A 57,671-nucleotide genomic window follows, 5' to 3' on the forward strand; every position below is an offset into this window, starting at 1 on the left:
AAACCTTCAAAATTCTTGCTGAGCGATATCGCAATCGAGGCAAAAGACTAGCATTAAGATTCAATCTAATTGCTGGAATTTATAACTTGGAGCTGAGTGAAAAATGACTTATGAAAGAAATCTATTATATTGATATTCTTTCCAAGCGATTAAAAGAGAATAAAAGCAAAGTTGGGTAAAGAGATAGTGTAGTGAAAATAAATACGTTTTTAATTTGAATTGAATATTAATATTTTTTACCAAAAGATAGAAATAAATAATTCATTAGATTTGTCATACAATCTATTACAAGCGTCCTTAATTACATTTAATTAAAAGTCAGGTGAATTCAAGCTTTTTTTAAAAGTGGAAGCAATTTTCTCAAAAAATTGGTTTAACCATCTTGCTGTGTATTTATATCGGCTATGTGATATGTAACTCACAGTGTTTTTTACATTTTGTCATATTGTTGCTGCGAAAAAATATGCTTGAATACATTACAAATGCCCAAGATTGTGCATAATGGAATGGTCTATAGTTACACAGGTTAAATTTATGGATCCGTCGCCGTGCGTTGGTCTGATTGAAGATATTCTTACAATCCAGAATGAGGAAGAGAGCTAATGGAATTTTTGTTAGATCCCGGAATCTGGGTTGGTTTACTTACATTAATTATTTTAGAAATTGTACTAGGGATTGATAACCTAGTCTTCATTGCCATTTTGGCAGAAAAACTCCCTCCAGAACAACGTGACAAAGCTCGTGTACTTGGTCTTTCACTCGCATTATTAATGCGATTAGGATTGTTATTTGCAATCTCTTGGTTGGTCACATTAACAAAGCCCCTGATTACCGTTTTTGATTGGACATTCTCTGGTCGAGATCTCATATTATTGTTCGGTGGATTGTTCTTAGTTTATAAGGCAGTCACAGAGCTGCATGAGAAATTAGAAGGTAAACCAGAAGTTCAAGTGACAACAAAAGTGGCATATGCCAGCTTTACAGCAGTCGTGGCACAAATTGTTGTCTTAGATGCGGTTTTCTCTTTAGACTCTGTCATTACAGCGATCGGTATGGTCGACAACATTTATGTCATGATGGCTGCAATGATTGTGGCAATGGCAGTGATGTTACTTGCATCTAAACCGCTAACGGCTTTTGTAAACCGACATCCGACCGTCGTGATCCTATGTTTAAGCTTCTTATTGCTTATTGGTATTAGTTTGATAGCAGAAGGTTTTGGTTTCCATATTCCGAAAGGCTATATCTACTCAGGTATTGGTGTTGCGATTATCATCGAAGCCTTTAACCAGTTTAGTCAACGCAATGCTCAAAAACACGAAGCGAAAATTCCATTACGCCATCGTACTGCAGACAGTATTTTAAAACTGATGGGTGGGCGCTTAGAAGCTGATCAAGTCGGTAATCAGGCGCAAGAAACCTTTGCAGACGAAGAGCGTTACATGATTGGGGGGGTGTTGACGCTTGCAGAGCGTTCAGTTGCGTCGATCATGACTCCCCGTAATCAAATTTCTTGGGTGGATTTAAATGACACACCTGAGCAAATTCGTGAGCAAGTCCTTTCAGTGCCGCACAGTTTATTCCCTGTGTGTCGTGGTAGCTTGGATAAAGTGATTAGTATTGTCCGTGCGAAAGAGCTTATTGATGTTTTAGATAGTGAAGATGATCTAAAAGCATTGATTAAACGTCATCGTCCGATCTTTATTTTCCAAAAGATGAAGGTGATTGATGCGATTAATACCTTGCGTACCTCTAAAGGCTCTTTGGTACTGGTTACGGATGAGTTTGGTGCGGTACAAGGTCTGATTTCACCACTCGATGTGTTTGAAGCGATTGCTGGTGAATTCCCTGATGCGGATGAACAACTTGATTTGATTAAAATCGATGATGAACATTGGAAAGCTTCAGGCATGCTCGATCTGTATCAGTTAGAACTTGAATTGGAAATGCTGGATTTGATCGAAGAAGATGATGGTTATATTAGTGTTTCAGGCCTCATTTTGGATCAGACTCATGGCAATGTTGAAGTCGGAACTGTGGTTGAATTTAAAGGCATCCAATTTAAAGTTACGGCAATGGATGAAAACCGCATTAAAACGGTTGATATCTATTACCAAGCTTAATGCTTAAATCTTAAATCTTAAAATAACTCAAAGACAGCTTTTAGAAGCTGTCTTTTTTGTATGACTAGAAAGTATAAGAAATCCTATCCAAGGGGGCTGTAATTCACGATGTTAAAACGTATTATATTTACATGATGTAACAGTAAAAAAACGCTGCATCTTTTGAGCTTTTAGAGGGCTAAAACGGTTCAAAAGTAATTAATATTGATAGGGTTGGTTTTAAAAAAGCATTAGGTTAAATAGTGATTCATTTTTAACTCGGGGTTTTAATCATCATAGATGATCTATTAATAATTTTTATTTCATTTTAAATATCGGTTTTGACAAATTTATAACTAGGTACTTTGAAGAAATTCAAAGTTAATCCATTAAAAAATGGGTGTTGGTATGGCGATCACTGAGAATATCATTGATTTTAGTAAACTCACGACTGAAGAAAAACATGAGTTGTTTCAACGGCTCTGGGAGTTTGATCAACGTATTTTCCCGACATCGAAAATTGAGCAACTTTATCAATACATGCATGACCCCGATATTGTAGCATTACCAATTATTCAGTATTTTGAGCAAGATAAACTGATCGGGCAAAACATTGTGCGTATATTAAAAATTATGCATAACAATCGGCCGATTTTTATTTTTAATTCACGGGCAGGGGTATTGGTAGATTACCGGCGGAAAAACCTGACCTTAAATTCGGCGATTAAAGTGGCGATGCAGCATCAGATTCGATTTCCAGTGATTCCGATGTGGTTTGTGGCTACATTGGCACAACCAAAGATATATACATTATTTGCCTCGCGCTCTGTTAAGTTTTATCCAAGGCATGGTGTCCCGATGCCCACTGAGTATGCGGATGTTTTAAACAGTTATAAAATCCGTCAGCATGATGTGCAGCATCGCGCTGAGGATATTTTTGTTCATCGTTGTGATTTACCGAAGGTGACGCCTGAGCAGTTGGTTCGGCTACGGAACAAATCTGATGAACATGTTCAATTTTATATGCAGCACGTGCCAGATTATTTTGATGGCATGGGTTTAATGTGTATTTGTAAATTAAATGTTTCAACTATTTTTGAAGCAAGTATGAATCTGGCAGTTGGGCGGGCAGTTTAATGATGGACATGGATGTGTTATGCGACAAATGACGATATATCGATTATTCGGTTTCGGCGCGGCGATCTTTTTAACGGCTTGTCAGCCAGCAGAGCAAAAAGTACAGGAGCAATCGCAGAAATGTGTTGCCCCCGAAAAACTGGTCAAACAAATTTATGATCAAGAGTTGAAATTGCATGCTTTGAGTAAAGATCAACTTGCTGCCTATTTTGAGCCATCGTTAGCGGAGCGTATGCAAGCGGAAATTAGCTGTAAACAGTCGCAACAAGCGTGTAATGTGGATTTTGATATTTTCACGGATAGCCAAGATCCGCAGCAAGATTCGAAAAAGGGTATTCAGCCTAAACTGAGTTTTGATGAAAATAAAAATGTGGTTCGCGCTGAGTTTAAAATTGGTGATGAAGCCAAAGTATTAAATTATGAAATGAGTGGTGGAGACTGTTCAAAAATCAAAAATATCGTCTATGCGGGTGATTATGACCTCGACATGATTTTGAGTAATCCAACAGAAATGATCGAAGATTCAGAAGCGTTTGATGCCAATGCTGCAAGTGACAGTACTGCACAGTAATTTTTGTCGCATATTAATTAGTACAAAACAGTATGAATCCTTGAACAGCTTGAGTCCTTTACTCAAGCTGTTTTGTTTTTCTCAAGCTATCGTAGCTTCATAGTGCATAAATTTGCATGTTGGCGAGTTGATTGAAATCGTCTTCATTGAGATTATAAATTTCATCTAAAAATGCAACATTAAAACTGCCGACACTTGAACTTAGTTCGTAGGCTTTTTGACCCGCAATCGCAAAGTGCAAATGTGCTGCGACCGTGCCAGCAGTTAGCGTTTCACTTACGGCGCAATACGCCGCTGTTAATGCACCTAAAGCGCAGCCAGAAGCCGTCACTTGGGGTTGTAAGTAAGATCCACCATTAATCTGTATCACCGCATTCATTTCTTTCGATAAGATGAAATCCGATTCGCCTGAAATTGCCACACATTCACAGTGTTCTAATAAGGGCACAGCATTTAAATAAATCTCGGCACTATTTAGTGTGCTATCCACGCCGCGGGATTCACCTTGATTACCTGCAAGACCGCTGATTTCTGATGCGTTGCCACGAATAATGCTTGGCTTGTATTGGAGTAATTGGTCAACCATTTCAGATCGCCACGGCAAAACGGGGCCATAACCGACAGGGTCAAGCACCCAAGGTTTATTTAAATTTTGTGCTGTTTGTGCAGCAATTTGCATGGCCTGCATTTGTTCAGACGTTGGCGTACCTAAATTGATATTCAATGCACTGGCAATCGAGGCAAAGCTTTCAGCTTCAAAGGGATTGTCAATCATTGCAGGAGAAGCACCCGCAGCCAAAAGGACATTGGCCACATAATTGCTCGCGACTGCATTGGTGATGATATGCACCAAGGGTTGTTTGGATTGAAGTTCAATCCACGCATTGATAACGCTTTGCAAAAGAGGGCTATTTAAGTCAGTTAATTCACTGTTCATGGTCGTTTCAAAATTTTCAGATTGATTCATCGTTTTCTCCCTTAGCGGGTGAAGTAATGGTCTTGATGTTTACAATTACGGCAGAACAGGGTCACATAATCTGCGGCATCATAATCGACAGAGAGCTCTTGTGAACCACAGTACATGCAGCGCTTTGTGGAATAAAAATTTAATCGAGGTTCGATTTTTTTCCAAGCATGGTGTATCGGTTGCACAAAGATACTTTCATCGAGTCCTAAAAAGTTAAAGAGCAAAATTTCACTCATTTTACTAAACGGTAATTGTGGCGGACGAGGGAGGGTAAAGGTTTCCCATCTTTCCTTTAAGCCACGTTCACGATATTGCTGTAAGGTCTTTTTTAACAGATTGGTATTAATGAAATTTTCATTACGTACTTGCAGGGCTTTCTGTTTATGTAGGTATTCGAGTGCTGACTGAATCATATAATAAATCTGCCCAATCGCTAAATGGTCGAGTAAGCGATAACAGAACACCTGAAAGCTTTTATTCCCTGCAATTTGAATACCCCATGTCTTACAGTAAAACTGCATGAATTGCACAATTTCTTGGAAAAGTAGGAGATACAAGCACTCTTTCACTTCGTCAGCACTTTTAAAAGGAACGCCTAAGGCTAAATTTTCATAAAACCAATGGCGCAGTTGCTGCGCTACGCTAAAAAGGCTGGGCTCCGAATATCCATGCAGACGGACATTGATATAATACTGCTCAGCTTGTAGTGCATCATCTTTCACAATCAAAATTTGCTCATGCACGAGATGCTTTTTGAGCGACTGTTGAAAGAGATAATTCGGGCTGATGTTGTGATATTTAATCGTATCCCAATCGATAAATTCTTGATGCGCCGTATGTTCTTGGACGTGATTATCCAATAAAGCCAGCAAAAAGAGTTTCTGTAAAAAGCTCAGCTCACTTAATTCACGTTCAACGATATCTTTATTTTTAAGTTTACGCTGTTCTTGTAAGCGGGTTTCTTTGAGTAGTTTTTTTCGTGCGGCCTGACAGTTTTCACAATGACAGTTGTATTGCTGTTCTGGAAATATTTGATGATGACAGTGGCTACACTGATAAAAATTAAATTCTTGCTCATCTAATTTTTCAGCATCTACCCAATACATAGATGCACGACACAACGGGCATTGCGTACTTTCATCCATTTGTTTGCGTAGAATATTGAACATGTTGCCAGCGTTTCTTGAAAGGTTAAATTGATTATACACATCTCTGTTTAAAGACGGGTTTGCAATTTCAGTTGCAGCAGCTCAGGCGAGAAGTCGACAAATAAAAAAAGCTGCATAGTGATGATGCAGCTTTTAGTTAGAATGGATTATTAATAGGCGGCTGGGCATGGGATCGATTCGTCCTCCTCTCCAAGTTGTTTGGCTTGTATTAAAGCTTGCACTTTTTTAGACGCCACTTTTTTAGTGCCTAATGCACTATATGAGTTAAGTAATGAACTGACCTCAAAGGCTTTGAGTGGAATCCCTTCGCAAGTCATAAACATTGCAATTACTTGATGGTCGATATTTGCAGCATCAAGCGCTTGCAGGGTCTTCATATTTTCAATACGGATGATGTGTTCTTTAATAAACATAATGCACCTCTTTTTGTTTTAGCCTGATGATTTTGCTTTTGGCAATTAAGTAGATGCAAAACGCATGCTCAAATGTTTTGAGTAGACATTTTAAAGCAGATAAACGGCATATTGTTTTATTAAGATATTGAAAATAAATTATTAATTTAAAAGTAACAAAATAATATTGATGCGTATGGCTATGTCTAATGAATTCTCAAAATGCTTAAACTGTTGAAAAAGAAACATCTTGGTGCATGGTTTAAACAGAAGTATGCAATCAAATCCAAATGAGAAGACTGAGATTATTTGAGAGCTTAGGTGCTTTTTGGAAGGAAACAGCTAAGCGATTGGATTTGAAAAGTATATTTGTATATATTGAGCTTATAATTCTAATGATCTAGGCTTCTAGGATTGAAACCAAGCGGAATCTACTGAACTTGATACACAGTATGATTCAGCTGGATTTCTAAAGGTTTTGATCTTTTTATCCTTTCTTTGTATGGAATACACATGTCAGACGCACTTAAAAACAGCAATATCACTCGCATGCAATTATATAAGCAGCCACAGGGTACGGTTGGCGCGCTGATTATTGGGCATGATCAAACACTAGAAAAGACGATCGAGTTATTGGGCCTGGCTCAGCAACATCAAGTATCTAAAATTTATGTGGCGGGTGCGACGGAAGAAATTCAGCAATTCCTCACCTCAAAAGTCACGGCATTTCAATTTTACTTTGCAGCAGACTACGACAGTGCACTCGATTTAATTTTCGCAAATCAATAATCCTCTAAGTCTTAAGCAGGAAAGTTTGAGCGCAATAATTTGAACGTACAGATGGATTAAGCACCTGTACTTTCTCTTTCTAGTATATAGGCGCTTTATTTATTTTAGGTAGATAAAAAAATTTGCACATTGTTATAGCTGTACTCAACTCAGGCATTTATTTTGCTTAAACATGGCGAAAATATGTGCCAGCCTTTAAATTATTCTATAAAGATGATTGAAAACAACATGCGCTGAGCCCATATATAAATCATTGTAAATGCGAAGACAGCTTATGCATCTTGTCGTATGATCAAGTCATTCACAATGTGTTCAAAAAGCTGATGAAGCAATAACTAAGGAATAGGACGAGATATGAATATTGCGGCAAATCCAGTGGTCGAAGCAGACCAAACTGTTTATTTAAAAGACTATCAAAAACCATCATTTGTCGTAGATAGTATCGATCTTGATATTCAAGTCTTTGATGACCATACCAATGTAAATGCAAAATTAGTGATGCAGCGTCAAACGGCAGGGGATTTGGTGTTATTGGGTCGTGATTTGGAACTCAAATCAATTCGCTTAAATGGTCAAGTTTTGCCAGCAGATGCCTATGTTGTAGATGCAGAACAACTGGTGATTTCAAATGCACCTGACCAAGCTGTCATTGAAACTGAAGTCGTGATTCATCCTGAAAGCAATACTCAACTCGAAGGTTTATACCAAGCGGCAGGCGATTTATTCGTTACTCAAAACGAGCCTGAAGGCTTCCGTAAAATTACCTATTATCCTGACCGTCCTGATGTGCTATCGGTATTTACCACACGTGTCGAAGCGGATAAAAAATTCCCTGTATTACTTGCCAATGGTAATTTGATTGAAGCGGGTGAAACCGGTGAAGGTCGTCATTATACCGTTTGGCAAGATCCAACCAAAAAACCATCGTATCTATTTGCTTGTGTGATTGGTGATTTGGCAGTACTCAAAGACACTTATGTGACGTCTGAAGGTCGTAATGTTGCTTTAGAAATCTATGCAGAAGAAAAAGACATTCCAAAATGTCATATTGCGATGGAAGCTTTAAAACATTCGATGCGTTGGGACGAAGAACATTATGGTCGTCCTTATGATTTAGACAATTATATGATCGTGGCAACCAGTGCATTTAACATGGGTGCAATGGAAAACAAAGGTTTGAATATTTTCAACACCTCTTGTGTGCTTGCTGATGAAGAATATACGACTGATGCTGCGATCATGCGCGTTCAGTCTGTGATTGCACATGAATACTTCCATAACTGGACGGGTAACCGTATTACCTGTCGTGATTGGTTCCAACTCTGCTTAAAAGAAGGTTTGACAGTATTCCGTGATCAGTCGTTCTCAGAAGATTTACAATCTGCTGCGGTACAACGGATCGATGATGTTGCAGTGTTAAAAGCACATCAGTTCCCAGAAGATTCAGGCCCGCTTTCACATCCACCGCGTCCAGATCATTTTGTTGAAATTAATAACTTCTATACCGCAACAGTGTACGAAAAAGGTGCGGAAATTAACCGCATGATGGCGACATTGCTGGGCAAAGAAAAATTCCGTGCAGGTACTGACGAATATTTCAAACGCCATGATGGTCAAGCTGTGACTGTTGAAGATTGGGTGGCAGCACTAACAGCAGGTTCAGGTGTAGATTTATCGAGTTTCTTGATTTGGTATAACCAACCGGGCACACCAAAACTTGAAGCAAAAGGTGAGTACGATGCTGCAAATCAAACCTATACTTTAAGTTTGAAACAAAGCTTAAAAGCGCATCCGAAATATCCAAATTTAAAAGCAGTGCCTATTCCTGTGGCTTTGGCATTGTTTGATGCGACGAGTGGTGAACAGTTAGTTCTCAGCTCCGATGCATTGGTTGAAAATGGCATCAAAGATGGCGTGTATTTATTTGATACCGATACTGCAACCATTACATTTAGCGGTGTAAAAACCCAGCCTGTTGTGTCTTTACTGCGTAACTTCTCTGCACCCGTTAATCTTGAATTTAACTATTCAGATGAAGAGCTTGCATTCCTGATGCAGTACGAGCCGAATGGTTTTAACCAATGGCAAGCCAGCCAAACCTTGTTAGAACGTATTTTGTTAAATGGCCATGATGCCGACATCTATGTTCAAGCTATTCAAAATACATTACCAGCATTGGTTGAGCGTGATCCACTACTTGCTTCACGTTTATTCGATGTACCGACAGAGGGTTATTTAGGTAGCCGTATTGATGCCGACTACAGTCCTGCCCAAGTGCAAGAACAACGTGAAGCACTTTTAAGTCGTGTGGCACGTGAGTTAGGTGCTTTCTTTAAAGAGACTTATGCAACTTTAGACCCAGATGCGCAGAAAGAGTTTTCACAAGCCATGGGTGTTCGTGCATTGAAAAACATCATGTTGAGTATGATGGCACGTCAAGGCGATGCATCCGTATTTGAATTGGCCTATGAACAATTCAGCTCTACAGGCAATATGTCTGAACGTCTTGGTGCTTTAAAAGTATTGGTTTGGAATGATGCACCACAAGCACAGCAAGCTTTAGAAGCCTTCTATACACGCTTTAAAAATGAAGCCTTGTCGATGGACCAATGGTTTATGCTGCAAGCAGCACATCCGAAAGCAACTGCGGAAACCATTAAGGCACTGACTGCTCATCCTGACTATGACTTGAAAGTACCGAACCGTATTCGTGCGGTTACAGGCGGTTTAAATAGCAATCCTGTCAACACATGGAGTTTTGGTGTGCAGCATATTGTTGAATTGGCTAAATTCCTCGATGAGAAGAATCCAATTGTCGGTTCACGTTTACTGCAAATTTTGTCCCGTTGGTACACTTTGGCAGAACCGCAGCGTAGTGAAGTCAAAGCAAAACTTGAAGCACTTAAACCTGTTGTGAAATCGAAGAATGTGTCAGAAACATTAAACAGTATGTTGAGTGTTTAATCATTCAACCTCTCTGTACGATTGATTTGAGTTAAATCAGTCCTACTAAAATGAGTCTGTTGTCATAGGTATGGCAGCAGGCTTTTTTTATATCCAGTCTTTTTTATCTAAACTTTAGTTAGGATTGAAAATCAATCATGTTTAGATGACTGAAACTCAAAAAATTTCTCTGAGCATTTATTTAAATTACATAATAATTGCAATATAAATCACATAATGGCGCTACAATGATGTGGGTTTATCGTATTTCTAACTATATGCGATAAGGCATCCAAGTTTATGAATGTTTAGATTTTTTTATCTATTTCATTGTGCAAGATTTTGAGGCGGGTCATGTTAGTTAAGGTTGATGAAGGTTTTTATTTAAACTCACATCATATTATTGCAATTCGAATTAATAGAGATTTGCTTGATACCTTTGTTGTTTCGGTAGAATACACACCCAATAGTGTGCAAAACACAGGTGTATTTGAAAAGAAATTCAATGCGCGCCGCGATGCAGAACAATACCTACAGACTCTGAATCAGATCATTGGTAAATCGTAAAAGCTAAAGTGTATATCGTGGATATTGTCTAGATTGAAATGGGCAAGATATGAATCAGACTCAGATTGACGTCTAGCTAAAGGGATGGAGCGCATCCCTTTTTTGTCTTATCTGAGCGAAGCTGATGTGAAGAATTGAAAATAAATCATTCTATCGATATGACTCGATTTGCACGTCGGATATTTTCCTGACATGCTGTAGCCATCCAAAATGAGTTAGAACTATATGCGAATCAGTATTGTGGGTGCAGGTCGTGTTGCAAATCATTTGCTCAATGTGCTTCATCCACAACATCACATTGTGCAAGTTTATGCGCGAAATCTTGATAAGGCAGAAAAACTTGCAGCAAGAGTAGGTGCAGAAGCTATTCATATCCCAACTGAGTTGAATGCTGAGATTGATCTTTTGATCATTGCGGTGAGCGACCAATCGATTGCAACCGTTATTCAGCAAGTCAAAGCCTATCTGCCACAAGTTTTGATTGTGCATACGTCAGGTAGCACCAATATCACTGTACTGACCCAACAGCATTCGCGAGCAGGGGTGTTTTATCCTTTACAAACCTTTAGTTTAGATCGAGATGTGGACTGGATGTCGACACCGATCTTTGTAGAAGCGGCCGACTCTGCAGATTTGACGACACTTACAGATTTAGCAAACAGCATTAGCCAAAGGGTTTATCGATATGATTCGGCACAGCGCTTGAGTCTGCATCTTGCTGCGGTGTTTGCCTGTAATTTTAGTAATTATTGTTATGACATGGCAAAGCAGATTGTCGATGCAAAACATGTCGATTTTAGCTTACTTTATCCTTTGATTTTAGAGACAGCCAATAAAGCTACTCAGGCTGAACCACGTAACATGCAAACTGGCCCTGCAATGCGTGGGGATCAAAATATCATGCAGATGCATGCCAATATGCTTGAGCAAGCTGATCAAGTCGACCTGAAAGCGGTCTATGAAATGCTGAGTCAGCAGATTTTTGAGCATCATCAGAAATAAACAATCTATAAAGAACAATGAATATTTATTAGCATAGAAATACATGTCAATCAGGATGTTACATGGCAAAAGATTTTAATAGCCCACAAGTGGTCGAAAGTTATGATGCACATATACGTAAATTAATTCCCGGTTATGAACTTGTCCATCAACAGATTCAGGCGGTGTTAAATTGCTATGTCGCTGAAGATGCCCATGTACTGATTATTGGATGTGGGACGGGCTATGAATTGGGCTATCTCATGGCCTTGAATCCAACATGGTCATTTACCGTTACAGAATTATCTGAAAATATGCTGAATCAAACACGGCAAAGTGTTGAAGCTGCTGGACAGTTGCATCGCGTCAAATTTGTTTTGGGCAGTCACACTACTTTTGAGCAGGCGAGTTGTTTTGATGCGGCGCTGAGTATCTTGGTGACGCATTTCATTCCATTGTCCGAAAAAAATGAATTTTTAACTAAAGCTTTTGAATTACTTAAACCGCAGGGCATTTTTTTAAGTTTTGACTTGATGCAAACTCATTCGCGTTTTGAGCAGCATGTACTGCCTGAGTTTTGCAAAATGCAGGGTTTATCTGCATCGCAAGCGACAAAAATGATGCAACGTTTAGAAGATGACTTTGAACTGATTAGCCAGCAGCACTATCAAAGCTTACTGAGGGAAATAGGCTTTGATCAAATCAATTGTTTCAGTCAAATCTTTAGCTATGCAGCTTACTGTGCTTTTAAATGTCGATAAATTAAAAAAATAATAGAGTCCAAGATTGGGCGTATCAAGTTCATTGATTATTTTGACAGATATTATTGCTACCTTGCATGAGTGACGCTTGCCTCAAAATTTCGATCCTTAGTTTCATCCTTCTTGCACAGTAGCACGCTTACAATTTTAAAAAAGAAACTTTTCAGTCAGGGTTAAATCCCTTACTGTGCATTTATAAAAATAATCAATTGGATGAAAATAATGTCAAAAATGGAATTTGATTACATTGTGATTGGTGGTGGAAGTGCGGGGTGCGTACTGGCTGCACGCCTCAGTGAAGATCCACATATATCTGTGTGCTTGCTAGAAGCAGGTGGGCAAGGTGATCAGTGGACGGTCAATATTCCAGCTGCATGCGTGGTGAGTTTACCGACCAAGATCAATAATTGGGGCTTTGAAACTGTGCCTCAAGCGGGCTTGAATGGTCGTAAAGGCTATCAACCATGTGGAAAATGCCTTGGTGGTTCATCCAGTATTAATGCCATGATTTATATTCTTGGACATAAAAATGACTATGATCAATGGGCGGCACAGGGCAATACTGGCTGGTCATACGACGAGGTCTTGCCATATTTTATTCGCTCAGAAAATAACAACCGAATACAGAATGAATTCCACGGTAATGACGGCCCTCTGTCCGTCACAGATGTACAAAGTGACAATATTTTCCATCAACGCTATACCGAAGCGGCTCGTGCACAAGGCCATAAAGTCCTCGATGATTTTAATGGCGCAGAACAAGAAGGCTTAGGGGTTTATCAGGTAACGCATATCAATGGAGAGCGTTGTAGTGTGGCACGTGCGTATTTATTTCCACATTTAGATCGGCCAAATTTAACTGTATTGACCAAAGCCACAACACATAAAATCATTATAGAAGATAAAGTGGCCACAGGTGTTGAAGTCCAACATGCAGGGCAAATGAAACACCTAAAAGCCAGACGTGAAGTCTTGCTCAGTGCCGGTGCGATGCAATCACCGCAGATTTTAATGTTGTCTGGAGTAGGCGATCAGGCCGAACTCCAAGCGCATGGTATTGAAGTGAAACACCATTTACCGGGTGTAGGAAAGAACTTTCACGATCATCCCGATTTCATTTTTGGTTATAAAGTCAAAGAATACCAAGGCACATTTGGCGTATCTTTACCCGGTTCAATTGATATGTTTAAGCAGATTGGTCGCTATCGTAAGGAACGACGAGGCATGATTGCTTCAAATTTTGCAGAATGCGGTGGTTTTCTAAAGTCTTCACCCGATTTAGCAATGCCAAATTTGCAATTACACTTTGTCGTGGCGTTAGTAGATGACCATGCACGGAAATTTCATGCAAGTCATGGTTTGTCGTGTCATGTGTGTCTGCTCAATCCAAGAAGTCGCGGTACGATCAAATTGAGTGGTTCTAGTGTAAATGCTCCATTATTGATTGATCCAAACTTTTTAGGGGATGAGCAGGATTTAGAAGATTTGGTACAAGGTTTTAAGTTGACGCAGCAGTTAATGATGTCGCCGTCTTTATCGAGTCATTATCAGCAAGATTTATTTACCTCACTGGTCAAAACAGATGATGACATACGTGCAATCTTACGTCAGCGTGTGGATACGGTTTATCACCCTGTCGGTAGTTGTAAGATGGGCGTAGATGAGATGTCTGTGGTTGACCCTGAATTGAAAGTCTACGGGATTCAAAACCTTCGTGTAGTCGATGCCTCCATCATGCCTTCTGTGGTGAATGGCAATACCAATGCCCCAACAGTGATGATTGCTGAAAAAGCCGTGGATATGATTCGTCAAAGTCAGCTCCAAGCGCAAGTAGCCTAGGTGTAAGCAGTTTTCCTGTGATTTGAAACAACACAGATAAATCTTAGATCAAAAACAGCAATAAAAATTAGTTTACTTTTTTGAAGATGAAGTCATTAATTTTATGGCCTGCTTCAATTCCGCGACGTTCAAATTTAGTTTGTGGACGCCAGTCTGGACGAGGGTAGCTATTGCCTTTACCCGCAAGGTTTTCAAGACGTGGACGTTCTTCAAGAACTTCGATCATCCATTCAGCATACGGTTCCCAGTCAGTCGCTGAGTGGAATGTACCGCCGATTTCTAATTTTTCTTCAACCAATGGCATACGGTCATGAGATACAAAACGACGTTTGAAATGACGTTTCTTCTGCCATGGATCTGGGAAGTATAATTGCACAGTATTAATACTGTTATCTGGCATTTCACGTAGCACTTGGATGGCATCAGCATCCAATACTCGAAGGTTAGTTAAACCTGCAAGACCTGCTTCATACACACATTGAGCGATACCCGGAACATGCACTTCAATGCCGACAAAGTTTCGCTCTGGGTTTGCTTTTGCCATTAGCACCAAAGAGCGACCCATACCAAAACCGATCTCTACAGTTAATGGGCGTTCAGGGTGTTCAAAATGCTGACGCAAATCACCAACGGGGTATTCCAAAATTAGATGACCATATTGTTCCAGCGCAGTACGTTGCGAAGTATTAAGTGGCGCAGAGCGGCGCATAAACGTCACGATTTCACGGTGTTCGTTTAGGTTATCCAGATCTACAGCGTGCTGGTCTAATTGATCGTTCGACATAACTTTGGCAAATGTAAAAAATTCGAATGCGGTATTTTAAGTCCTGAGATGCACAAGTCAAATTTTTTACCGTGAATATATCCTCTTTTTGCTCAATCTCACCGACGGAAGCCGTGCCGAGGATTTGCCATGTACAGTGAATTACTTAGCTCAAAAGTCATGAATTAACATTAATCTAGGCTGTTTTTTCATCAAGATCTTCACTGTCAGCACCATCAGGTTTAAATGGCAAAATGGCCTCAATAACGGTACAACCCGGCTGTGACTGTATTTTAAATTCACCACCGATACGATGGATTCGTGTTTGCATACTATGTAGACCAACATGTAGACCTTGTTCAACATCGTTAGGGTTGAAGCCTATACCATTATCTTCAATACGTAATATCAGTTGAGTCTCTGTTTCGCACAAACTGACTTGAACTTTGCTAGCCTGACTATGCTTTAGAATATTGGTCAGGGTTTCTTCAGCGACACGAGTCAAATTGAGACATTGAGTTGCAGTGGGTGAGTGAATCCATTCGGCAGCAAATTTCCAGCTTGAGCTCATGTCTAATTCTTCAAAGAGCTGTACAAAGCGATGGCGAATCGGCGCCGCCCATTCGATCGGGGTGTCCGGAACTTTCGTCCCTATACTCGAACCTGAATCGATGACTTGTCTTAAATCATTACGGAACAGTTTAAGCATCGACATGATTTGTGGTTTTTCAATTTTATCATTTTGTTCTAACAGTAAAATTGAACGGACAATTGATCCGCCTAAACCATCATGTAAGTCATGAGATAAATGAATTCGTTCTTGAAGTCGTGCATTTTCAAGTGCGAGTTGATGTTGTTGACCAAGTGAAGTGGCGAGTTTCAGTTCAGCTCGTTGTACATTTTCAGTTAAGGTCTTATTAAAACGTTCAATTTGACGGGTGTGTCGAGCTAAACGCAAAGCCAGTACCCCGCCCAAAACGAGGGTGGTTAGTGGGCCAGTATATGGTGAGAGCGCATGGCCTTCCATGGTCATCATAAAGTGCGCATCATGTACCGCAATTGGTAAATAAATCAAATACAGCGTTGCAAGCAAATAGGTTTCAGCCATTTTGGCTTTATACGCCAAGTAGGGGTAGCTAATACATTTGGCCACAAAGACCAAAACAAAGAAGCTAAAACAAATTTGGATGACGGTCTTTAAATAAGCCTCTGGTGCAAAACCGATACAGAGTGCTGCGATAGTGGCAAGGCTTAATAACAGCTTTTGAATTTTCGGGAAAGGATGGTTTGCAAAATACCACGCACCAATACAGCCAAAAACCGTATAAAAACAGAAAATGATATTTTGTAGGCGGTCGACCTGTACGGTGGTTAGAAATGAAATTGGTCCATTAAAAATAATACACAGGCTATAAAATACCCAAGCCATGCCTGTGATGGTTAACCATAAGTAAGCTCTTTCATTACGATTGGCGAGCCATGCTAAAAAAAAGAACACAGCCACGACGAAATTAATCATCGTATTGAGTTCGACTAATTGTCGTTGTTCGAGTAACCAAATTTTAAAGGTGTCATAGACTTGCTGGTATTCCCCAATTTGAACTGAACTGAGTCCTGATTTTTGGGTCACCGAACCATACACTTGCACCCAAATGGTGTTTACACCTTGCTTTAAACTCGAGCTAGGCAAGTTAAACAGTCTAGGTTGATGTTGGCTTCTCGAAAAATGCTCTACTGAAATATAGTCTTGCCAAAGTAGGGCATCGTTGATGTAAACCCGTCCACTTTGGGTGATGCCTTGTATGGCGATAGCAATGGGCTGATTTAACTGATGGAGGTCACAGTTCAATTTAAATTGGATTTTGTACCAAGCGATACCATGATAATCCGGCCAACGTTTATTCCAAGTGTCTGGAAGCTTTTGCAGATTTTGCCAACCTGTACGTGGGCGCTCTTGCTCGACAGCGCTTTTAGCTGTGGCAATATGGGTGATTTCAACAGGACAATGACTGCTTGAGATCTGTGGGGTGGCATTGGCAAAACTGGGTATAGCGATACAACATAGCAGGCAAAATTGACTCGCTAAGACCAGCAGCCGATTTGCTTGAATGCAGTGTCGTGACCAAAACCAAACCATCAAAATTCCCCCAATTTTGTGTATCCACAATTTAAAAAAATATATAGAAAGTCACATCAAATCTTTGTTTTATTTTTAATAGTTATAATTTTATGAGATGAATTATACAGTTAAATCGAATGAATGGTGAATTTTTCTCTTTTTTATAGGCTTAGTATTATATGTAATGTCATTACACATCAGAGCTTCGATCTTTGAAACCCTTTGCTATATACATCCTGCATAGGGTTTCAATAGGTCACACTTTATTGAAAATTGATTTGATTCAAAGTGAATATTCAAAAATCCATTAGTCACTGACACGGTCAAGTAAAGTGCTACTTGCTTCATTTAAGCCAAAGACCTCTACTTGAATGTGTTTTGACTCAAATTTTTGCACGACATTTTTTAAAATATTGACTGAGGTAATATCCCAAATATGGGCATGGCTCAGATCAATTCGTACATGACTAACAATCTCCTGAAAATCAAAAAATTGATAAAAACTCTCAGAGCTACTAAAGAAAATTTGCCCATAGACCGTGTAACTACGGACGTTGTCTTTAAGTTCTGATATGACTTTTACCGAACTTTCCAGTTGATTGATAATAAACAACGCAGAGAGGAGCACACCAACCAATACGCCAAGCGCCAAGTTATGTGTTGCAAGCACCACGATCACCACAGCAATCATCACGACATTAAAAGACATTGGATGCTTTGAAAATTGCTTGACGGAATTCCACTGGAAAGTAGTGAATGACACCATGACCATAATCGCGACTAAGGCCGCCATTGGGACATAAGCCAACCAGTCTTTTAAGAACACCACCAAACACAACAAAAATACACCTGCAACCAAAGTGGAAAGGCGAGTTCGCGCGCCAGAACTAACATTAATAATCGACTGCCCAATCATGGCACAGCCAGCCATGCCGCCCATAAAGCCACTGACAATATTAGCAATCCCTTGACCACAACATTCCTGATGACGATCACCTTCAGTTCCAGTGACTTCATTGATCACTGTCGTGGTCATCATGGTTTCTAATAGGCCAACTGTTGCTAGGGTAATGGAATAGGGAAAAATAATCGTGAGGGTTTCAAGATTGAAAGGAATTTCAGGAATCAAGAAAATAGGTAAAGTCTCTGGAAACTTACCCAAATCACTCACAGTACGCAGGTCAGCACCTAAAAATAATGCCAAACTACTGAGGACAATAATGCAAATCAGCGGTGATGGAATGGCTTTGCCAATTTTAGGTAGATATGGAAAAAGATAAATAATCGCAAGCCCTAAAAGCATAAAGACATAGCCCCAACTATCCATCTTTGACATTTCAGGTAGCTGTGCGACAAAAATCAAAATCGCGAGTGCATTTAAAAAACCATACACCACTGACTGCGAGACGAAGCGCATAAGTTTTGCGACTTTAAAATAGCCAGCAATGATCTGAATCACACCAGTCAAAACCGTGGCAGCCAAAAGGTATTGCAAACCATGATCTTTGACCAAAGTGATCATAAGTAAGGCCATCGCACCCGTAGCAGCTGAAATCATTGCTGTACGACCACCAAAAAAGGCAATGGTGACGGCAATACAAAACGAAGCGTACAAACCAACCTGAGGGTCAACCCCAGCAATAGCTGAAAAGGCGATGGATTCTGGAATCAACGCAAGTCCAACCACCAAGCCAGCGAGTACATCAGTACGAATATTGGAAAACCATTGTTCTTTTTTAAGTTGTAACACGGTAACTTTTCATCAAATCTTAAACGCGGCTATGTTAAAACAACTGAGTATAAAAATGCATAACAGATTGACTTGAAATCTTCTTGATAATGGACAATAGTCAAAGAGTATATGTGTTTCAGCATTTACGCTTTTTTGCAATTTACAGGTTTGATCACTTGAAAGTTTGACAGAAGAGATTTAAAACATTGAATAGTACATAACAAGGATCAGATATGAAGCTTTATTATTCTCCAGGTGCATGTTCATTAGCATCACATATAATTTTAAATGAAATTAATGTCGATTTTGATTTGGTCCGTGTTGACCTAAAAAAACATAAAACAGAAAAAGGGGTGGATTATTACGAGATCAACCCAAAAGGTTATGTACCTGCATTAGAAATTAACCCAGGTTTGATCCTGACCGAGAATGTGGCAATTTTACCGTTTCTTGCACAGCATGATCCAAAACAAGATTTAATTCCGCCATCAGGTTTAGGTCGTGCCAAAGTTTTAGAATGGCTTGGCTATTTGAACTCAGAATTACATGATGCTTATGCCGTATTCTTTGGTGCTCCACTAGATGCAGACGCTAAAGAAAAAGCTTATGCAGAAATTGATTGTTTATTGACATACATCGATAAAGCGATTGGTGAATCGGATAACGACTATTTAGTCGATGATAACTTTGGCCCTGCAGATGCCTATCTCTTTGTACTGACAAATTGGTCAAATGGCATCGGTCATGATTTAACGCCATATAAAAATATCATTGCTTTACGCAACAAAGTTGCAGAGCGTCAATCAGTTCAAATTGCGATGCGTGATGAAGGTTTAATTCCTTAAGTTAAGTTTTGAAATTGAATAAACAAACCGCCGAAATTGGCGGTTTGTTTATTGCTAGATTGGCATTGCTCAGGTTCAACTTAGTACTCGAACTGTGTATAGAAATCATCAAAGTTAATATTTTTAAGCGTCAGTTGCTGTGGTGATTTGAAGGTTGACCATTTGGTTTGAGTTTTGGCATCTTCAAACATATTGCCGCCTACAATTTCCTTACGTTTTAAGGTCGAAAAATTATAGCTTTTCGATGTTTCTTCACCTGAAGCTCGGTGAAAGCTACTGTAGTCAAAACCAATCAGGTTAAAGCGTTGATTTTGCCAACGGAAGGTATAACTATGTCGGGGCCATTCCCAGCCACCACAAGCCATAAAATAACTAAAATGAACGAGTAAATTGCCTTTACTGATTTGGATGTCTTCTGCTTCAGCAAGTGGGTCAAGTAAGCATGAATTGGGTTGCTGAGCGACAGGGATGCTATTGTTTTCAACGATACGTTGATATCCCTTTGCGGTTTTAAAAAACACGATGAGTTTTCGTGGATGGTTATGAACGACTTTGCCATCGTCATCATAGGTCGCCACATCGACTTTTTGTTTTTCCACGATCATCGCAATATCTGGCTTTTGATCTTTGTTTAGGTCGCCAGTCGTAGTCATCAAAATGTTCCAACCTTGAGGCGCAAGTGATTTGGCTGTGCTAGGCACTTGGGCAGACAGCCAACTAGATGCGGCACAAAGACTCAAAGTACACAATATATGGGATTTTTTCATTGTTATCAGGTTTTCAAAATCAAAAAGAGGACTCAATAGAGTCCTCTTTTATACCGTGAATGAGTTCTTATTTAAAGAAGTATCCGGTTTCAGGTGAACTGGCATTTGCCATGCGTTTACGCGGCATACGTCCTGCTAGGAATGCTTCACGACCGGCTTCGACTGCTTTTTTCATCGCTGAAGCCATTAGAACAGGGTTTTGAGCTGCTGCAATTGCCGTATTCATTAATACGCCATCACAGCCCAATTCCATCGCTATCGCTGCATCACTTGCGGTACCTACACCGGCATCGACCAAGACAGGCACTTTGGCGTTGTCTTTAATGATCGAAATAGTATGTGGGTTGAGAATGCCTAAACCTGAGCCAATAAGGCTACCTAAAGGCATAATGGCTACACAGCCCATGCTTTCGAGTTCTTGTGCCACTATTGGGTCATCTGAGGTATAAACCATGATTTCAAAGCCATCGTCAATCAACGTACGTGCAGCTTTTAAAGTCTCAGTAATATTTGGATATAGGGTTTTCTCATCCCCTAAAACCTCAAGTTTAACCAAATTGTGACCATCTAAGAGTTCTCGTGCCAACATGCAAGTACGGACCGCACTGTTCGCATCGAAACAACCTGCTGTATTTGGCAAAATCGTATATTTCTCAGGTGGAACCACTGAAAGCAAGTTCGGCTGGTCTGGATGCTGACCAATATTCACACGGCGAATGGCAACGGTCACAATTTCAGCACCACTGGCTTGAATGGCCTGGTCAGTTTCCGTTAAGTCCTTGTACTTACCTGTACCAACTAAAAGTCGTGAATTAAATGTACGTGAACCAATGATTAGGGGTGTATCTTCCATGGGAGCTCCATTTTAGCCGCCACCTACGGCATGAATAATTTCAATATGATCTTGCTCAGTAATTGGGGTTTGTTCCAATTTACTTTTCGAGATGATCATTTCATTTTTTTCAACAGCGAAGCGTTTGCCTTCCAGTTGTAATTGTTGAACCAATTGCAAGAGGTTGACACATTCGGTTTGTGTAGCTTCGCCGTTTAAATAGATTTGCATTTGTGGATTCCGATCTTGCTGCCTTACCTATTGAGTAAGGCCAATTCTGCTGTTGATTATTTTGCGTATTTAAACGCATTCCATGCCAATATAAGCCATCCAGCAATCATCAGCGCTCCACCAATCGGGGTAATTGCACCGAGACCGCGTGGTAAGCCTAAAGCCATCACATATAAAGAACCACAGAAGAAGAAAATACCAATTTGTATAAGTAGGAAACTGGCTTTTATTGGAAGTTGGGGAATGACTTTGGATAAGATCGCGAGGGCAAGTAAGCCCAGTGCATGATAAAAGAAATAGTCCGTTGCAGTTTGCCACCAAGCCAATTGGGCTTCAGTCGCGCGCGCTTTTAATCCGTGTGCACCAAAGGCACCAAGCATCACAGCAAAAGCTAAGTTAAGTGCGGAAATGGCAATCCACATGTGCATTCACCTTAACAAAATTTGCGCATAACCATAGCATATTTAGCGCGCAGGGTTAAAGCAAAAATGCCCAAAGTTTTTGTGTTGCAGTTTGTCATTCGACAATATTCAGGCATAAAAAAAAGAGCATCGAAATGCTCTTTTTTAGTATGACTGGGAAAAGCCTTCAACTTAGTTTGAAGACATTGCGACTTTAATTTTTTCCATCGCATTTTTTTCCAACTGACGAATACGTTCAGCAGATACATTATATTCCGCCGCCAATTCATGTAGCGTCGACTTTTCGTCATCTAACCAACGACGTTGTAAGATGTTACGTGAACGATCATCCAGCTGATCCATGGCTTCATGTAAAGCTGAAGTACTTTGTTCTTCGTAGTCTTCATCTTCCGCTAAACGCGCAGGGTCGTAACGGTTATCTTCGAGATAAAGGGCAGGAGCGACATGGGTCGAACCTTCATCGTCATCATCACCTTGAGCTTCAAACGCAGCATCATAAGCGGTTAAACGGCCTTCCATTTCCAAGACTTGTTCGGGTGTCACATTTAAGTCATTGGCAATTGACTGTGCTTCAGCCAAAGTTAATTTTTTAGACGACTTTTTTAAGCTACGTAAATTAAAGAATAATTTACGCTGTGCTTTAGTGGTCGCAATTTTGACAATACGCCAGTTACGAATCACATATTCATGAATTTCTGCTTTAATCCAATGCACAGCAAAAGATACGAGACGTACGCCCATGTTTGGGTCAAAACGTTTTACCGCTTTCATTAAGCCCAAGTTACCTTCTTGAATCAGGTCACCTTGTGGCAAGCCGTAGCCTGCATAGCTACGTGCGATATGTACAACAAAACGAAGATGTGACATCACAAGCATTTTAGCTGCGTCTAAATCTTGGTCATAATAATAACGTTCGGCCAGCTCTTTTTCTTGTTCGGCCGATAAAATTGGAATCTGATTAACAGTACTAATATAAGCACCAAGATTCACCCCAGGTGCCGATAATGACAGGGGCATCAATTGATTGCTGCTGTCACTCATGTTTTCTCCTTGAGAACTAAAAATGGGTAAGCCCAATAACTAAGATTCATCTTAATCCAATATTTCCGTAAATTATGGAAAATTGGGTATAGAAATGTAAACTTTTATTCAATTATGAAGCAATTTAGTTTAACTGAATCTTTTTAAGATTCAATCAAGTAATGAAACTCAGAATCGGAAATTTTGCGCATTTCACAGTTTAACTGATGTATTTGACAGTATCGTGATACATCTTGTTGGCTGTGCGGATCGGATGACTTTAACAATAAAGATTGGTCTGGACTTTTCTTTAAAGCTTTTTTGAGCATCAATAGTGGCATCGGGCAGGGTTTACCCATTGCATCTACAGTTAAAAGCGAATTTTGGCTGTCACTCACGAAGCAGATCCAACATGTTTACATTTCAATGGAAATATTAGCAAATACAGTGCCAAATCCCAACCTAAAATAGGTAAAAATCCTTTGTAATTTATAACTCAAACGATGTGAAAAAATAAGAATATTCAAAAGGAAAATAGATCAAAAAAATCTATTAATTGCGGTAAACCCGTGTTAAGCTCGTTGCGTTGTTAAGATTTTTGTTGGCTGTGAAGCCTCTTAACTCTTGATATATTTGGATGTAACCGGGATTTTGTTGATAGTTTTACAGAATGATTACAAGCTTAGAAATAAAAATATTTTTTTTAACCTTGTTTGGTCTGCTGTTTGCAACACCGGGTGGTCCTTCTTTTTTAAATACGATAAGGATTAACTTATGACAGCTCGTGAACAAGGCGTTGTTAAATGGTTCAACGACACTAAAGGCTTTGGCTTTATTCAACGTAACGGCGGCGACGACGTATTCGTTCATTTCCGCGCAATTATGGGCGAAGGCCACCGTTCACTTCGTGACGGCCAACGCGTAGAATTCAGCGTTGTTAAAGGTCAAAAAGGCTTCCAAGCTGAAGAAGTACAACCTTTAGACTAATCGTCTGAATGTACTCAAAAACGCTCCAATGTAAATTGGGGCGTTTTTTGTTTATAATGCTTCAGCAATTTTGTGATTATTCAATTAGGGCACATCTATATGTCATCAGGTTTTGAAACCTTAAATTTACATCCGAACCTTAAAAAAGCCATTGATGCTTTAGGTTTTAAGGATATGACGCCTATTCAGCAAAAGGTTTTAAAATTTACATTGGCTGGACATGACGCTATTGGTCGTGCTCAAACTGGTACTGGGAAGACTGCGGCTTTCTTGGTCAGTGTGATCAATGACTTGTTGAATAATCCAATTAAAGAACAGCGTTATCGTGGTGAACCGCGTGCATTGATTCTTGCACCAACGCGCGAACTTGCTTTGCAAATTGAAAGTGATGCAAAAGATTTAGTGAAATACACTGATCTCAATGTCATGACTTTGCTCGGTGGGGTAGATTTTGATAAGCAAAAAAATCTATTAAATCGTAATTTTGTCGACATTATGGTTGCAACCCCAGGTCGCTTAATTGACTTTGTGGAACAAAAAGAAGTTTGGCTCGATCAAATTGAATTTTTAGTGATCGATGAAGCTGACCGTCTTTTAGATATGGGCTTTATTCCTTCAGTGAAACGTATCGTGCGCTTTTCACCACGTAAAGAACAACGACAAACTTTGATGTTCTCTGCGACGTTTAGTTATGACGTGCTCAATCTTGCACAGCAGTGGTTGTTTGAACCCGTTACAGTTGAAATTGAACCTGAGAAAAAAACCAATGCAGATGTAGAGCAACGTGTATACATGGTGGCGAAGTCTGATAAATATAAATTATTGGAAGACATCTTACGTGATGAACCAATTGAAAAGGTCATGATCTTTGCCAACCGTCGTGATCAAGTGCGTAAACTTTATGATCACCTCAAAAAAGATGGTTATAAAGTGGTGATGTTGTCAGGTGAAATCGCTCAAGATAAACGTTTGAAAATGCTTGATCAGTTCAAAAATGGTCAACATAACATCATGATTGCAACAGACGTTGCAGGTCGTGGTATCCATGTCGATGGTGTTTCTCATGTCGTGAACTTTACACTTCCTGAACAGTCTGATGATTATGTACACCGTATCGGTCGTACAGGTCGTGCAGGTACTCGTGGTGTGAGTATTAGTTTCTTGTCTGAAGATGATGCTTTTTCACTACCTGAAATTGAAAAAGCCATTGGTCAAAAATTACCTTTAACCCGTTTAGACGGTTATTGCTAATTTTTGCTTCAAAAAAAGCCTGCAGATTTGCAGGCTTTTTTATTTCATGTCGACTATTTCATAACGACAATTTCATTTTGAGTTAATGACAAAACGACATCACAGACTAACGTTTTAGTTGGCACGGCAACTAAAGGTCAGTACAGTTTGGTAATCATCATCTTTGCTGATACTGCCGCTATTTCCTGTAATGGTGCCAAGTACGCCAGCCGCAGCCTGAATCATTTGACCTGTCTTTTCATCGACCACGCCTTTTAAAACACCGTTGTATTCTTGCTTTTCATCCACGACGACAGGGGTCGCATTTTTACCACAGGTACTATTTGCTGCTGCAATTGCATTATTTTTTGCCGCTAAACTGGTTTTACCTACGGCAGTCACTTCATATTGATTATTCGGTTTTTGAATCGCTAAAGATTTTGTTGGCGTAGATGTACATGCAGCTAAAAGCACAGTTGCGCTTAGCGTGCTAACAATGGCAACAGTTTTGTTGAATTTTTTCATGCGGTGCCCCGAGTTAGAAACAATTTGATTTATTTGAACATAAAATTTCTTATAGAACAGGGAACTGCTGTACAAGTTATGCGGTTTTTTTATAGTAAATCTGTGAATAAAGCTGACTTAACAAATAAGCACCGAGTCTGATGTAAACATTCTAGAGTAAGTTATTGAGAATATGCTAATCTTGAGCAAACGTTTTAAAGTACAGTGTATAGATGTCAATTCTAAAATCAGCAGTTGATACAGTTCATCAAAATATTCATCAGCGTCAGTCGATTGGTCATTTAATTGAACCTGCGCCGAATGCTGAGCAATTGGAAAATGCGTTTCAAGCCGCTTTAACGGCGCCAGATCATCATCGTCTTAAGCCTACGCGTTTCGTGATTATTCCTGAAACTGAACGTGAAGCATTTGGTGAGTTGCTTTCACATGCTTTAGCCGATACTGGACAAACAGAAGAAGCGCAGTTGGAACGTGTGAAACACCATCCATTTCGTGCGCCACTATTGGTTTTGGCTTTAACTCAATTACAAGATCATCCCAAAGTTCCGCATTTCGAACAAATTTTAAGTTCAGGCGCAGCAGTACAAAACTTTTTGCTCTCTTTACAAGCACAGGGCTTTTCAACCATGTGGCGTAGTGGGGCGGTGGTTGAATCTAAATTGTTTAAACAAGCCTTAGGCTTAACGGAAAACGATTTGATTTCAGGCATTATTTATATCGGTACAGCTGTGAAAGCAATTCCACCTCGTGCTGAAATACAGTCTGCTGACTTTGTAAGCCATTGGCATAAAGCAAACCAATAAAAGTGAAAAATAGATCGATTGATGAAGTTCGATCAGTAAAGAAATTAGGATAAAAGAACAATGTCAGAACTTGATTTTGCAAGTCTTGTTAGCCCTGTGTCAGTTGACCAAAAAACTGCACTACGTGTTACGGTGTTGGGTGGTGGGAGTTTTGGTACTGCGATGGCCAATACCGCAGTACGTAATGGCTGTGACACCATGATATGGATTCGTGATGAGGCGGTAGCTGCGGACATTAATGCAACACATATTAATAAACGTTACTTGCCAGATTTTCAATTAGAAGCAAGTTTGCTTGCTGTTTCAGATTTAGAAAAAGCAGTATGTAATCGTGACATTATTTTGGTGGCCATTCCGAGCCATTCTTTCCGTAGTGTTTTACAGCAGATCAAGCCTTTTATCACGTCGCAAGCAGTGGTGTCTTTAACCAAAGGTATTGAAGCCAATACCTTTAGCTTTATGAGCGATATTATTCGTGAAGAACTTCCTGAAGTCCCTTATGGTGTGCTTTCAGGGCCAAACTTGGCGAAGGAAATTGTTGCAGGACAACCAGCAGGAACAGTGATCGCAAGCCAATCTGAGCTGGTTCGTTATGCAGTTCAACAAGCGCTACACAGTGCGTTGTTCCGTGTATTTGCCAGTGATGATGTGCATGGCGTGGAATTGGGCGGTGCTCTGAAAAATATCTATGCAGTCGCGATGGGTCTAGCTGCGGCTTATGGTGTCGGTGAAAATACCAAGAGTATGATTTTGACACGTGCTTTGGCAGAAATGAGCCGCTTTGCAGTGAAATTGGGTGCAAACCCATTAACCTTCTTAGGGCTGTCTGGGGTAGGTGACTTATTTGCAACCTGTAGTAGTCCACTCAGCCGCAATTACCAAGTTGGCTTTGCACTCGGTAGTGGTAAAAGCTTAGAACAAGCCACCAAAGAACTAGGACAAACTGCGGAAGGGATTAATACCATTGTGCAAGTACGCGCACGCTCTGAAGAGCTCGGTGTATATATGCCAATTACCAGTGCATTGTATGAAGTGATTTTTGAAGGTGCGCCGGCCCTGAACATTGCATTGTCATTGATGAAAAATGGCCATCGTAGTGATGTTGAATTTGTCTTGCCACATCAGCAAGTTTAAGTTTGCTGATTAATATGCAATACACATAGCTTTGTCATACTGGCTGTATATAATGTGCGGAATAGAATAAGGAAATTTTATGCAACTGACATTGGTTAGGCATGGCGAAGCTGCTCCACCTGTAATGGGGAATGATGAAAAGCGTCCTTTAACAGCGCGTGGACAAACTCAAGCGGCAGAAACTGCAGCATATTTGAAAGATATAATTCAACCAGACGTTTTTGTGGTGAGTCCGCTACTGCGTGCGCAGCAAACACTTTCATCTTTGCAAAAACATTTTCCACATGTGCCTGTGGTTATTTGTAATGCCATCAAACCGGAAGATGATGCCAAAGTTGCAGTGGAATGGTTGTCACATTTACCCTATGAGTCTATTGTGGTGGTGTGCCATATGAACGTTGTGGCACATATGGCCAGTGTTTTGGTCTCAGAATATTTTAATCCCTATGCTTTGGCAGAAGCGCGCATTTATGAACAAGCGGTCATTGCTCCAGGGTTATCAACACAAATTAAAACGTTTATACCATCAACATAAAAACCAATTAAAACGGCAGAAAAATTAATGTTGTATTTATGGATGCCCGAAGCCAATGGGGTTTGGCAATGGTCAGAAGGGGATTTCTGGAAGCAGTCATCGACACTTGAACAATTGATTCAGGAAATTCAGCCGCATGCGGGAAAGGAAGCGGTTGTTTTCTTTCCAAGTCGTGATGTACAAATCATTCAGCAAATTTTTCCAAAAAACCAATATAAAAAACTTGGCCCAGACGGCGTAAAATATTTACTTGAGGAATATGTCATTTTGCCTTTGGATGCAATGAAAGTATTGCATCATTTTCAAAGTCCGGATGAATTAACGGTCATGGGGATTGCGCATAGTACAGTCGAAACGATGCAGCATGCTTTGACGCTAATTCCTGTAAAAGTCATTTCGTTATTACCTGACTTTTTGGTCTTGCCAAGCCCAGAAGCTGGGCAACATGTTTTGGCAAATGTCAGCGGTCATTTATTGGTCCGAAATGGTGAATATGTCGGGCAATCTGTTGATGATTTGGCTTTGTACTTAGATTATCAAATTGGTCAGCCGAACTATAAGATTTCAAATCTAAGTTCAGATCAGACGCATAGTCTTGAAGCCGCTGTAACGCATGATCACATTGAATCTTTTCATTATGAATTACCCAATATAAAAAAACCGAAACAACATCCACTGAATGTTTTGCCGAAAGCCAAAACCAATACGGGTGTAAGCGGTTATTGGAAAGCTTGTGCAGCTGTTTTGGTTGCGGCTCTAATTACTCAGTTTAGTTATGATGCAGTTCGCTGGTATCAATACAAAAAAGTGGCCAATATCACTGCGGCACAAGCGATTGATCAATTTAAATATTGGTTTGGTCAAAGCTATCCTGTGACCGAACAAACGCTGAAAAGCCAGTTCGAATCACAATTGCGTCAGAGTCAAACGGGCAATGCACAGGCTTTGTCTTTACTGAGCCGTGTCGGGCCAGTTTTAATGCAAAACCAAATTTCTGCAAATCGTGTGAGCTATGAAGCCTCGATGCTGAATATGGAGTTAAAAGCTAATTCGGCAGAAGTACTACAAACCCTAACTGATCAATTAAAACAACAAGGTTTTAAAGTCGAATTAGGGAATATTCAACCAAGTGCCAACGGCGCGATTGGATTGGTGAAAATACAATAATGATAAAAATGGAAAACCTACAGCAACGTATAGATGGGCAAATTGAGCGCATCACTGATTATTTAGACCAACTTTCTACTCGTGAACGAGTCATGGTGATCTTTACCACAATTTTTGTTGTAGTGGCAGCGATTGGTTCGGCACTGTTTTATATGAACAAAGCTGCAAATTTTCAACAAAAGCGCGTGAATGAACTTAAGGATACTGTTGTTTGGATGCAAAGTAATGCCGTCACGATGAAACCAGCAGGTGATACACAACTGAGCGCGTTGGAAAAAGTTCAGCGGGTATCGCAACAACAGGGTTTATCCGTGGCATCTCAACAAGTCGGTGAGCAAATACAGATTGCAGTGATGCATGAAAATTATGCAATTCTGGCCAATTTTTTGACTCAATTGGTTCAAATGGGCTTAAGTATTGAAAAGATGGAGTTAAGTTCTGAAGCGGGACAGATCAAATTAACAGCGAGTGTACAATAATCGGTAAAAATAAAGATCTGCTAAGCATGGTGTTTTATTTGTGCTGTGCCTATAATATGCCGACTTAAAAAGCAGTAGACTTTTATAGATATGTTGTATTCTCTAGCCCGCCCTTTGTTGTTTACTTTAGCACCAGAGCGTGCACATGAGCTGACATTATCGCTGTTGAAATCTTCTCACAAGATGGGAATGATGCGTCAAAACGTGGCGTCTAAACCAGTGACATGTATGGGAATCGAATTTCCTAATCCTGTTGGTTTAGCAGCCGGTCTTGATAAAAACGGTGCTTATATCGATGCGCTGGCGAGCCAGGGCTTCGGCTTTATTGAAATTGGTACAATTACACCACTTCCACAATCAGGTAACCCTGAACCTCGTTTATTTCGTTTACCGAAAGCAAAAGCTATTATTAACCGTATGGGTTTTAACAACGATGGCGTGGATCAGCTGATCGAAAATGTCAAAGCTGCAAAATTTAAGGGTGTACTTGGGATCAATATCGGTAAAAATGCAGTCACACCTGTTGAAAAAGCAGTTGACGATTATCTGATTTGTCTAGAAAAAGTTTATAACTACGCTTCTTATATTACGGTTAATATTTCATCTCCTAACACAAAAAATCTTCGCAGCTTACAAAGCGGTGATGCTTTGACTGAACTGTTAGAGACGCTCAAGAAACGTCAACTCGAGTTGGCGGATGAAAATCAACATTATGTACCCTTAGTACTTAAAGTTGCACCAGATCTAGAACCAGAAGACATTAATTTTATTGCCCAACAATTGTTAAAATTTAAAATTGATGGTCTGATTGTTACCAATACGACTTTGTCACGTGAAGGTGTTGAAGGCCTTCCATATGGTGATGAAGCAGGTGGTCTATCCGGTGCGCCAGTCTTTGAAAAAAGTACGGCATGTTTGGCGGCTTTTGCTAAAGTATTAAACGGTCAAATTCCATTGATCGGTGTAGGTGGTATTTTGTCGGGCGCGGATGCTGTTGCGAAACAAAAAGCAGGAGCTAGCCTTGTACAAGTGTATAGTGGCCTCATATATACAGGTCCGACACTTGTAAAAGACTGCGTAGACGCATTGTAAATATCATGAATACCATTGATATCTTTATACTGATTATTTTGCTCATTGGAGGGCTTAACGGTTTGCGTCAAGGATTTGTAAAAGCCTTTGCGAACTTCATTGGATGGATTCTTGCACTTGTCATTGCGGCAAAGTATGCAACCGTCCTTGCACCTTCGATGACATCTTTAAGTACAGATCCAGTGGTACAGAAGATTGCCGCGTTCGCATTTATTGTATTGTTGATTGTAGTCATGACTTGGGTCGCGACATGGTTATTGAACAGTATTTTGAAAACATTAAAGCTCGGTCCGTTAAATCGACTGGCAGGTGGTGTTTTTGGAAGCTTAAAAGGATTGTTGGTGGTGCTGATCACTATGCAGGGGCTAGGTCCTTGGGTAGAAAGTTCACCACATTGGAAACAATCTAAAATGGTTCAGTCATTATTGCCATATGCGCCTTGGGCAACCGAATTGTCCAAAGATGCTGCAAATCAAGCACTTCATCATATTCAGTCTGAAGATGCTCAGAAATCTTCAGACCTCCCATCTGAGTCGCAGAACAAGCACGGACGTTCTGGATCGGGTGAGTCAACAAATAATCCTTTTTATTAACCCTAGCTTGTCTGCGAGGTTGCTATGTGTGGAGTAGTTGGTATAGCTGGTAAATCACCTGTTAACCAAATGTTGTTTGATGCGTTAACGATGTTACAACATCGTGGACAGGATGCAGCCGGGATCGTAACTTGTCAGGATGGTCGTTTATTCCTGCGTAAAGATACGGGTATGGTGCGTGATGTGTTCCACACACGTCATATGCGTGCATTACAGGGTAATTATGGTATTGGCCATGTTCGTTACCCAACTGCTGGTTCTTCAAGCAGTGCTGAAGCTCAGCCATTCTATGTAAACTCACCTTATGGCATCACGCTTGCACATAATGGTAACTTAACCAATGCTGCTGAAATTCATGATGACTTGTTCACGACTGACTTACGTCACATGAACACCGATTCAGACTCAGAAGTATTGTTAAACGTATTTGCTCACGAATTGCAAAAACGCGCAAAACTTACACCAAGCGCTGAAGATGTATTCCACGTGGTTTCACGTGTGCATGAACGTTGCAAAGGTGGTTATGCGGTTGTTGCTATGATCACAGGTCAGGGCCTTGTGGGTTTCCGTGATCCAAATGGTATTCGTCCATTGATCTACGGTTCGCGTGAAACTGAAAATGGTATGGAATATATCATTGCGTCTGAATCTGTCGCAATTACAGCGCTCGGCTTTAAGGTTGAACGTGATATTGCACCGGGTGAAGCAATTTATATTACTGCTGATGGCGTGATGTCGACCAAGCAGTGCGCAGTAGCCCCTGAATATCGTCCTTGTATCTTTGAATACGTATATTTTGCGCGTCCAGATGCGACTATTGATGGTATTTCAGTTTACAAAGCACGTTTGAAAATGGGCGAAAAACTTGCTCAGAAAATTCTACGTGAATGGGGCGATGAGCACGATATCGATGTCGTGATCCCAATTCCTGATACTTCACGTACTTCTGCGCTCGAGCTTGCAAATACCTTAGGTGTGAAATTCCGTGAAGGCTTCATGAAGAACCGTTATATCGGTCGTACCTTCATTATGCCGGGTCAGCAACTTCGTAAGAAATCTGTGCGTCAAAAGCTAAACCCTGTAGAGCTAGAGTTCCAAGGCAAAAACGTACTATTGGTCGATGACTCGATTGTACGTGGTACGACTTGTAACGAAATCATTCAAATGGCGCGTGACGCGGGTGCGAAAAAAGTATTCTTTGCGTCTGCTGCACCGATGGTGAAATATCCAAACGTGTACGGTATCGATATGCCAGCCAAATCTGAACTGATTGCGTCTGAACGAAGTGTAGAAGAAATTCGTGAAATCATTGGTGCTGATCGCCTAATTTTCCAAGATTTGGAAGATTTGAAATCTGCAGTACGTACCAAGAAAGTCCCTGAGTTACAGGACTTTGATTGCTCGGTATTTGATGGTAAATATGTGGCAGGCGGTATTGATGCTGAATATTTAGCAGCATTAGAGCGTAAGCGTAATGACTCTGCAAAAAATGAAAAGCCAGCTTATATCGATGTGAACATTGATGCAGCTTCTGTGGATTTAACAGGTGTTCGCGAAGAATAATCTGCTGAAAACATACTGAAAAAGCGGGAATTTCCCGCTTTTTTCATTTATGATGAGCAAACAAAAGACAATGTAGCTTAAGGGTATTACATTGAGACGTGTGGGTTATGATTTTATAAAAAACAAAAATATGTTTTGGCCTGTCACCATGTGTATGGCGGCAGTGTTTTTGACCGTCGCAATTATTAATGTAATTGTCGGTTTAATTGTGGATTATTATGATTTCACTCAGTCTATCTATTGGCATGTCCTTAGCCCATTTTTAGTGGCGGCTGTGCTGCTGATTATGTTGGTTTCAGTTCTCTATGATTTTTACACCTTTCGCTTAGGTGGTTATTCACTTGCTAAACAGTTGGGTGCGCGTCGTCTGAGTCTGATAGAAAGTATTCCTGAAGAAAGTGTTGCACTGCGTATGACTGAGCAGCTGGCAGATACCTTTCTAATCGATACTCCTGCACTTTATGTCTTACCCGATGAAGTGGGTGTAAATGCACTCACCGCAGGTTTTAGCCCTCGAGATACATCGATCATTTTAACCTGGGGTGCATTACAAACCTTAGATGAGATGGAAATGTATGGTTTGCTGAGCCATGAATTTAATAAAATCTTGTCAGGGGAAGCTGCGGAAAATACCCGTTTGAAAATCTTATATAGCGGTTTGACGACCTTTAGTCAGTGGGGTAGTAAAATTGCAAAACGTGGTTTCTATAAAAATGGACAAGCACGGGACAATAAGTTTGAAACCCTCTTTGTAGCGATTGGCGCGGTCATTTGGTTGATCGGAAGCTTGGGTGTTTTGATTTCCCGCTTTATTAAATATATCTCTTTGGGTTCTCGAACCTATCGCAATGATCAGAAAACCAAACGTCTGATTCAAAATGATGCCAATATTCAAACCTTATTAAGGATTTATGTGCATCATTCAGGTTCGCAAATTCATAGTGAATATGCGGAATCGATTTCTCATATGTGTTTTGCAAACTCACTCAGTCCGCAAAACTGGATGAATATTCATCCGAGTATTGAACAGCGCATTTTTGAATTAAATCCAGCGCTCATTCATGATTTACAACTAGAAAATTTAAAAAAACTGCGAAACCAACCGCTATTTTATTTATTCCGTTCACTAGAAGAAGCTAATCCAGATGTTGCAACACCATGGAACTCGCCACAACCATTACCTTTACTGCGCTTGTCACCGATTAGTTTTGCGATACGAGATGCAATTAAACCGTTAAACCCCGAGATTCGTGAAAATTGGCAGCGGCCTGAATTGATCCAACGTGCCTTGCAAACAGCAACGGGTTCGCGTGAGGTGATGGTTGCTATTTTAATGATTCGTCAGTATCGAGAGTTTATTCCGACTGAAGCTGAAGTGAGTCGTGCGATTGTAGATGCATTATTGAATCTTGATGGTCGTGTGCATATCTCAATTTTTCATGAGGCATGTAAAAATATTGGTACCATGCCAGCAACAATTTCACGGCAGTTCTTAACCAAGCTGGCCAAAATTATTCAGGAAGATGGTGAAATTGGTTTGCTCGATGCATTACTACTTGAAACAGTCAAATATGAGTTAAATCTGTTGCCTGCACATACACCTACATCTTTAGAAGATGTAAAACCGAGTATTGTGCGTTTGATTGATGCCTTGTTGCATGTGCAACAAATTAACAGTGATAACCAACTCGAAGTACGTGAAAAAATCCTCAATCGAATCTTAACGAAAGAAGAACTAGAGTTTTATCGTGATATTTCTGATGAGCCAATAGACTTGGCTGAAATCCTAAATGATATTTCAGGATTGTTGCTGCGTGAGCGTTTAAGCATCCTTGGGGTTGCAGAAGTATGTCTATGGAATGATCGAATTATCACGCAAGATGAGTTGGATGTTTTGCAGTTGCTATATTGGCGTATTGGATTTGAATCAGCTGAGATAGTTGAACTAATGCAAAAGAAAAATAGTTTGATGATCGTATAATTATTTATAGCGGCTTGATTTATGAATAAATTGTTTAATTTTAAGTCAAAATTAGTCTGAGCAATTCTAAAGAATCTTTAAAGAAATAGTATGATCTAATTGATTTATAAAAGTTCAGCAAAACAGAGTGAATCCCGTTAGAATATCAAGCCTTGAATAGGTGAAAATGAAAGCATGATTGGGCATCAGCGAAGCATAATGGCGGCAATGGGAATTGATGTATGGATTCCTCAGGCGGCACCGTGTCAGCAATTTAGCTCAAATATCTGGCGAGATCAGGCGGCTCCTGAAATAGTCTCTGAAATTCTACTCAAAAATGAGCCTCAGCCAACGCCTGTTTCATCACAGACTGAGCTTAAAAACAACGTTGATGTTGTTGTAAATCAACCTGTAGAAGCACCTAAGGATGAACCAAAGGTTTTTGAACATGTTGAAGTTCGTCCGATTGTTCAAATCCCTTCGTTTAACTTAGAAGCCATCTGTTTAATGCACTGTGTCATTGTCATTGATGCCACCGAATTAACTGCAGAGCAGCAAGTTTTGTGGAGCAATATTCAGCGCGCAGTCAGTGCCGATTTCTTTGCTTTACAGTGGCCATTTGGTTGGGTGAATTTGCAAGATGGTCGTGGTGCAGCATCTTATGTGCAGGGCTTTATTGATGCGATGAGCTTGGATAAAAATGTTATTTGCTTAGGCGATATTCCGCATTTAGAGCATGCGAAGGTGTATCCATTGGCATCTTTACAGCAAATGATTGAACAGCCTTTATTGAAAAAACGCTTATGGCAATTTATGCAAAATAAGGCAGGACAAAATACTTAAATTACGTAAATGGAAAATTTATGCAAAAAAAAGTAGTGGTTTTTAGTCAAATAGATCAAGAAATAATTCAACGTTTAGAACAGCAATTTAAAGTTTTCCAAATTAGCCCTAAATTGGGTGATGTGAATCAGCAAATTCTTGAGCATTCAAAAGATGCTGACGCCATGATCGGTGCGGGACGTTTGTTGAATGCTTCGAATTTAGAGCATGCATCACAATTAAAAGTCATCTCAAGTGTAAGTGTCGGTTATGATAACTATGATCTTACATTTTTAAACCAAAAAAATATATGGTTGAGCCATACTCCGCATGTATTGACGGAAACTACAGCAGATTTAGCCTTTACCTTGCTGATGAGTGCAGCACGGAAAGTGCCTGTATTGGATCAATGGACCAAACAAGGGCAGTGGAAGCGTACAGTGGGCCCTGAGCAATTTGGCATGGATGTCTTTGCTAAAACCATCGGAATTATTGGCTTAGGACATATTGGAGCAGCGATTGGGCGTCGTGCTCGCTACGGCTTTAATATGAATGTGCTCTATCATAATCGCCGGGAAAAAATTGAATTGGCTGAATCTTTATCAGCGCAATATTGCGATTTGGATGATTTGTTGCAACGTGCTGACTTTGTGGTCGTTGCAGTGGATTTAAATGCAGAATCGAAAGCTTTAATTGGTGAGCGTGAGTTGGCCTTGATGCAATCACATGCGGTATTGGTCAATATTTCACGGGGTTCAGTGATTGATGAAGCCGCATTAATCGATGCATTAAGTCGTGGTCAAATATTTGCAGCAGGCTTAGATGTGTATGAGCAAGAGCCACTTCAAGAATCCCCTTTATTTACATTAGCCAATGTCGTGACATTGCCCCATGTGGGTTCAGCAACAGCGGCAACCCGTAAACGTATGGCAGAGTTGGCTTATCAAAATTTAGTGGATGTTTTGGTACATGAGCGCGCGCCGCGCTATGTGGTCAATCCAAAATTTGAATAAACAATCACAACAGTTTTCTCCATAATTCACCAAAATTCAATGCTATATTCGATGAAGTACGAATATGAAATTTAGAGAATAGACTTTGAAAAAGATTTTACTGGCATGTGGTCTCGGGCTTTGTTCGACATTGGCGCAGACGCAGTCCGTAGATTTTAGTTCATCCCCACAATTTTCTGTGCCTGAAATAGGTAGTGGCGTCGGCTTGTTGGATCAACAAAAAGAGCGTGCCATTGGCGAGAAGGTGTATCGTGAGGTGCATCGTCAACTTCCTGTGACTGAAAATCCGTGGATGGAAGATCGTCTTTTATCTGTCTTTACGCATATTTTGAGCCAAACTCAACTTAATCAACCGGTCGGTTTGTTATTAATTAATGATCCACAAATTAATGCTTTTGCTGTACCGGGTGGTTTATTTGCATTAAATGCGGGATTAATTAATTCAGCACGCAACATGGATGAAGTGGCAGGGGTGATGGCACATGAAATTGCACATGTATCACAACGTCATTACAGTCGTTCACAAGAAGCCTTTAAAGGGCAAGGTTTATTGTCACTAGCCGGTATTTTGGTCGGAGCCTTGGTGGCCTCACAGGCAGATGGTGATGTCGGTGCGGCTGTAATGATGGGCTCACAAGCCGCTTTAATGGATAAACAGCTAACCTATAGCCGAAACCAAGAACGTGAAGCAGACCGTATCGGGATGCAGTATATGTACCGTGCTGGATACAATCCGCAGAGTATGGCTGACTTCTTTGAAGTGATGCATCGCTCTACGAGTCGAGTGAGCTTTCTGCCTGATTTTTGGTTGACACATCCTTTAACCACGGAGCGTATGAGCGAAGCGCGCTTACGTGCCAATCAGTTGCCTCAAGTTAAAACTAGTTTGGTTGATCAAGATTTTGAAATTCTGCGCTGGTATAGTCGAGTATTGTCAGGTCAGGCGACTGAATTGCAATTAAATGCGATGGTGGCGCAAAAGAATTATGCAGCTGAGTTGGCTTTGGTGAGCTTGCATATTAAACAAGGTGACTTTAGTGCTGCTCAAAAGTTATTAAATGAAGCAGCAAAACAAAATGCTTCGCATGCACTTTTTACTATTTTGCAGACCGATGTGCTGTTGGGTCAAAACAAAGCGGCTGAAGCTGTGAACGCTGTGAAAAGTTCGGCAATCATCATGCCTGAAAATCGTGCATTAAATTATAAATATGCAGAGGCTTTGATTCGAAACAAAGAATATGCGCAAGCACAACTGATTCTTCAGCGATTTTTACAAGCAAATCCACGGGACTTGAGTGGTTGGCGACTGATGTTGCAAATGGCTGATGCAGATAAAGATGCAAGCTTCCGTTCAGTCAATGTACTGCGATATCGAGCTGAAGTAGAGTATTGGGGCGGGGATGAAGAACGCGCGATTAAATCTTTGCTACAGGCGCAACGTATCGCCAAAGACTCGAAAAGTCTTTCTGCGAAAATCAAGCAGCGTGTGGACGAAATGCAAAATGAACGGAAATTAAAAATATAAAGATTTCAAATGTGATGTACTTATCTATGTCGATTATAAAGTGCAAATTGTAGTTTTAGTGGTTTAGATTAATCAGTGTAAACTAGCTGGATGTAAAATGTTTATGATTAAGAACTTACAAATGAAAAATATGATTTTGGCGGCCTGTCTGTTGGGCTTAGCAACGAATATTGCAGCAGCGAACGCAGAACAATATGTGATCGCTGTGAATGATATTAACGAAAAATATAAAACCGATGTGCGACAATTTTTTAGTCAGTTAGACCCACAGCAACAGGGATTTAAAGCAGACCAGCAAGTGAAATACTGCGGTATTGTTCAGACTTATGTAAATGATCTTTATCGTGCTGCAGACGAAAATCGTGCATTTTTAGATCGTGAGTACCGTAATATGAATAAGCAGGATGTGATTCAGCAGGTGATCGCATCAAAAGAGATGCAATTATTAAAAAAATATAATGTGCAATGTGCCCTAAATTAAAAATAAATTTATAAGCATTTTAAATCATCACGAGAAACTGAATAAAAATGAAACTCGATGATTTTGGTATGAGTCATGGCAGAATCACGCTTCAGTTGATTCAGCGCCACGATGCAAAAGCACTTTATGAGGCGATTTGTCAAAGTATAGAAACCTTACGAATGTTTCCTGCAAGTTTGGCTTGGTCCTTACAAGAACCTAATTTAGATGCTTCATTGGCATTTTGTGATTCGAGAGTGTTGGCAGCGTTAAATCAGGAAAATTTTGTTTATGTGATTCGTGAGCAACAGTCGCATAACTTTTTAGGTGTCATGGATATTCATCAAATCAATTGGATGGAAAACCAAGCTGCCGTTGGATTTTGGGGAAATGTTGAATTTAAAGGGCAGGGCTTGATGACAGAAGCTTTGCAGTTATTTGTGGATCAATTATTGAATGATCTAGGATTTCAGCAATTAAACGCTTTTGTAGATGTAGAAAACAAGCAAGCACGACGTCTATGTGAACGAGCAAATTTTAAATTGATTGAAATCGAACAAGCTGCAATTCAAAATCCAGTAGATGGAAGTTGGCGAGATATTTGTAAGTATGAAATCGTTAGATAAGAAAGAAAATTATAAATGATGAATAAATTTGAATTTGGATAATTTGGCTATTTAAGTCATCAGCGTACTTAAATAGACCAAATCAAACAATATAGATGAAAGATTAAGAGAGTTTCGCTTTAATTTTAGCTGAAACTTGTGCAGGATCGGCACGTCCGGCTATGAGCGGACGTAGAGAGTTCATCACCTTACCCATATCTTTCATGCTAGTAGCTTCTTGCGCAGTAATTGTTTGCGCAATGATGGAATCAAGTTCTTCCTCAGTCATAGCTTCTGGTAGAAATTGAGATAACACCTCAATCTCGGCTTGTTCCTTACTAGCTAAATCATCTCGGTTTGCACCTAAAAAGGCTTTAACCGATTCTTTGCGTTGTTTGATTTGCTTTTCAATGACCGCAAGAACTTGCTTATCGTCAAGCTCTATGCGCTCATCGACTTCGATTTGCTTGATTGCTGCCTGTAGACTACGTATTACCGTTAACTTATCCATTTCTTTAGCACGCATTGTTGCTTTCAAAACTTCAGTTATTTGGTTTTTTAAAGTAGTCATTTATCTTGTCCAGGTTAGTCAATCAATCACAAATTAATCTTAGTAAAGGCGAGTAGTACGTACTGATTCGCGAGCCAATTTCTTTTGGTAGCGTTTAACAGCAGCAGCTTTTTTACGTTTACGTTCTTGAGTTGGTTTTTCGTAGAATTCACGTTTACGAACGTCAGCAAGAACACCTGCTTTTTCGCATGAACGTTTGAAACGACGGATAGCTACGTCTACTGGTTCGCCTTCTTTCAATTTAACTTGTGGCATGAAGAATCCTCATTAAGTTATGGATAAGATCTCGGGTCGAATTACCCTTGATCACAAGTGAAGGTCAGTATTTTACTCATTTACATCTCATATCACAAGTCTATAATAGGTTTCGCAATATTTTGAAATGGGCAAAAGGCAGTTTAATGATCGTTTTAGGCTTGGAAACTTCGTGTGATGAAACAGGACTCGCACTCTACGATAGTGAGCAAGGATTACGCGGACAAGTATTGTATAGCCAAATCAAACTGCATGCAGAATATGGTGGTGTGGTACCTGAATTAGCTTCACGTGATCATGTGCGCAAGTTAATTCCTCTAATAAAACAATTGCTTGAAGAAAGTCAGATAGATAAATCTGAAATTGATGCCATTGCATATACCCGCGGACCGGGCTTGATGGGTGCCTTAATGACTGGCGCATTGTTTGGTCGCACATTGGCATTTGCACTGAATAAACCTGCTATTGGCGTGCATCATATGGAAGGTCATATGTTGGCGCCTTTGTTGTCTAAAACTCCACCAGAATTTCCATTTGTGGCACTTTTAGTCTCTGGCGGACATACTCAATTGATGGCTGCTTATGGAATTGGTCAATATGAATTATTGGGTGAGTCGATTGATGATGCAGCAGGTGAGGCATTCGATAAAGTCGCTAAAATGATGGGTCTACCATACCCAGGTGGTCCAAATATTTCGAAATTGGCGATCAATGGCGACATCAATGCCTTTGAATTTCCACGTCCAATGCTACACCAAGGTTTAGATTTTTCATTTAGTGGTTTAAAAACTGCCGTTTCAGTTCAATTGAAAAAAGTTGAAGGCGAAGGTCGTGAGGCGGATATCGCTGCATCATTCCAAGAAGCGTTGGTTGACACATTGGTGAAAAAATCAGTGAAAGCATTAAAACAAACGGGTTTAAAACGTTTAGTTATTGCCGGCGGTGTAAGTGCAAACAAGCGTTTACGTGAGCGCTTAGAAGCTGACTTGGCAAAAATCCGTGCAAATGTGTTTTATGCAGAACCTGCACTGTGTACAGATAATGGCGCAATGATTGCATTTGCTGGTTATCAGCGTCTTAAAGCGGGTCAACGTGATGGTTTGTCTGTTACGACTACACCGCGTTGGCCGATGACGGAATTAGGTAATCCAAACGAAGCGTAAAAATCGTTTAAAAAGGAGGCTAAATTAGCCTCTTTTTTTTATTGTGTGTTTCAAAAAAGAGACTGTGGTTTTAGAACAATATTGTGGATATGATGGCTCAATAAATAATTAGAGCCATGTGAAATAATGACAAAAAATAATGAAGCTTTGGATCAATCAAAACCAAATCAAAGTCATATTGACCTAAAGAAATTTTATAAAGGTGTTTCTTTACCCTATGAAACTTTGGATATCCACAATATTCTAGATGGGGCAAAACAAGACCATTTTATTGAAATTCATTGTGGAGGTTTTGGGTCGGAAATTTCCCCACATCCCACTCAAAAATATCAATTTTATGCTCTTACGGATCGAGGTCCGAATACAACCTATGATGTGAATGGAGATAAAGGCAAGATATTCTTAGATCCAAGCTATACGCCAAAAATCAGACTTTTTGAATTGCAGCTCGATGGATCGATTAAAAAATTGAAAGAAATATTACTCAAAGATCCAACTGGGAGACCTATAACAGGTTTGCCAAATCAGCATTTCGGTGCAACAAAAGAAGTGGCTTATGATCAAAATGGTGTGGTTTTAGCAATTGGCACAGATGAATATGGCTTAGATTCTGAGGGTTTGGTTGCATTAAAAGATGGCACATTTTGGGTGAGTGATGAATATGGGCCTCATCTCGTTCATTTTAATAGCGAAGGCGTGGAAATAGACCGTATTAATGCATACAAACAAGATGAGCGTTGCAAGTCGGGTTATTTTCTTCCAAATGAATTTGCCAATCGTAAGCAAAATCGAGGGATGGAAGGTCTGACGATTACACCAGATCAAAAAAAATTGGTCGGCATCATGCAGTCGACGATGAGTAATCCAGATTCATCAGTCACAACGTCGGACTTGGTTCGTATTGTGGTGGTCAATTTAGACGATGGCTCAACTGAACAATATCTATATCGGCAAGAACTTAAGTCAAACTCAAATACAGCCATTGTCGCGCTGAGTGAAACATGCTTTTTAGTGGCTGAACGTGATGATGATTTTTATAAAGATAATCCAAACGCTTTTAAACGAATCTATAAAATTTATATCGATGCGGCGACAAACCTAGAAAAAGTTCAACTAAGTGATCATTTTCAGCAAAATGAATCTTTAGGATTGCTCATTGATGGGCAAACACCTGAACAATATGTGCTTAATGAGGGGTGGGAGGCGCTAAAAAAATTAAATATTTTGCCTGTGGCAAAGAGCTTAGTTGTCGATTTAGTCGAAACTTTACATTATCCACACGATAAAGTTGAAGGCTTGTGGGTGATTGATGAACAGCATTTGGCAATTATAAATGATGATGATTATGGTTTTACAGAAACGGATGGGATCTTGGAGCAAAAATACCTTGATGCGGAGAAAAGTGTGATTGATTGCAATACCTTATATGTGATTGGTCAACTCAAATTAGCGCCATAAGTGGTGTGTTCTTAATGATTTTCAAGAAATTGGTTCAATCAAGAGTTTATTAGCATTTAAAAGCAGCCAACGAGGATGTGGCTGCTTTTAGCTGAAATTGTCTGACTGGCTTTGCAGAACTTATATTTTCAGATCATAAAAATATTGTAGACGTTATTTTTCCAAAGCCTTTAGATTTTCAGACCCAATCCAATGCTTTGAAAACTGATAAGCAGCACGGCCTGAACGCTGCCCACGAGACTGACACCATCTTAAGGCTTCAGCACGAACTTCGCTGGTCATGGCTAAATCAGCCTTGGCAAGATAGTGTTCCACAATTTCGAGATATAAATTTTGATCCATTGGGTAAAACGACAGCCACATCCCAAAGCGGTCAGAAAGAGATATTTTTTCTTCGATCGCTTCTTGTGGATGGAGCTCAGTATATTGAGGCACATCTACCTTGGTTACAGGTGTGTTTTCATGCATGAATTCTGGCAATAAATGACGACGGTTACTGGTAGCATAAATAATAAAATTACTTGAACCTGATTGTAATGAACCATCCAAAACACTTTTTAAACTGCGATAGTTTTCATCTTCAGCATTGAATGCCAAATCATCACAATATACGATAAATTTTTCAGGGCGATTTTTAATTAAATTTTGGATTTCTGGTAAATCAGATAGATCATCACGCTCAATTTCAATTAAACGTAAACCTTGGTCTGCATAATGGGTGAGCAGAGCACGGACGATGGATGATTTACCTGTACCACGAGAGCCAGTGAGTAAAACATCATTGGCAGGTAAGCCTTTTAAAAACTGTAAAGTGTTTTGAATCACTTTTTCTTTTTGACGCTCAATTCCTTTTAAATCTTCTAAATACATGACTTTGGGCTGTTGAATAGCTTTAAGCTGTTTATCTTGCCATTTAAACGCGATACTCGAAAAATCAGGTGCTTGCTTCAGCTCAGGTAAACTGTGCTGTAGTTGTAAGAGTACAGTAGATAGCGATTGAAGGATGTTGTCAGGTAAATCAATTGTAGCCATGATAAGTCAGCTTGTCGTGTCTTGTTGTTGGTTAGTATATGACAGCAGTGTACATCAATAATGAAGTTATAATCGCTGAAATATGTCAAAGTTAAATGATTGTTCAGGCAGATATGCGCTATTCGAACAACCAAAAAGTTGTTATAAATCTAGCCGAGTGAACAGTTTAAAATGTGCTGAGGGATAGTCATGTTGTTTACAGAGTTTTCAAAAAGTATTAATCCACATCAGGCATATCGGATAAAAAAATTAAAGCGTCAGCTCGACCGTGCTGAATGTTATGAAGAATGGAAAGATATCGCACTTAAAATAGATGAAGAATCGGGTGCGCAAGAATGGAAATTCGATAATAGTTCACCGTATTTTGATGCAGAAATTATCACTCATCGTTTAGGGTTACTGAGACGATATCGAGCTCAGGAACGTACTCGAGATTTGATGTACATTTTAAGTGAAGGTTTAACTTATGATGTGGGCAATATTGCCCATCCCTTGCTGTTTACAGAAGCCTACGTCGGCACCAAAAAAATTATTGAAGACTATGTTGATGAGGTGAGTCAAAGTTTGGCCTTTATTGCATCCGAAGAATGCGTTTGTCTCAATGCTGCACAAAAAATTGAATTCTTTGAACAAAGCCAAAAAGCCTATGGACAACCTGTATTGATGTTTTCCGGCGGTTCAACTTTAGGCTTGTTTCATACCGGTGTGTGTAAAGCGCTGATGGAACAAGACCTCATGCCAAAAGTTTTGTCAGGTTCCAGTGCTGGCGCCATTATGACCGGGATGTTGGGTGTATCTAAACCGTCAGAATTTACCAATTTATTAAATGGACAAAACTTCTTTAGTGAGGCATTTCACTTTCGTAAATTGACTGAATTAGTGCAGGGTAATGGCGGTTTGGCAGATGTAAAATATCTGAAAAAGTTTTTGGTTGAAAACTTAGGTGACTTAACTTTTGCCGAAGCATATAAGCAATCAGGTCTGCATATCAATGTGGCAGTTGCGCCTTATGATGCATCACAAGATGCACGAATTATGAATGCCTATACATCACCAGATTTGTTGGTATGGAGTGCGGTGTTGGCATCATGTGCAGTGCCTATTCTATTTCCACCGGTACGACTGACCAGTAAGCGTTATGACGGGCAATTTACGCCATATATGTCGGCAACGCGTTGGGTGGATGGCAGTGTGCGCAGTGATTTCCCACAGGAGAAAATGGCGCGTTTGTATAATATTAATTACAGTATCGCTAGTCAGGTCAATCCGCATATTGTGCCGTTTATGCAGGATGATGCTTCACGCTTTCGTAAAAGCATGTTGAGTTGGCCTGAGCGGATCGTTCGTCGTCAAGGTAAGGTGATTAGTAAAGGGGTGATGGATTTTGCCCGTGAGCGAGCAGGAAGTATTCCACCGGTAAGACGGTTGCTTGATCATGGTTATGGCGTGGTGGATCAGCGTTACTATGGTGATGTCAATATTGTGGGGAAATATGGCTTAAGACACTATAGTTATATGTTGCAAAATCCTCGACCTTATCTGTTTAAAGTATTGCAGCGTGAAGGTGAAAGAGCCACTTGGCCGAAGATTTCATTAATCGAAACGCAAGCTCGCATCGGTAAGACCATTCAGCATTGTTTGGAATTATTAAATTATCAAAATGCACCCAATCAACGCCATGCAGAATTTATTGCGGTTTAAATCCACAGATTTAACGCAAATCATTTATGAGCCAAAAACCAAATCCAAAAGTTTGGTTTTTGGCCGTCGTCTATATCAATTTCAATTCAACCAACAACGTCATTGGCTCAAGGCGCAAGTCAGTGACAGCAGCCCTGAACATGTAGCTAGTTTTGGTCGAGAAATTGAGCTGTACCAGCTATTCAATCAAGCGTCTACACAAAACAGTATGACGCTACCTTTTCAAGTGATAAAAGAGACGCATCTCAGTATTCAGCAAGAGCCTATTGATCGCCTATTAATACTGCCCAATGCTGAGCCTTGGTTCTTACAGCCTGCATCGAGTTTGAGCATCGAACAGGTGAGGCAGGTGCTATGGCAAGCTCTCGATGTGGTTGAACGATTAAGCTTGCACGGTTGGATACATGCAGATTTAAAACAAGAGCATTTTGTGAATTGGCAAGGGCAGTGCAGACTCATCGACTTTGAGCAAGCGCTACCATTAGATTTTGATCAGCAAAATGCCTTAACTGCGACACCACGTTATATGGCTCCAGAACTTTTCCATGGACAAGCAAAATCTTTGCACAGTGATATCTATGCGCTGGGGATTATTTTCTTGGAATGGCTGACATCACAGCGTTTAGAGGCGAAAAACTATCAAGATTGGGCCTATTTACATTGCCAACGCTTAAAGCTTGATCTGCCGATACAATATCAAGGGTTTAGTCAGCTATTGCAACACATGTTGATGAAGCAAAAAAATGACAGATTGGTGGATTTTTATCGCTTAAAAAGCGACTTAGTTGCTGAATTTGCTTAAGAAAAATACAAAAAAAGCACTATTGTTTTTTATTTAAACAAACAAGATGCTTTTTTATAAAAAAGGCTTGTCATGTAAGGGTGATCTCTATAATATACACAGCCATCGGGGACGTGGCGAAATTGGTAGACGCACTGGATTTAGGTTCCAGCGCCGCGAGGTGTGAGAGTTCGAGTCTCTCCGTCCCCACCACTGAATTATTAAACATGAGTTTGGTAATGAAGGTCACAGAGGATTGGTGTAATGGTAGCATGACGGTCTCCAAAACCGTTCGTCAAGGTTCGAATCCTTGATCCTCTGCCAAGTTTTAAAAAGTCTGACATTGTCAGCAACCCTGTTGGGGACGTGGCGAAATTGGTAGACGCACTGGATTTAGGTTCCAGCGCCGCGAGGTGTGAGAGTTCGAGTCTCTCCGTCCCCACCACTTAATTTATTAAGTTGCCAAATAAACAGGTTTTTAAAACAAATTAAAGTCTGACATTGTCAGCACCCGAGTTGGGGACGTGGCGAAATTGGTAGACGCACTGGATTTAGGTTCCAGCGCCGCGAGGTGTGAGAGTTCGAGTCTCTCCGTCCCCACCATTAGATTAAGCAAGGTTTTATACCTTGCTTTTTTGTTTTTGAAATTCGAAAAAATCAGTGTCTCAAACGTGGTTTTTTTGAAAACATAATCTAATGAAATAAATCTTATTAAAGATGATGAACCAAGAGATACAGCAAGATGTCTAATCTTGCTTTTTATTGTCTGAAATTTCACTCCTTAAAAATGTGTCAGCAAAGACAAGGTCAAAAAAAAGCCCGCACATACGGGCAAATTTTGAAATGCGGATTCGAATCAATCGAATTAAATCATTTATTTCAAATTGTTCGAATAAATTATAGAGCAGATTATGCCTTTAAATGATCTTCAAACTCTTCACCGAGCTGCATGGCCAAAGCATTACCAGACAAGTCTACAGTCACTAGACCATATTCTTTTTTAAAACTGAATGTAAATCCACGATTATCTGCCAGTGTGCGAACAGAATATCCTAACTTTTCTAACCAAAGACGGAAGGCAACTAAATTTTTTGCTTTAACCACTTTTTTCACGAGCGAACTCCTTATCAATCATTAAAATATTAAATAGGGGTGTCAAAATATTTTTTAAAGGGGAAATGGAAAACTTTTATTTAAAATATGAAATTTTGATGGATAAATAAACAGATTATCGGCTTGTAAACTGTATAAATTCATTTAACTCGCTGTTTTATAACAACCTAAACTTAATGTAAGTAAATATAACGTATTTTAAAAATTTGGGTTTTAACTGCTGGCTTAAAATCTATCCTATGCCTATAGAGAAGCTGTGTGCAAAATAAGCGATGACTTAACTTAGAAAGTATAGTGGATTAGGTGTGCAGTATTGATTGCAAATAAAGACTTGTTCACAGCCAAATTAACTGGATAGGTGAGCATGCAAAGCTATTTCACATCAAGATTTGTCGAAATGCTTTTATACTATGTCCCATCGATATAAATAGATTGAACGCATGCAAAACATTGAGCACGCTGTAAAAGCAAGAATTGAACAGATGCAACAAGCGGGACAGACGCCTGTTGCGGTGATGCTTGGACATGAAGATTGGTTGGTCTTTTCGGAGCAATCCAAAGTGGCATATACGCCTTTTGGCAGTGCACGACGTTATCAGCCGGCATTAGGTGGTTTATTGATGGTGCGTATCGATGAAATGCAAGCCGTTCGAGTTGTGACTCAAGCCGAATTGGATGATTTTGCTGCAACCAATCAAATTTTATAAATATAAAATGATAAATCGACCCGAAACATTCATCACAAATAAAACAGTTTATTTGTGATGAAATCTAAAATGCTTATACCTCGTAATCCAATTAAAAATTGTCTTTGAGTTCTCTTAAGCGCTGAAACGCTTCAACACTTTCTGCGCGTAAAAACGGATTGGTTTCTAGTTCTAATTCAATGCTGCTTGGTAAAGTACATTGTCCAAGCATGCGTAGGGATTCAACCTCATCAAAACGCTGTTGTATGGCAAGGTTGTCAGGTTCAACATGCCGCGCAAACTGTGCATTTGACAGGGTGTATTCGTGAGTACAATACACTTGAGTTTCAGCAGGGAATGCGGCTATACGGTTCAAGGAATCGTACATTTGTTGAAAGGTGCCTTCAAATACACGTCCACAGCCCATAGCAAATAATACATCGCCACAGAAAAGCGTATGAATATCATCGATAAAATATACGATATGACCGAGGGTGTGGCCGGGCGTTGCTGTTATTTCAACTTCAAGCCCATGAAATTCAAAACGGTCATTATGATCGAGAGGATAATTCACCCATGGAATACGGCTTAATTCTGCACGGGGACCGTAAACGGCAATGTTTTTATCCTGGATAAGTTCCGGTACGCCACCGACGTGATCTTTATGCCAATGCGTTAACCAAATTTGTACGAGATTGAGTTGATGTTCCTGACAATAGCGCTCGACTAAGGCAGCTTCAGTAGGATCTACCGCAATGACATCATGGCTTTCGGTGTGTTCAAGCAGCCAAATATAATTTTGCAGTGAATTTTTGACATCCAATGTATGTATTTTAAACGCCATATCCATTCATTCAATATTTAAAATTAAGTTAAAGTTAGCATGAAAATGCTCAAAACGGATGATTATTGATTTTCAGCCCTAGATAAACGACAGAGTTCATAGCACTATTTTAGTCTGGTGTCTCGTCTACAGATACAGGATTACCAATGGTATAAAAATGCCCACCAGCAACATGGTGCAGACTTTTCCATTCATCTTCTACTTCATGATAATACCAATGTCCGTTACGGAAGACGCGGTCGTCTGCATAGGCAGCAATGACTTCGCCAATAAACAGATCGTGCGCTTGTTGATTGTGCGGCTCAGGAATAAGTTTGCACAGTAGCCAAGCAGCACAACCTTCAACCACAGGAATATCTGAGTTATTAAATTGAAATAATTCCACGCCACATTGGCGTAATTTTTCTGGCGCATCACGTTGGCTCATCATGCCAAGTGCATAGACCAGTTTGAGTTGTTTCAGTGTTGGCACTTGTAAGGCGAAATAACCTGAATTTTCAATAATTTCACGTGTTTTAGTTGATTTATCCAGTACTACTGTCACTTTTGCAGGATTGAACTCTAAGGCGCATGCCCATGCCGCAGTCATGACACCAGTATGGGTTTGATCCTGAGCAGAGACGAGCACAGTCGGCCCATGATTTAAAAGTCGGTATGATTTTTCTAAAGGAACAGGGTGAATATGCGTTTTCAAAATTGTGCCTATATTTAAGTTCATCTAAAACTTAGATGTTTTATTCAAAAGTGTTGCTACATAGCATATAACGCATGAAATATTTTCAAAAGCCTTTAATATAAATCACTAAATCAGGAGTTCAATCAATGAAAATGTATCAAGTAGACGCATTTACCCAAGTGTTATTTAAAGGCAACCCAGCGGCGGTTTTGGTGTTGGATGAATGGTTAGATGAACACTTGATGCAACAGATTGCTTTGGAAAATAATCTGTCTGAAACTGCATTTGTGAAAAAAATTGACAGCAGTAATTATGAAATTCGTTGGTTTACACCGACCACTGAAGTGGACTTTTGTGGACATGCGACATTGGCCAGTAGTTATGTGCTTTTTGAGTTTTATACGGCTGAAAAAAATATCCAATTTCATGTCAAAAATCTCGGTATTTTTAGCGTAAATAAAGCTGAAGATGGAAAAATTCTGATGAATTTCCCTGTGCGTCGGGCACAGGTCGTGAGCGAATATCCTGAAGAGCTACGTCTAGGGTTGAGTCAACCTTTTAAGCAGGTTTATCTGAATGCGCAGGCGTATATCGTGGAATACGAAACGGCTCAACAGGTCTTGGATGAACAACCGAATTTTGAAATTTTAAAACGACTCGGCAAAATACGCACCGCCATTACAGCACCGGGTACGATTACCGATGTTGCAATCACTGCGGCAGCCCAGCAATATGACTGCATTTCACGCTATTTTGCACCGGGTAATGGCATCAATGAAGATCCTGTTACGGGTTCTATTCATACCGGAATCGTGCCAATTTGGGCAGAACGTCTAGAAAAACGTCAAATCTTGGCGTATCAAGCATCGAGTCGTGGTGGTGAGTTACATTGTCAAATGCTCGAAAATGACCGTATAGAAATCTCAGGCTATGCGTGTTTATATATGCAGTCGGACATTTATATCTGAAAATAAATCAAATACATGCTGTCTCATTCTGCAGCATGTATTTAATAAAAAGTAACTATTAATCCAGAAAAGCTCAGCATAAAATCAAAACCAATCTGATCGACAGCACTGCGCTGATCGATGCTAAATATAAAGGACACTTGAATTACATGCGTATTAAACATTTAACGCTTTCACTTTTTTTTGCAGGTTTAAGTACAAGCCTCTTTGCTCAACCTGTATTGGTTAAAACTGAACAAGCCATTGAAGAATATAAATTAGACAACGGTTTTCGTGTGGTTTTGGCGCAAAACGATAAAGAAAGCAAAGTGTTTATGAATACGGTGTATTTCACGGGTTCATTAAATGACCCTGAGGGCAAAGGTGGTTTAGCGCATTTGCTTGAACATTTGGCCTTTAAAGGCACTGAAAATGTCAAAGGTGATGAATTTCAGCGTCGCTTAGACCAATTCACGCTGATGACCAATGCCAGTACGGATTATTATTCAACGAAATACACCAATGTGATTCGTCCTGAACAAAGTTCAATCGATCAAGTTTTGCATTTGGAAGCAGAACGGATGGACAAATTGGTACTTCAGGAAAAATTTGTACCGACAGAAATTGATATCGTTAAGCGTGAACGTGAAATTCGTTTAGATCAGCCATTTTCAGTGTTAATCGACCAAGTTTTAAAAGAAGCCTATGGCAATCAATCTTTAGGTCGCTTACCGATAGGTGATTTGAAAGAACTTCAATCGATCAATATGAACGAATTAAACCAGTTCTATCGCCGTTGGTATGCGCCAAATAATGCAGTGATGGTGATTTCTGGTAAGTTTGATAAAGCGGCTGTATTAAAACAAATTGATCAACAATTTAGCCCAATTGCCGCACGTCAAATTCCTGAACAGGCCAAAGTCCCTAAATTAGATGGAACGAAATTAAAGCAACGCGAATTTACTGTTCATAAGGGTAGTGACTTTGGCAAATTTAATATTTATTTAAATGGTGCAGTCGAACCGATTAAAACCGCTTTGGCGGTATCTCCAACCTTGTATACCTTACAGCCAAGTGGGCATTTGTATCAAAGCATGGTGGAAACAGGGACAGCAACCGCAGTTCAATCCACCACATGGTTAGATAAAGATTTTAATTTGGTGTTTATGGGGGCGATATATGGCCCAAGTCATGATGCAAACAAAGTGGCAACCAGTCTGGCACAAGGTGTAGAGCAGAATAAAGCCTTTAATGATGTTGAGCTAAACCGTGTTAAAAGCTTGACTCGAAATATGGCTGACAATGTCAAAAATAGCGCAACAGCACTTGGCGAGCGTCTTAGTTCTTATACTGTGGCTTATAACGGGGACTGGTCTCAATATTTCAGAGACTTAGATAAAGTACAAAAGCTGAGTGTAAGCGACGTGAATCAAGTGTATAAGGATTTTCTAAAGCCTGAATACCGTGTCACAGGAAATATTCTACCAACACCTGAAGACCAGAAGAAAGCACAGCAACAGGCTGCGTCAAAACCTGCTGAAACTTTAGATCAGCAAGCGCCTGCAGAAGAGCCATTGAAAGATGCGAGTGTTTATCGTGCTGAAGTGAAGCAATATGTTGCAGAGTCTAAGCAATATTTAAATCAGAAAGAAAAACAGATTCTGCGAGCTAAATTTAAAAACGGCATTCAGTATGCATTGTTTCCAACTAAAACACGTGACGACAAGACCTATGCTACGATTGCATTGGATTTTGGTACAGCGCAAAGCTTAATGAATAAAGGTGAGTTGCTAGGTTTGACAGCTTATCTCATGTTCCGTGCATCTAAAGATCAAAGCTTGCAGCAAATTGCCGATAAAATTATTGATGTCGGTGGTGGTGCAACGGTCAGTGCAAATGATAATGGCCTCATGATTCAAGTGGTTGCACGTAAAGAAAAGTTTGCTGAATTTTTGCAATATGTCATTGATGTTATTAAAGCTCCAGCATTTGAAGAGTCACAATTTGATTTAATCAAAGCGCAAAGTTTATCGAGTTTAGATCGACCTTATACAGAGCCGGATACCGTTGCTGCAATGACGCTGTCGCGTATTGTCGAGATCTATCAACCGGGGGATATTCGTTATCACTTCGAACCGGAACTTACGAAAAAACAAATTGAGTCGGCTACACGTGATCAAGTGCAGCAGTTACATCAAAAATTCTTTAAAACACAGCATGCACAAATTGCGGTAACAGGTGATTTTGATACCAAGCAAATAGAAAAAATTCTGAAAAAAGAATTTGCAGATTGGAAAACCAGCGAGCCATATCAACGCTTAGAGTCTACATTTACAGCGTATCCTGCACAGAAAGTGCATGCATTGTCTGAACAGCGTGAGTTTGGTAGTTACCAAGCCATTATGACTCTACCTGTAGGTGTAGAGCATACCGATTCTCCTGCGCTACAAGTATTACGCCACATACTTGGTGATTCACAGTTGTCTTCACGTTTAGCTCAAGAGTTACGTGAAAAGAATGCACTGGTTTATGGTTTTAGTGCAGACATTAATTTTGATGAATGGGTGAATTCAGGTGTACTGAGTATTGATGCAAACTACACTGCGGGTAAATCAGCACAAGTTTCTCAGTCTGTTCATAAAGTTTTGCAAAACTTATTGAAAAATGGCGTGACGGAACAGGAAGTAGAAGCAGCCAAAGCCAGTATTTTGAAAAAGCGTTTAACTGCACTTGAAGATGACCGTCGCATTCATAGTATGTTGATTCCACAGTTAGAAAAAGGTCGTGATTTAAACTATCGTGAAAAGCGTGATCAACGCATTGCTAGTTTGACCAAAGCGGATGTTAATGCTGTCATCAAAAAATATATTCAACCTGAGCGTTTGGTTGAGGTGATGGCTGACCAATATGGTCAAGCTGTAAAATCTACTCAAAAATAAACCGAATAAAAAAATCCTCCAGATGGAGGATTTTTTTTTGAGCCGCAATGGATAGCTTGATAGCAAAATAGCTTAATGAACTTATAGGCGGTAGAACTGACGCGCATTTTGTTGGAAGACTAAAGTCAGCGCATCAGGATCATAACTCGCGACCGCATCTGAAAAGGCGTCAATAATATTCACCAAGGATGCACTCACACTATCCATCGGGAAGTTAGAGCCAAACATCACACGGTATTTCCCAAAGCATTGTAGAGCATGAGAAATAAGCGGAAAGGCGCAATCGAAAATCTCTTGTTTGGATGCAAGGCGTTGTTCTTTATGAAACTGATGACCCAGCACCGGCATGAATAATCCAGACATTTTGGTATAAACATTTGGGCAACTTGCCAGTTCAGCTAAATCATCTTTCCAACGAAACAAGATATTGTCACGTGAAGTTTGGGTTAAGCCTGTATGTGAGCCGACAGGTCCAAAGGCACCGACAGGTGTCCCAAAATGATCCAGAACGATAGATGTTTCAGGGAAAGCACGTGCTAAAGCGGTTAAATCACGAATTTGGTCTGAATAAACCCATGCATCAAAACTTAAGTTCATTTGAGCAAGGGCTTCAAAACCTTTCATAAATTTTTTATTGGTATAAAGATGCGGCTCATTGGTCCATGCATGAACTTTGGGGTCTTCATGTACAGCTGCCATTTTTCGTATGCCACGAAAATGCGGGGACGCTTGTTTATGCATCTTAAGAATTTTCTTAAAACTGCTGTCACATGGGTCTGCAGTGCCGACTATGGCGCCAAGTTTAATTTTTTGAGCATTAAAGTCTAAGGATTCAATAAACTTGGTTTCACCAACCACCCCTTTGCCTTTATGATCATGCCAGCTCGCTTCTACATGTACGATTTGATCGACCTGATAATGTCCTGCATCTTGCTTATAATTTTCAGGCAAATACGGTGTCGTCACATGTTTGGTCAAACCAACCGTGTCAATTAACTCTTGCGGCTTAACCAAGCGCATCATTTTGTCGAGCAAGTAGGGATGTTTGCCCAATAATTTCACGGCAAGTGAAGCGGCATGTGGGGTATTGTACGGATCCCATTGATGTATATGTGAATCCACGATGGCAAAATCGAGCGTCTGCATTGCTATCCTTGTCCTTAAAACCATGTCCATTTCTTGCATATTTCATTGTATTTTCGTATACGCAAGGTACTGAAAATAGTTTGAATGATGAAAATACAACGTTATGACTGAATATTAAATCAAAGCTTTGTGAAAGAGAAGTTGTATAAAAAAAGCCCCGAAGGGCTTTTGATTAATGCTGATGATCGTGGTCGTGATCATGCTTATTTGCATGGAATTCTTCGTTATGACGGAAGCGAAGATAGTTTTCAAACTGTTCGCAATATTCATCATAATTATCTTCAAGCATCATTTGAAATTGTTGAAGAATATAAGACATCACTTGATCTTTGGCATCACGCATTTCTTTGCCATCTTTGAAGCCATTTGCAGCAACCCAAGTATTAAAGCGAGCAGTACCAAATAACATGGCAGCACTTACTTGACCGCGCATTTCTGCAGGTTTGACTTGAGAACCTTTTTCAACACGACAAAATTCATTGGCTTGTTTAATAAATTCATCCGCACGTTCAAAGAATGCTGCATTCAACGCTTCTTCTTCGGTTACATCAGTAGCTTCAATCTTTTGAACCATGAATGTGTCCTAGCATAAAAATCTAATGCAGTATTATAGGCAAAGCCTTGCAGAAACTAAACCTTTGACTTAATCTAAAAATAGCCTAAGTACAATGGAATGCTTCATGCAAGACGCAATCGCAGTGCAAAGTCTGAAAAGTGATATTGCATTACTTCGACAAAATATTTGGCCGCCCTCAACCTTAGCCAATGTAGAAGGGCTGCCCATTTATTATGGTGCGCAGTCTGAAGTGGCCGAATATTATGCACAGTGGACAGGCTTAATCGAACGTGCTCAAGACTTATTTCAACCCTTTATGGAAGATGAAGTCCTTGATGCAATCCATTTGCCGAGTCATTTGAATCTACCGCTTTTTTATTTTCATGTGGATCGTATTCGAATCAACAAAACACGTGCGAAAGAATCTAAAACCTTTAGGGGTATTGCCAGCTTAGTTGAAAAATGTGGGCAGTTTGAAGCTGATCAAATTCAAGCGATGCGACTATGGCTTGACAGCGATGACACGGCAGCTTTGGTCGCACACCGTGAATTTATTGACCTCAGAACCTATGTATTTCAACATGGGCAAAGTGATTATACCCGTACCCGTTTTTACGTGAATGGCATTGTACTCAGTGTCGAAAACGACTTTAAATTGGTGGATGCCCGTGATAAACCACGTAAAGCCCGTAGTGATAGCTATAGCGACCCTTTAGCAGATAACAATACGTGGAAAATCTTTGGGAAATATCGTTAATTAAATATCGTTAATTACTGATGTTACGCAGTAACATCAGAAGCGCCATTTGATTCAAATAAAAGAGCGATACGCGGCAACGTCATCCGCAAGTGTTTGAGACAGAACTACATCTATTTAAAAATATTTTTGCGATACTTTGAATAAGTAGACGCTAGTGAACGAGTTTTGCGGTGAGGAGCATTGCTCCGCAAGATGGTTTCCTTGCGAAGTTTCGCTTCTCATTTTGCCGAAACAAAAGTACCTCCAGCCGAAGGCTAATCCCTTTATTTAAACCCTAGATGTAAGACTCCGTCGAATAGACTTAAAAATCATTTTAAAAATGCGTAATTACTTTTACGTGCGTAACATCAGTTAATTAAATATGTTGACGATATTACTTAGAACGTGAATTTAGTTCGCTGCACAAGGATGCTTTGGATTATGTAATCCACGCCCTAATGTGAAAATAGCCACTATGGCAAATGCCGAAATTGAAAGTTTGGCTCATGCAGAGCAATTGACTGATTTTTATATGACCTTATTGCAAGGGATGACGATACAAGCACGTGATGGTATGGCCTTGACACAATTACAACGCATGGTAAGTAATACGATGAAATTATGGGGGTTGTTAGCACAAGGCCCAATCAGTATGGATCATGAATTAAGCCCCCAATAGCAGCGTAGCCTTAACGCAATTTTCTTAGTTTTTTTGAATGACTATTATGCAAATACTATTTTTTGACGCTTATTTGCAGGGATGAATTTTAATGTCACCCAATTCCATCACACTGATATAACCGTCAACCGCAATTAAATTATCGCTTTGGCTCGATAGAGTTAGACATTCTCCAGACTTGACGCTAGATAGTAACTGACCTTGTTGCGGATTCAAGTTCATGCTGTAAATACTGAGTGTGCCAGCATCGGTTTTGATTTGGTAAGACTCATCACCATAGTCCTCATTATTATTGCGCAGGACTTTAAAGGTTCGTCGTGTCTGATCAAAGTTTTGAGTTGGAGAAAGCGGCTTTTCAACTTGTAAGGATGCCGTGCGCCTTAATTCTGTGCTTTGCACAGGCTTATGTTGTTCACTACAAGCACTTAGTAATGGGAAAAGGATAAAAATAAGTGAAAATGAAAATAGGGGATGAATTACAGGTATGTGACTTTTCATCATAAAACCACCCTGAATCTAATTTTTCAGATAGCTTATTTTAAAAGTTTTTACCTAGAAAACAAAAATAATAGCTTCTCAAAATATTTCAATGTAACTGAGTCAAACTAAGGAAATGATGAATTGTAAATAGCCGACTTTGAATATAAATGTTCAACAAATGAATATCTATATGACAATGTGGGATGCAAATAAAAAGGGAGACTCATTGAATCTCCCTTAGGTTTTATTTAATGAGTTTTCGACTGACAAGGAATTGCTCGGTCGCTTCTAATAGCTTATCTGCATAAACCTCTTGTTTTGCAGTCAACCAGCCGAGAACAAACCAATCACTAGCTTCCAGCTCTGTTTGCTGAATATATTGTGCAGAAGAGGAAAGGACTTGATATTCCTGAGCCGCGACTTGTGCATCATTGAGTGCTTTACTGTATTTCTGCAAGTTTTT

Annotated in this window: 58 protein-coding genes, 4 tRNA genes and 1 pseudogene (1 of these 63 running past the window's edge); 40 read left to right on the forward strand and 23 right to left on the reverse strand. The window is 39.9% G+C overall.

The features are described 5' to 3' along the window. From FTU12_RS12850 to FTU12_RS12865, 4 genes and pseudogenes are all read left to right on the forward strand, one after another. A pseudogene (locus FTU12_RS12850) lies at positions 1-107 on the forward strand (IS5/IS1182 family transposase); the annotation flags it as partial. Positions 108-602: 495 nt separating this feature from the next. After that, positions 603-2,123 carry a transporter associated domain-containing protein gene (locus FTU12_RS12855; protein WP_180114531.1) on the forward strand — a complete coding sequence of 507 codons (1,521 nt, stop codon included), beginning with the start codon at positions 603-605 and terminating at the stop codon, positions 2,121-2,123. A 387-nt stretch (positions 2,124-2,510) separates the two neighbouring features. Next, complete coding sequence (locus FTU12_RS12860; protein ID WP_180114532.1) at positions 2,511-3,239, forward strand: hypothetical protein; 729 nt, start codon at positions 2,511-2,513, stop codon at positions 3,237-3,239. Between the two features lie 19 nt (positions 3,240-3,258). Beyond that, positions 3,259-3,810, forward strand: coding sequence for a hypothetical protein (locus FTU12_RS12865; RefSeq protein ID WP_180114533.1), 552 nt, complete (start codon positions 3,259-3,261; stop codon positions 3,808-3,810). A 97-nt stretch (positions 3,811-3,907) separates the two neighbouring features. Here the strand turns inward: FTU12_RS12865 and thiM are convergent, their stop codons facing one another. The 3 genes from thiM to FTU12_RS12880 form a co-directional block, all read right to left on the reverse strand. Beyond that, positions 3,908-4,777 (reverse strand): hydroxyethylthiazole kinase, encoded by an 870-nt coding sequence (thiM, locus tag FTU12_RS12870; RefSeq protein ID WP_180114534.1) that lies wholly within the window; start codon positions 4,775-4,777, stop codon positions 3,908-3,910. Positions 4,778-4,788: 11 nt separating this feature from the next. Next, entirely contained in the window at positions 4,789-5,946 is a 1,158-nt protein-coding gene (locus tag FTU12_RS12875) for a hypothetical protein (protein WP_180114535.1), read from the reverse strand. A gap of 149 nt (positions 5,947-6,095) precedes the next feature. Continuing rightward, complete coding sequence (locus tag FTU12_RS12880) at positions 6,096-6,359, reverse strand: hypothetical protein (RefSeq protein ID WP_078193641.1); 264 nt, start codon at positions 6,357-6,359, stop codon at positions 6,096-6,098. Between the two features lie 492 nt (positions 6,360-6,851). Between FTU12_RS12880 and FTU12_RS12885 the strand changes: the two genes are divergently transcribed. From FTU12_RS12885 to FTU12_RS12910, 6 genes are all read left to right on the forward strand, one after another. After that, a complete protein-coding gene (locus FTU12_RS12885; protein ID WP_078193640.1) occupies positions 6,852-7,127 on the forward strand; it encodes a hypothetical protein in 276 nt (91 codons plus the stop codon). A 354-nt stretch (positions 7,128-7,481) separates the two neighbouring features. Further along, the gene (gene pepN / locus FTU12_RS12890) at positions 7,482-10,091 is read left to right on the forward strand and encodes an aminopeptidase N (RefSeq protein ID WP_180114536.1); all 2,610 of its coding nucleotides are present in this window, start codon (positions 7,482-7,484) and stop codon (positions 10,089-10,091) included. Between the two features lie 333 nt (positions 10,092-10,424). Continuing rightward, the gene (locus tag FTU12_RS12895) at positions 10,425-10,637 is read left to right on the forward strand and encodes a hypothetical protein (protein ID WP_078193638.1); all 213 of its coding nucleotides are present in this window, start codon (positions 10,425-10,427) and stop codon (positions 10,635-10,637) included. Between the two features lie 225 nt (positions 10,638-10,862). Continuing rightward, positions 10,863-11,639, forward strand: a complete 777-nt coding sequence (locus FTU12_RS12900) for a Rossmann-like and DUF2520 domain-containing protein (protein WP_180114537.1) — start codon at positions 10,863-10,865, stop codon at positions 11,637-11,639. Positions 11,640-11,701: 62 nt separating this feature from the next. Next, positions 11,702-12,379 carry a class I SAM-dependent methyltransferase gene (locus FTU12_RS12905; protein ID WP_180114538.1) on the forward strand — a complete coding sequence of 226 codons (678 nt, stop codon included), beginning with the start codon at positions 11,702-11,704 and terminating at the stop codon, positions 12,377-12,379. Positions 12,380-12,601: 222 nt separating this feature from the next. Beyond that, on the forward strand, positions 12,602-14,218 hold the full coding sequence (locus FTU12_RS12910) for a GMC family oxidoreductase (protein WP_180114539.1): 1,617 nt from the start codon (positions 12,602-12,604) through the stop codon (positions 14,216-14,218). 67 nt (positions 14,219-14,285) lie between these two features. On the opposite strand, the gene trmB is transcribed toward FTU12_RS12910, so the two are convergent. The 3 genes from trmB to FTU12_RS12925 form a co-directional block, all read right to left on the reverse strand. Continuing rightward, positions 14,286-15,002, reverse strand: a complete 717-nt coding sequence (gene trmB / locus FTU12_RS12915) for a tRNA (guanosine(46)-N7)-methyltransferase TrmB (RefSeq protein WP_078188891.1) — start codon at positions 15,000-15,002, stop codon at positions 14,286-14,288. A gap of 175 nt (positions 15,003-15,177) precedes the next feature. Then, positions 15,178-17,118, reverse strand: coding sequence for a sensor histidine kinase (locus FTU12_RS12920; RefSeq protein WP_180114540.1), 1,941 nt, complete (start codon positions 17,116-17,118; stop codon positions 15,178-15,180). A 289-nt stretch (positions 17,119-17,407) separates the two neighbouring features. Continuing rightward, complete coding sequence (locus tag FTU12_RS12925) at positions 17,408-18,850, reverse strand: SulP family inorganic anion transporter (RefSeq protein ID WP_180114541.1); 1,443 nt, start codon at positions 18,848-18,850, stop codon at positions 17,408-17,410. Between the two features lie 215 nt (positions 18,851-19,065). Between FTU12_RS12925 and FTU12_RS12930 the strand changes: the two genes are divergently transcribed. Then, the gene (locus FTU12_RS12930) at positions 19,066-19,677 is read left to right on the forward strand and encodes a glutathione binding-like protein (protein ID WP_180114542.1); all 612 of its coding nucleotides are present in this window, start codon (positions 19,066-19,068) and stop codon (positions 19,675-19,677) included. Between the two features lie 80 nt (positions 19,678-19,757). Here FTU12_RS12930 and FTU12_RS12935 read toward each other — a convergent pair whose 3' ends face one another. From FTU12_RS12935 to FTU12_RS12960, 6 genes are all read right to left on the reverse strand, one after another. Continuing rightward, positions 19,758-20,444: a hypothetical protein gene (locus tag FTU12_RS12935; protein WP_180007314.1), complete on the reverse strand. Its 687-nt coding sequence runs from the start codon at positions 20,442-20,444 to the stop codon at positions 19,758-19,760. A gap of 67 nt (positions 20,445-20,511) precedes the next feature. After that, a complete protein-coding gene (locus tag FTU12_RS12940; RefSeq protein WP_111885685.1) occupies positions 20,512-21,297 on the reverse strand; it encodes a thiazole synthase in 786 nt (261 codons plus the stop codon). 12 nt (positions 21,298-21,309) lie between these two features. Further along, positions 21,310-21,507: a sulfur carrier protein ThiS gene (gene thiS, locus FTU12_RS12945; protein WP_180007313.1), complete on the reverse strand. Its 198-nt coding sequence runs from the start codon at positions 21,505-21,507 to the stop codon at positions 21,310-21,312. A 56-nt stretch (positions 21,508-21,563) separates the two neighbouring features. Beyond that, positions 21,564-21,929: a DUF423 domain-containing protein gene (locus FTU12_RS12950; protein ID WP_078188880.1), complete on the reverse strand. Its 366-nt coding sequence runs from the start codon at positions 21,927-21,929 to the stop codon at positions 21,564-21,566. Positions 21,930-22,100: 171 nt separating this feature from the next. After that, positions 22,101-22,970, reverse strand: a complete 870-nt coding sequence (gene rpoH, locus FTU12_RS12955) for an RNA polymerase sigma factor RpoH (RefSeq protein WP_078188879.1) — start codon at positions 22,968-22,970, stop codon at positions 22,101-22,103. Positions 22,971-23,113: 143 nt separating this feature from the next. After that, positions 23,114-23,308 (reverse strand): sulfurtransferase TusA family protein, encoded by a 195-nt coding sequence (locus tag FTU12_RS12960; RefSeq protein WP_078189214.1) that lies wholly within the window; start codon positions 23,306-23,308, stop codon positions 23,114-23,116. Positions 23,309-23,723: 415 nt separating this feature from the next. Between FTU12_RS12960 and FTU12_RS12965 the strand changes: the two genes are divergently transcribed. Further along, a complete protein-coding gene (locus FTU12_RS12965; RefSeq protein WP_005014923.1) occupies positions 23,724-23,936 on the forward strand; it encodes a cold-shock protein in 213 nt (70 codons plus the stop codon). Between the two features lie 99 nt (positions 23,937-24,035). Continuing rightward, the gene (gene rhlB / locus FTU12_RS12970; RefSeq protein WP_078193628.1) at positions 24,036-25,187 is read left to right on the forward strand and encodes an ATP-dependent RNA helicase RhlB; all 1,152 of its coding nucleotides are present in this window, start codon (positions 24,036-24,038) and stop codon (positions 25,185-25,187) included. Between the two features lie 114 nt (positions 25,188-25,301). Here the strand turns inward: rhlB and FTU12_RS12975 are convergent, their stop codons facing one another. Beyond that, a complete protein-coding gene (locus FTU12_RS12975) occupies positions 25,302-25,691 on the reverse strand; it encodes a hypothetical protein (RefSeq protein WP_078188876.1) in 390 nt (129 codons plus the stop codon). Positions 25,692-25,903: 212 nt separating this feature from the next. Between FTU12_RS12975 and FTU12_RS12980 the strand changes: the two genes are divergently transcribed. The 14 genes from FTU12_RS12980 (at position 25,904) to FTU12_RS13045 (ending at position 39,463) form a co-directional block, all read left to right on the forward strand. Then, entirely contained in the window at positions 25,904-26,494 is a 591-nt protein-coding gene (locus FTU12_RS12980) for a nitroreductase family protein (protein WP_171525909.1), read from the forward strand. A gap of 60 nt (positions 26,495-26,554) precedes the next feature. Next, complete coding sequence (locus tag FTU12_RS12985; protein ID WP_180023883.1) at positions 26,555-27,628, forward strand: NAD(P)H-dependent glycerol-3-phosphate dehydrogenase; 1,074 nt, start codon at positions 26,555-26,557, stop codon at positions 27,626-27,628. 79 nt (positions 27,629-27,707) lie between these two features. Next, entirely contained in the window at positions 27,708-28,163 is a 456-nt protein-coding gene (locus tag FTU12_RS12990) for a histidine phosphatase family protein (RefSeq protein WP_078193626.1), read from the forward strand. A 27-nt stretch (positions 28,164-28,190) separates the two neighbouring features. Further along, positions 28,191-29,330, forward strand: coding sequence for a type II secretion system protein GspL (gspL, locus tag FTU12_RS12995; RefSeq protein ID WP_180026854.1), 1,140 nt, complete (start codon positions 28,191-28,193; stop codon positions 29,328-29,330). Then, positions 29,330-29,809 carry a type II secretion system protein GspM gene (gspM, locus tag FTU12_RS13000; RefSeq protein WP_180041322.1) on the forward strand — a complete coding sequence of 160 codons (480 nt, stop codon included), beginning with the start codon at positions 29,330-29,332 and terminating at the stop codon, positions 29,807-29,809. The genes gspL and gspM overlap by 1 nt, the downstream gene beginning before the upstream one ends. A 90-nt stretch (positions 29,810-29,899) precedes the next feature. Next, positions 29,900-30,901 carry a quinone-dependent dihydroorotate dehydrogenase gene (locus FTU12_RS13005; RefSeq protein WP_180003012.1) on the forward strand — a complete coding sequence of 334 codons (1,002 nt, stop codon included), beginning with the start codon at positions 29,900-29,902 and terminating at the stop codon, positions 30,899-30,901. Positions 30,902-30,906: 5 nt separating this feature from the next. Then, a complete protein-coding gene (locus FTU12_RS13010) occupies positions 30,907-31,494 on the forward strand; it encodes a CvpA family protein (RefSeq protein ID WP_078188866.1) in 588 nt (195 codons plus the stop codon). 24 nt (positions 31,495-31,518) lie between these two features. Then, entirely contained in the window at positions 31,519-33,057 is a 1,539-nt protein-coding gene (gene purF / locus FTU12_RS13015; RefSeq protein ID WP_078188865.1) for an amidophosphoribosyltransferase, read from the forward strand. 91 nt (positions 33,058-33,148) lie between these two features. Continuing rightward, a complete protein-coding gene (locus FTU12_RS13020; RefSeq protein WP_180065454.1) occupies positions 33,149-35,038 on the forward strand; it encodes a M48 family metalloprotease in 1,890 nt (629 codons plus the stop codon). 174 nt (positions 35,039-35,212) lie between these two features. After that, positions 35,213-35,860 (forward strand): hypothetical protein, encoded by a 648-nt coding sequence (locus tag FTU12_RS13025; protein WP_180007307.1) that lies wholly within the window; start codon positions 35,213-35,215, stop codon positions 35,858-35,860. A gap of 20 nt (positions 35,861-35,880) precedes the next feature. Further along, positions 35,881-36,852, forward strand: coding sequence for a D-glycerate dehydrogenase (locus FTU12_RS13030; protein WP_180010335.1), 972 nt, complete (start codon positions 35,881-35,883; stop codon positions 36,850-36,852). 85 nt (positions 36,853-36,937) lie between these two features. Further along, positions 36,938-38,377 carry a M48 family metalloprotease gene (locus FTU12_RS13035; protein WP_180026850.1) on the forward strand — a complete coding sequence of 480 codons (1,440 nt, stop codon included), beginning with the start codon at positions 36,938-36,940 and terminating at the stop codon, positions 38,375-38,377. Positions 38,378-38,498: 121 nt separating this feature from the next. Next, positions 38,499-38,858: a hypothetical protein gene (locus tag FTU12_RS13040; protein ID WP_180065458.1), complete on the forward strand. Its 360-nt coding sequence runs from the start codon at positions 38,499-38,501 to the stop codon at positions 38,856-38,858. A 47-nt stretch (positions 38,859-38,905) separates the two neighbouring features. Further along, on the forward strand, positions 38,906-39,463 hold the full coding sequence (locus FTU12_RS13045) for a GNAT family N-acetyltransferase (RefSeq protein WP_180041330.1): 558 nt from the start codon (positions 38,906-38,908) through the stop codon (positions 39,461-39,463). Between the two features lie 103 nt (positions 39,464-39,566). On the opposite strand, the gene FTU12_RS13050 is transcribed toward FTU12_RS13045, so the two are convergent. Further along, positions 39,567-40,013 (reverse strand): GatB/YqeY domain-containing protein, encoded by a 447-nt coding sequence (locus FTU12_RS13050; protein ID WP_078188856.1) that lies wholly within the window; start codon positions 40,011-40,013, stop codon positions 39,567-39,569. Positions 40,014-40,052: 39 nt separating this feature from the next. Next, complete coding sequence (gene rpsU / locus FTU12_RS13055; protein ID WP_001136722.1) at positions 40,053-40,268, reverse strand: 30S ribosomal protein S21; 216 nt, start codon at positions 40,266-40,268, stop codon at positions 40,053-40,055. A gap of 146 nt (positions 40,269-40,414) precedes the next feature. Here rpsU and tsaD point away from each other — a divergent pair, with 146 nt between their 5' ends. Together tsaD and FTU12_RS13065 are read left to right on the forward strand one after the other, a co-directional pair. Beyond that, positions 40,415-41,431 carry a tRNA (adenosine(37)-N6)-threonylcarbamoyltransferase complex transferase subunit TsaD gene (tsaD, locus tag FTU12_RS13060; protein ID WP_180114570.1) on the forward strand — a complete coding sequence of 339 codons (1,017 nt, stop codon included), beginning with the start codon at positions 40,415-40,417 and terminating at the stop codon, positions 41,429-41,431. Positions 41,432-41,557: 126 nt separating this feature from the next. Then, the gene (locus tag FTU12_RS13065; protein WP_180114543.1) at positions 41,558-42,889 is read left to right on the forward strand and encodes an esterase-like activity of phytase family protein; all 1,332 of its coding nucleotides are present in this window, start codon (positions 41,558-41,560) and stop codon (positions 42,887-42,889) included. 153 nt (positions 42,890-43,042) lie between these two features. Here FTU12_RS13065 and FTU12_RS13070 read toward each other — a convergent pair whose 3' ends face one another. Continuing rightward, a complete protein-coding gene (locus FTU12_RS13070) occupies positions 43,043-43,921 on the reverse strand; it encodes an ATP-binding protein (protein ID WP_180041332.1) in 879 nt (292 codons plus the stop codon). Between the two features lie 189 nt (positions 43,922-44,110). Here FTU12_RS13070 and FTU12_RS13075 point away from each other — a divergent pair, with 189 nt between their 5' ends. The 6 genes from FTU12_RS13075 (at position 44,111) to FTU12_RS13100 (ending at position 47,006) form a co-directional block, all read left to right on the forward strand. Further along, positions 44,111-45,622, forward strand: a complete 1,512-nt coding sequence (locus FTU12_RS13075; protein ID WP_180114544.1) for a DUF3336 domain-containing protein — start codon at positions 44,111-44,113, stop codon at positions 45,620-45,622. Beyond that, the gene (locus FTU12_RS13080) at positions 45,600-46,424 is read left to right on the forward strand and encodes a protein kinase (RefSeq protein WP_180114545.1); all 825 of its coding nucleotides are present in this window, start codon (positions 45,600-45,602) and stop codon (positions 46,422-46,424) included. Before FTU12_RS13075 ends, FTU12_RS13080 begins: the two co-directional genes overlap by 23 nt. A 107-nt stretch (positions 46,425-46,531) precedes the next feature. After that, a tRNA-Leu gene (locus FTU12_RS13085) sits at positions 46,532-46,616 on the forward strand. A gap of 37 nt (positions 46,617-46,653) precedes the next feature. Next, positions 46,654-46,727, forward strand: a tRNA-Trp gene (locus FTU12_RS13090). A gap of 36 nt (positions 46,728-46,763) precedes the next feature. After that, positions 46,764-46,848, forward strand: a tRNA-Leu gene (locus FTU12_RS13095). Positions 46,849-46,921: 73 nt separating this feature from the next. Further along, positions 46,922-47,006: transfer RNA gene (locus tag FTU12_RS13100), tRNA-Leu, on the forward strand. A gap of 306 nt (positions 47,007-47,312) precedes the next feature. On the opposite strand, the gene FTU12_RS13105 is transcribed toward FTU12_RS13100, so the two are convergent. Then, positions 47,313-47,516, reverse strand: a complete 204-nt coding sequence (locus tag FTU12_RS13105; RefSeq protein WP_078188846.1) for a hypothetical protein — start codon at positions 47,514-47,516, stop codon at positions 47,313-47,315. Between the two features lie 440 nt (positions 47,517-47,956). Here FTU12_RS13105 and FTU12_RS13110 point away from each other — a divergent pair, with 440 nt between their 5' ends. Beyond that, positions 47,957-48,223 (forward strand): hypothetical protein, encoded by a 267-nt coding sequence (locus FTU12_RS13110; protein ID WP_257227319.1) that lies wholly within the window; start codon positions 47,957-47,959, stop codon positions 48,221-48,223. Positions 48,224-48,314: 91 nt separating this feature from the next. Here FTU12_RS13110 and gloB read toward each other — a convergent pair whose 3' ends face one another. Further along, positions 48,315-49,046: a hydroxyacylglutathione hydrolase gene (gene gloB / locus FTU12_RS13115; protein ID WP_180022446.1), complete on the reverse strand. Its 732-nt coding sequence runs from the start codon at positions 49,044-49,046 to the stop codon at positions 48,315-48,317. A 109-nt stretch (positions 49,047-49,155) separates the two neighbouring features. Next, positions 49,156-49,764 carry a flavin reductase family protein gene (locus FTU12_RS13120; RefSeq protein ID WP_180114546.1) on the reverse strand — a complete coding sequence of 203 codons (609 nt, stop codon included), beginning with the start codon at positions 49,762-49,764 and terminating at the stop codon, positions 49,156-49,158. Between the two features lie 104 nt (positions 49,765-49,868). Between FTU12_RS13120 and FTU12_RS13125 the strand changes: the two genes are divergently transcribed. Together FTU12_RS13125 and FTU12_RS13130 are read left to right on the forward strand one after the other, a co-directional pair. After that, entirely contained in the window at positions 49,869-50,690 is an 822-nt protein-coding gene (locus FTU12_RS13125) for a PhzF family phenazine biosynthesis protein (protein WP_180114547.1), read from the forward strand. A 149-nt stretch (positions 50,691-50,839) separates the two neighbouring features. Continuing rightward, positions 50,840-53,608: a pitrilysin family protein gene (locus FTU12_RS13130; RefSeq protein WP_180114548.1), complete on the forward strand. Its 2,769-nt coding sequence runs from the start codon at positions 50,840-50,842 to the stop codon at positions 53,606-53,608. A gap of 81 nt (positions 53,609-53,689) precedes the next feature. On the opposite strand, the gene FTU12_RS13135 is transcribed toward FTU12_RS13130, so the two are convergent. Together FTU12_RS13135 and FTU12_RS13140 are read right to left on the reverse strand one after the other, a co-directional pair. Continuing rightward, the gene (locus FTU12_RS13135; protein ID WP_180111719.1) at positions 53,690-54,754 is read right to left on the reverse strand and encodes an amidohydrolase; all 1,065 of its coding nucleotides are present in this window, start codon (positions 54,752-54,754) and stop codon (positions 53,690-53,692) included. A 172-nt stretch (positions 54,755-54,926) separates the two neighbouring features. After that, positions 54,927-55,328 (reverse strand): DUF3144 domain-containing protein, encoded by a 402-nt coding sequence (locus FTU12_RS13140; protein ID WP_078188837.1) that lies wholly within the window; start codon positions 55,326-55,328, stop codon positions 54,927-54,929. 106 nt (positions 55,329-55,434) lie between these two features. On the opposite strand from FTU12_RS13140, the gene FTU12_RS13145 reads away from it, so the two are divergent. Together FTU12_RS13145 and FTU12_RS13150 are read left to right on the forward strand one after the other, a co-directional pair. Beyond that, entirely contained in the window at positions 55,435-56,067 is a 633-nt protein-coding gene (locus tag FTU12_RS13145; RefSeq protein WP_180114549.1) for a hypothetical protein, read from the forward strand. 457 nt (positions 56,068-56,524) lie between these two features. After that, the gene (locus tag FTU12_RS13150; protein ID WP_180114550.1) at positions 56,525-56,728 is read left to right on the forward strand and encodes a hypothetical protein; all 204 of its coding nucleotides are present in this window, start codon (positions 56,525-56,527) and stop codon (positions 56,726-56,728) included. Between the two features lie 69 nt (positions 56,729-56,797). Here the strand turns inward: FTU12_RS13150 and FTU12_RS13155 are convergent, their stop codons facing one another. Further along, positions 56,798-57,229, reverse strand: a complete 432-nt coding sequence (locus FTU12_RS13155; RefSeq protein WP_180114551.1) for a hypothetical protein — start codon at positions 57,227-57,229, stop codon at positions 56,798-56,800. 223 nt (positions 57,230-57,452) lie between these two features. Then, positions 57,453-57,671, reverse strand: partial view of an inorganic triphosphatase gene (locus tag FTU12_RS13160; protein ID WP_180114571.1) — the 3' portion only. It continues 1,242 nt past the right edge of the window; only the last 219 of its 1,461 coding nucleotides appear in the window; its start codon lies off the right edge, out of view — the gene reads right to left on this strand; it ends in the stop codon at positions 57,453-57,455.

It is taken from the genome of Acinetobacter sp. YH12063, assembly GCF_013419715.1.
Taxonomy (GTDB): domain Bacteria; phylum Pseudomonadota; class Gammaproteobacteria; order Pseudomonadales; family Moraxellaceae; genus Acinetobacter; species Acinetobacter amyesii.

Excerpts from the sequence above, each read along its gene's own strand:
- FTU12_RS12855 (WP_180114531.1), top strand. The coding sequence starts at position 603 with ATGGAATTTTTGTTAGATCCCGGAATCTGGGTTGGTTTACTTACATTA.
- FTU12_RS12860 (WP_180114532.1), top strand. The coding sequence starts at position 2,511 with ATGGCGATCACTGAGAATATCATTGATTTTAGTAAACTCACGACTGAA.
- FTU12_RS12865 (WP_180114533.1), top strand. The coding sequence starts at position 3,259 with ATGCGACAAATGACGATATATCGATTATTCGGTTTCGGCGCGGCGATC.
- thiM (WP_180114534.1), bottom strand. The coding sequence starts at position 4,777 with ATGAATCAATCTGAAAATTTTGAAACGACCATGAACAGTGAATTAACT.
- FTU12_RS12875 (WP_180114535.1), bottom strand. The coding sequence starts at position 5,946 with ATGTTCAATATTCTACGCAAACAAATGGATGAAAGTACGCAATGCCCG.
- FTU12_RS12880 (WP_078193641.1), bottom strand. The coding sequence starts at position 6,359 with ATGTTTATTAAAGAACACATCATCCGTATTGAAAATATGAAGACCCTG.
- FTU12_RS12885 (WP_078193640.1), top strand. The coding sequence starts at position 6,852 with ATGTCAGACGCACTTAAAAACAGCAATATCACTCGCATGCAATTATAT.
- pepN (WP_180114536.1), top strand. The coding sequence starts at position 7,482 with ATGAATATTGCGGCAAATCCAGTGGTCGAAGCAGACCAAACTGTTTAT.
- FTU12_RS12895 (WP_078193638.1), top strand. The coding sequence starts at position 10,425 with ATGTTAGTTAAGGTTGATGAAGGTTTTTATTTAAACTCACATCATATT.
- FTU12_RS12900 (WP_180114537.1), top strand. The coding sequence starts at position 10,863 with ATGCGAATCAGTATTGTGGGTGCAGGTCGTGTTGCAAATCATTTGCTC.
- FTU12_RS12905 (WP_180114538.1), top strand. The coding sequence starts at position 11,702 with ATGGCAAAAGATTTTAATAGCCCACAAGTGGTCGAAAGTTATGATGCA.
- FTU12_RS12910 (WP_180114539.1), top strand. The coding sequence starts at position 12,602 with ATGTCAAAAATGGAATTTGATTACATTGTGATTGGTGGTGGAAGTGCG.
- trmB (WP_078188891.1), bottom strand. The coding sequence starts at position 15,002 with ATGTCGAACGATCAATTAGACCAGCACGCTGTAGATCTGGATAACCTA.
- FTU12_RS12920 (WP_180114540.1), bottom strand. The coding sequence starts at position 17,118 with ATGGTTTGGTTTTGGTCACGACACTGCATTCAAGCAAATCGGCTGCTG.
- FTU12_RS12930 (WP_180114542.1), top strand. The coding sequence starts at position 19,066 with ATGAAGCTTTATTATTCTCCAGGTGCATGTTCATTAGCATCACATATA.
- FTU12_RS12935 (WP_180007314.1), bottom strand. The coding sequence starts at position 20,444 with ATGAAAAAATCCCATATATTGTGTACTTTGAGTCTTTGTGCCGCATCT.
- FTU12_RS12940 (WP_111885685.1), bottom strand. The coding sequence starts at position 21,297 with ATGGAAGATACACCCCTAATCATTGGTTCACGTACATTTAATTCACGA.
- thiS (WP_180007313.1), bottom strand. The coding sequence starts at position 21,507 with ATGCAAATCTATTTAAACGGCGAAGCTACACAAACCGAATGTGTCAAC.
- FTU12_RS12950 (WP_078188880.1), bottom strand. The coding sequence starts at position 21,929 with ATGTGGATTGCCATTTCCGCACTTAACTTAGCTTTTGCTGTGATGCTT.
- rpoH (WP_078188879.1), bottom strand. The coding sequence starts at position 22,970 with ATGAGTGACAGCAGCAATCAATTGATGCCCCTGTCATTATCGGCACCT.
- FTU12_RS12960 (WP_078189214.1), bottom strand. The coding sequence starts at position 23,308 with ATGGGTAAACCCTGCCCGATGCCACTATTGATGCTCAAAAAAGCTTTA.
- FTU12_RS12965 (WP_005014923.1), top strand. The coding sequence starts at position 23,724 with ATGACAGCTCGTGAACAAGGCGTTGTTAAATGGTTCAACGACACTAAA.
- rhlB (WP_078193628.1), top strand. The coding sequence starts at position 24,036 with ATGTCATCAGGTTTTGAAACCTTAAATTTACATCCGAACCTTAAAAAA.
- FTU12_RS12975 (WP_078188876.1), bottom strand. The coding sequence starts at position 25,691 with ATGAAAAAATTCAACAAAACTGTTGCCATTGTTAGCACGCTAAGCGCA.
- FTU12_RS12980 (WP_171525909.1), top strand. The coding sequence starts at position 25,904 with ATGTCAATTCTAAAATCAGCAGTTGATACAGTTCATCAAAATATTCAT.
- FTU12_RS12985 (WP_180023883.1), top strand. The coding sequence starts at position 26,555 with ATGTCAGAACTTGATTTTGCAAGTCTTGTTAGCCCTGTGTCAGTTGAC.
- FTU12_RS12990 (WP_078193626.1), top strand. The coding sequence starts at position 27,708 with ATGCAACTGACATTGGTTAGGCATGGCGAAGCTGCTCCACCTGTAATG.
- gspL (WP_180026854.1), top strand. The coding sequence starts at position 28,191 with ATGTTGTATTTATGGATGCCCGAAGCCAATGGGGTTTGGCAATGGTCA.
- gspM (WP_180041322.1), top strand. The coding sequence starts at position 29,330 with ATGATAAAAATGGAAAACCTACAGCAACGTATAGATGGGCAAATTGAG.
- FTU12_RS13005 (WP_180003012.1), top strand. The coding sequence starts at position 29,900 with ATGTTGTATTCTCTAGCCCGCCCTTTGTTGTTTACTTTAGCACCAGAG.
- FTU12_RS13010 (WP_078188866.1), top strand. The coding sequence starts at position 30,907 with ATGAATACCATTGATATCTTTATACTGATTATTTTGCTCATTGGAGGG.
- purF (WP_078188865.1), top strand. The coding sequence starts at position 31,519 with ATGTGTGGAGTAGTTGGTATAGCTGGTAAATCACCTGTTAACCAAATG.
- FTU12_RS13025 (WP_180007307.1), top strand. The coding sequence starts at position 35,213 with ATGATTGGGCATCAGCGAAGCATAATGGCGGCAATGGGAATTGATGTA.
- FTU12_RS13030 (WP_180010335.1), top strand. The coding sequence starts at position 35,881 with ATGCAAAAAAAAGTAGTGGTTTTTAGTCAAATAGATCAAGAAATAATT.
- FTU12_RS13040 (WP_180065458.1), top strand. The coding sequence starts at position 38,499 with ATGAAAAATATGATTTTGGCGGCCTGTCTGTTGGGCTTAGCAACGAAT.
- FTU12_RS13045 (WP_180041330.1), top strand. The coding sequence starts at position 38,906 with ATGAAACTCGATGATTTTGGTATGAGTCATGGCAGAATCACGCTTCAG.
- FTU12_RS13050 (WP_078188856.1), bottom strand. The coding sequence starts at position 40,013 with ATGACTACTTTAAAAAACCAAATAACTGAAGTTTTGAAAGCAACAATG.
- rpsU (WP_001136722.1), bottom strand. The coding sequence starts at position 40,268 with ATGCCACAAGTTAAATTGAAAGAAGGCGAACCAGTAGACGTAGCTATC.
- tsaD (WP_180114570.1), top strand. The coding sequence starts at position 40,415 with ATGATCGTTTTAGGCTTGGAAACTTCGTGTGATGAAACAGGACTCGCA.
- FTU12_RS13065 (WP_180114543.1), top strand. The coding sequence starts at position 41,558 with ATGACAAAAAATAATGAAGCTTTGGATCAATCAAAACCAAATCAAAGT.
- FTU12_RS13070 (WP_180041332.1), bottom strand. The coding sequence starts at position 43,921 with ATGGCTACAATTGATTTACCTGACAACATCCTTCAATCGCTATCTACT.
- FTU12_RS13075 (WP_180114544.1), top strand. The coding sequence starts at position 44,111 with ATGTTGTTTACAGAGTTTTCAAAAAGTATTAATCCACATCAGGCATAT.
- FTU12_RS13080 (WP_180114545.1), top strand. The coding sequence starts at position 45,600 with ATGCAGAATTTATTGCGGTTTAAATCCACAGATTTAACGCAAATCATT.
- FTU12_RS13110 (WP_257227319.1), top strand. The coding sequence starts at position 47,957 with ATGCAAAACATTGAGCACGCTGTAAAAGCAAGAATTGAACAGATGCAA.
- gloB (WP_180022446.1), bottom strand. The coding sequence starts at position 49,046 with ATGGCGTTTAAAATACATACATTGGATGTCAAAAATTCACTGCAAAAT.
- FTU12_RS13120 (WP_180114546.1), bottom strand. The coding sequence starts at position 49,764 with ATGAACTTAAATATAGGCACAATTTTGAAAACGCATATTCACCCTGTT.
- FTU12_RS13125 (WP_180114547.1), top strand. The coding sequence starts at position 49,869 with ATGAAAATGTATCAAGTAGACGCATTTACCCAAGTGTTATTTAAAGGC.
- FTU12_RS13130 (WP_180114548.1), top strand. The coding sequence starts at position 50,840 with ATGCGTATTAAACATTTAACGCTTTCACTTTTTTTTGCAGGTTTAAGT.
- FTU12_RS13135 (WP_180111719.1), bottom strand. The coding sequence starts at position 54,754 with ATGCAGACGCTCGATTTTGCCATCGTGGATTCACATATACATCAATGG.
- FTU12_RS13140 (WP_078188837.1), bottom strand. The coding sequence starts at position 55,328 with ATGGTTCAAAAGATTGAAGCTACTGATGTAACCGAAGAAGAAGCGTTG.
- FTU12_RS13145 (WP_180114549.1), top strand. The coding sequence starts at position 55,435 with ATGCAAGACGCAATCGCAGTGCAAAGTCTGAAAAGTGATATTGCATTA.
- FTU12_RS13150 (WP_180114550.1), top strand. The coding sequence starts at position 56,525 with ATGGCAAATGCCGAAATTGAAAGTTTGGCTCATGCAGAGCAATTGACT.
- FTU12_RS13155 (WP_180114551.1), bottom strand. The coding sequence starts at position 57,229 with ATGATGAAAAGTCACATACCTGTAATTCATCCCCTATTTTCATTTTCA.